This is a genomic window from Blastococcus sp. SYSU DS1024 (assembly GCF_054050795.1).
Genome location: NZ_JBJHAA010000003.1, coordinates 112,333 through 166,936 on the forward strand (window position 1 = coordinate 112,333; position 54,604 = coordinate 166,936).

At 75.5% G+C, this 54,604-nt stretch carries 58 protein-coding genes and 1 tRNA gene (1 of these 59 cut by a window edge); 32 read left to right on the forward strand and 27 right to left on the reverse strand.

The genetic code is table 11. The annotated features are described in order from the left end of the window. Positions 1–1,630 carry the 5' portion of a DNA repair helicase XPB gene (locus tag ACI79S_RS03885; RefSeq protein ID WP_456592126.1) on the reverse strand. 56 nt of this gene lie to the left of the window's left edge, so only the first 1,630 of its 1,686 coding nucleotides appear in the window; its start codon is at positions 1,628–1,630; its stop codon lies beyond the left edge, outside the window. A gap of 179 nt (positions 1,631–1,809) precedes the next feature. Here ACI79S_RS03885 and ACI79S_RS03890 point away from each other — a divergent pair, with 179 nt between their 5' ends. Then, a complete protein-coding gene (locus tag ACI79S_RS03890) occupies positions 1,810–2,307 on the forward strand; it encodes a DUF1648 domain-containing protein (RefSeq protein WP_456592127.1) in 498 nt (165 codons plus the stop codon). Here ACI79S_RS03890 and ACI79S_RS03895 read toward each other — a convergent pair. After that, a complete protein-coding gene (locus tag ACI79S_RS03895; protein ID WP_456592128.1) occupies positions 2,273–2,602 on the reverse strand; it encodes a DUF1905 domain-containing protein in 330 nt (109 codons plus the stop codon). The two genes, ACI79S_RS03890 and ACI79S_RS03895, sit on opposite strands and share 35 nt — an antisense overlap. Before the next feature lie 52 nt (positions 2,603–2,654). Next, a complete protein-coding gene (locus ACI79S_RS03900) occupies positions 2,655–4,904 on the reverse strand; it encodes a helicase-associated domain-containing protein (protein WP_456592129.1) in 2,250 nt (749 codons plus the stop codon). A gap of 52 nt (positions 4,905–4,956) precedes the next feature. Here ACI79S_RS03900 and ACI79S_RS03905 point away from each other — a divergent pair, with 52 nt between their 5' ends. The 3 genes from ACI79S_RS03905 (at position 4,957) to ACI79S_RS03915 (ending at position 7,456) form a co-directional block, all read left to right on the forward strand. Then, entirely contained in the window at positions 4,957–5,463 is a 507-nt protein-coding gene (locus tag ACI79S_RS03905; protein ID WP_456592130.1) for a hypothetical protein, read from the forward strand. A gap of 113 nt (positions 5,464–5,576) precedes the next feature. After that, the gene (locus tag ACI79S_RS03910; RefSeq protein WP_456592131.1) at positions 5,577–5,804 is read left to right on the forward strand and encodes a hypothetical protein; all 228 of its coding nucleotides are present in this window, start codon (positions 5,577–5,579) and stop codon (positions 5,802–5,804) included. Beyond that, positions 5,801–7,456 (forward strand): AMP-binding protein, encoded by a 1,656-nt coding sequence (locus tag ACI79S_RS03915; protein WP_456592132.1) that lies wholly within the window; start codon positions 5,801–5,803, stop codon positions 7,454–7,456. The genes ACI79S_RS03910 and ACI79S_RS03915 overlap by 4 nt, the downstream gene beginning before the upstream one ends. 3 nt (positions 7,457–7,459) lie before the next feature. Here the strand turns inward: ACI79S_RS03915 and ACI79S_RS03920 are convergent, their stop codons facing one another. Both ACI79S_RS03920 and ACI79S_RS03925 read right to left on the reverse strand, forming a co-directional pair. Beyond that, positions 7,460–7,774 (reverse strand): hypothetical protein, encoded by a 315-nt coding sequence (locus ACI79S_RS03920; RefSeq protein WP_456592133.1) that lies wholly within the window; start codon positions 7,772–7,774, stop codon positions 7,460–7,462. Positions 7,775–7,822: 48 nt separating this feature from the next. Continuing rightward, the gene (locus ACI79S_RS03925) at positions 7,823–8,590 is read right to left on the reverse strand and encodes an endonuclease/exonuclease/phosphatase family protein (RefSeq protein ID WP_456592134.1); all 768 of its coding nucleotides are present in this window, start codon (positions 8,588–8,590) and stop codon (positions 7,823–7,825) included. Between the two features lie 78 nt (positions 8,591–8,668). Between ACI79S_RS03925 and ACI79S_RS03930 the strand changes: the two genes are divergently transcribed. Continuing rightward, positions 8,669–9,235 carry a nucleotidyltransferase family protein gene (locus ACI79S_RS03930; protein ID WP_456592135.1) on the forward strand — a complete coding sequence of 189 codons (567 nt, stop codon included), beginning with the start codon at positions 8,669–8,671 and terminating at the stop codon, positions 9,233–9,235. On the opposite strand, the gene ACI79S_RS03935 is transcribed toward ACI79S_RS03930, so the two are convergent. Both ACI79S_RS03935 and ACI79S_RS03940 read right to left on the reverse strand, forming a co-directional pair. Then, positions 9,222–9,542 (reverse strand): DUF202 domain-containing protein, encoded by a 321-nt coding sequence (locus ACI79S_RS03935; protein WP_456592136.1) that lies wholly within the window; start codon positions 9,540–9,542, stop codon positions 9,222–9,224. The genes ACI79S_RS03930 and ACI79S_RS03935 overlap by 14 nt on opposite strands. Continuing rightward, positions 9,539–9,880, reverse strand: coding sequence for a YidH family protein (locus ACI79S_RS03940; protein WP_456592137.1), 342 nt, complete (start codon positions 9,878–9,880; stop codon positions 9,539–9,541). The genes ACI79S_RS03935 and ACI79S_RS03940 overlap by 4 nt, the downstream gene beginning before the upstream one ends. 140 nt (positions 9,881–10,020) lie before the next feature. Here ACI79S_RS03940 and ACI79S_RS03945 point away from each other — a divergent pair, with 140 nt between their 5' ends. Then, positions 10,021–10,413: a cold-shock protein gene (locus ACI79S_RS03945; protein ID WP_456592138.1), complete on the forward strand. Its 393-nt coding sequence runs from the start codon at positions 10,021–10,023 to the stop codon at positions 10,411–10,413. Between the two features lie 6 nt (positions 10,414–10,419). On the opposite strand, the gene ACI79S_RS03950 is transcribed toward ACI79S_RS03945, so the two are convergent. Next, positions 10,420–10,884: a DUF2771 family protein gene (locus tag ACI79S_RS03950; protein WP_456592139.1), complete on the reverse strand. Its 465-nt coding sequence runs from the start codon at positions 10,882–10,884 to the stop codon at positions 10,420–10,422. After that, on the reverse strand, positions 10,881–12,380 hold the full coding sequence (locus ACI79S_RS03955) for an MFS transporter (RefSeq protein WP_456592140.1): 1,500 nt from the start codon (positions 12,378–12,380) through the stop codon (positions 10,881–10,883). Before ACI79S_RS03955 ends, ACI79S_RS03950 begins: the two co-directional genes overlap by 4 nt. A 65-nt stretch (positions 12,381–12,445) precedes the next feature. Here ACI79S_RS03955 and ACI79S_RS03960 point away from each other — a divergent pair, with 65 nt between their 5' ends. Then, positions 12,446–13,255: a DUF3027 domain-containing protein gene (locus tag ACI79S_RS03960; protein ID WP_456592141.1), complete on the forward strand. Its 810-nt coding sequence runs from the start codon at positions 12,446–12,448 to the stop codon at positions 13,253–13,255. Positions 13,256–13,262: 7 nt separating this feature from the next. Here ACI79S_RS03960 and ACI79S_RS03965 read toward each other — a convergent pair whose 3' ends face one another. Further along, positions 13,263–13,490, reverse strand: coding sequence for a DUF2530 domain-containing protein (locus tag ACI79S_RS03965; RefSeq protein ID WP_456592142.1), 228 nt, complete (start codon positions 13,488–13,490; stop codon positions 13,263–13,265). 105 nt (positions 13,491–13,595) lie between these two features. Here ACI79S_RS03965 and ACI79S_RS03970 point away from each other — a divergent pair, with 105 nt between their 5' ends. From ACI79S_RS03970 to thpR, 5 genes are read left to right on the forward strand one after another with little or no spacing between them, the layout of a single operon-like run. Further along, positions 13,596–15,155, forward strand: a complete 1,560-nt coding sequence (locus tag ACI79S_RS03970) for an NCS2 family permease (RefSeq protein WP_456592143.1) — start codon at positions 13,596–13,598, stop codon at positions 15,153–15,155. A 27-nt stretch (positions 15,156–15,182) separates the two neighbouring features. Continuing rightward, the gene (locus tag ACI79S_RS03975; RefSeq protein ID WP_456592144.1) at positions 15,183–15,632 is read left to right on the forward strand and encodes a MarR family winged helix-turn-helix transcriptional regulator; all 450 of its coding nucleotides are present in this window, start codon (positions 15,183–15,185) and stop codon (positions 15,630–15,632) included. Positions 15,633–15,663: 31 nt separating this feature from the next. After that, positions 15,664–16,995, forward strand: coding sequence for an MFS transporter (locus tag ACI79S_RS03980; protein ID WP_456592145.1), 1,332 nt, complete (start codon positions 15,664–15,666; stop codon positions 16,993–16,995). 60 nt (positions 16,996–17,055) lie between these two features. Then, the gene (locus tag ACI79S_RS03985) at positions 17,056–17,439 is read left to right on the forward strand and encodes a hypothetical protein (protein ID WP_456592313.1); all 384 of its coding nucleotides are present in this window, start codon (positions 17,056–17,058) and stop codon (positions 17,437–17,439) included. After that, positions 17,436–18,002, forward strand: coding sequence for an RNA 2',3'-cyclic phosphodiesterase (thpR, locus tag ACI79S_RS03990; RefSeq protein ID WP_456592309.1), 567 nt, complete (start codon positions 17,436–17,438; stop codon positions 18,000–18,002). The genes ACI79S_RS03985 and thpR overlap by 4 nt, the downstream gene beginning before the upstream one ends. 1 nt (position 18,003) lies before the next feature. On the opposite strand, the gene ACI79S_RS03995 is transcribed toward thpR, so the two are convergent. Beyond that, positions 18,004–18,984, reverse strand: coding sequence for an aldo/keto reductase (locus tag ACI79S_RS03995; RefSeq protein WP_456592146.1), 981 nt, complete (start codon positions 18,982–18,984; stop codon positions 18,004–18,006). Positions 18,985–19,011: 27 nt separating this feature from the next. On the opposite strand from ACI79S_RS03995, the gene ACI79S_RS04000 reads away from it, so the two are divergent. Next, positions 19,012–19,839, forward strand: coding sequence for an acyl-CoA thioesterase (locus ACI79S_RS04000; RefSeq protein WP_456592147.1), 828 nt, complete (start codon positions 19,012–19,014; stop codon positions 19,837–19,839). Between the two features lie 61 nt (positions 19,840–19,900). Here the strand turns inward: ACI79S_RS04000 and ACI79S_RS04005 are convergent, their stop codons facing one another. The 3 genes from ACI79S_RS04005 to ACI79S_RS04015 all read right to left on the reverse strand — a co-directional run bounded on the left by ACI79S_RS04005 (position 19,901) and on the right by ACI79S_RS04015 (position 22,001). Further along, on the reverse strand, positions 19,901–20,452 hold the full coding sequence (locus ACI79S_RS04005) for a TetR/AcrR family transcriptional regulator (RefSeq protein ID WP_456592148.1): 552 nt from the start codon (positions 20,450–20,452) through the stop codon (positions 19,901–19,903). A 68-nt stretch (positions 20,453–20,520) separates the two neighbouring features. Beyond that, entirely contained in the window at positions 20,521–21,285 is a 765-nt protein-coding gene (locus tag ACI79S_RS04010) for an ABC transporter permease (protein ID WP_456592149.1), read from the reverse strand. After that, on the reverse strand, positions 21,282–22,001 hold the full coding sequence (locus tag ACI79S_RS04015) for an ABC transporter ATP-binding protein (RefSeq protein ID WP_456592150.1): 720 nt from the start codon (positions 21,999–22,001) through the stop codon (positions 21,282–21,284). Before ACI79S_RS04015 ends, ACI79S_RS04010 begins: the two co-directional genes overlap by 4 nt. Positions 22,002–22,111: 110 nt before the next feature. Here ACI79S_RS04015 and ACI79S_RS04020 point away from each other — a divergent pair, with 110 nt between their 5' ends. Continuing rightward, entirely contained in the window at positions 22,112–22,918 is an 807-nt protein-coding gene (locus tag ACI79S_RS04020; RefSeq protein WP_456592151.1) for a TrmH family RNA methyltransferase, read from the forward strand. Here ACI79S_RS04020 and ACI79S_RS04025 read toward each other — a convergent pair whose 3' ends face one another. Both ACI79S_RS04025 and sepH read right to left on the reverse strand, forming a co-directional pair. After that, entirely contained in the window at positions 22,919–23,392 is a 474-nt protein-coding gene (locus ACI79S_RS04025) for a general stress protein (protein WP_456592152.1), read from the reverse strand. 46 nt (positions 23,393–23,438) lie between these two features. Further along, positions 23,439–24,341 (reverse strand): septation protein SepH, encoded by a 903-nt coding sequence (sepH, locus tag ACI79S_RS04030; protein WP_456592153.1) that lies wholly within the window; start codon positions 24,339–24,341, stop codon positions 23,439–23,441. 251 nt (positions 24,342–24,592) lie between these two features. On the opposite strand from sepH, the gene ACI79S_RS04035 reads away from it, so the two are divergent. Together ACI79S_RS04035 and ACI79S_RS04040 are read left to right on the forward strand one after the other, a co-directional pair. Then, entirely contained in the window at positions 24,593–26,494 is a 1,902-nt protein-coding gene (locus ACI79S_RS04035; RefSeq protein ID WP_456592154.1) for a S9 family peptidase, read from the forward strand. Then, the gene (locus ACI79S_RS04040) at positions 26,491–27,957 is read left to right on the forward strand and encodes a circularly permuted type 2 ATP-grasp protein (protein ID WP_456592155.1); all 1,467 of its coding nucleotides are present in this window, start codon (positions 26,491–26,493) and stop codon (positions 27,955–27,957) included. Before ACI79S_RS04035 ends, ACI79S_RS04040 begins: the two co-directional genes overlap by 4 nt. Before the next feature lie 12 nt (positions 27,958–27,969). On the opposite strand, the gene ACI79S_RS04045 is transcribed toward ACI79S_RS04040, so the two are convergent. The 3 genes from ACI79S_RS04045 to ACI79S_RS04055 all read right to left on the reverse strand — a co-directional run bounded on the left by ACI79S_RS04045 (position 27,970) and on the right by ACI79S_RS04055 (position 33,012). Then, positions 27,970–30,648: an ATP-binding protein gene (locus ACI79S_RS04045; protein WP_456592156.1), complete on the reverse strand. Its 2,679-nt coding sequence runs from the start codon at positions 30,646–30,648 to the stop codon at positions 27,970–27,972. Positions 30,649–30,683: 35 nt separating this feature from the next. Further along, the gene (gene serC, locus ACI79S_RS04050) at positions 30,684–31,796 is read right to left on the reverse strand and encodes a phosphoserine transaminase (protein WP_456592157.1); all 1,113 of its coding nucleotides are present in this window, start codon (positions 31,794–31,796) and stop codon (positions 30,684–30,686) included. A 94-nt stretch (positions 31,797–31,890) separates the two neighbouring features. After that, the gene (locus ACI79S_RS04055; RefSeq protein ID WP_456592158.1) at positions 31,891–33,012 is read right to left on the reverse strand and encodes a citrate synthase 2; all 1,122 of its coding nucleotides are present in this window, start codon (positions 33,010–33,012) and stop codon (positions 31,891–31,893) included. Positions 33,013–33,165: 153 nt separating this feature from the next. On the opposite strand from ACI79S_RS04055, the gene pdxH reads away from it, so the two are divergent. Both pdxH and ACI79S_RS04065 read left to right on the forward strand, forming a co-directional pair. Further along, positions 33,166–33,813 (forward strand): pyridoxamine 5'-phosphate oxidase, encoded by a 648-nt coding sequence (gene pdxH / locus ACI79S_RS04060; RefSeq protein WP_456592159.1) that lies wholly within the window; start codon positions 33,166–33,168, stop codon positions 33,811–33,813. Beyond that, a complete protein-coding gene (locus ACI79S_RS04065; protein WP_456592160.1) occupies positions 33,810–35,162 on the forward strand; it encodes an MFS transporter in 1,353 nt (450 codons plus the stop codon). The genes pdxH and ACI79S_RS04065 overlap by 4 nt, the downstream gene beginning before the upstream one ends. 113 nt (positions 35,163–35,275) lie before the next feature. Here ACI79S_RS04065 and ACI79S_RS04070 read toward each other — a convergent pair whose 3' ends face one another. Continuing rightward, positions 35,276–35,944 (reverse strand): UdgX family uracil-DNA binding protein, encoded by a 669-nt coding sequence (locus ACI79S_RS04070; protein WP_456592161.1) that lies wholly within the window; start codon positions 35,942–35,944, stop codon positions 35,276–35,278. Positions 35,945–36,085: 141 nt separating this feature from the next. Between ACI79S_RS04070 and ACI79S_RS04075 the strand changes: the two genes are divergently transcribed. The 6 genes from ACI79S_RS04075 to ACI79S_RS04100 all read left to right on the forward strand — a co-directional run bounded on the left by ACI79S_RS04075 (position 36,086) and on the right by ACI79S_RS04100 (position 44,157). Beyond that, the gene (locus tag ACI79S_RS04075) at positions 36,086–37,000 is read left to right on the forward strand and encodes an ABC transporter ATP-binding protein (protein ID WP_456592162.1); all 915 of its coding nucleotides are present in this window, start codon (positions 36,086–36,088) and stop codon (positions 36,998–37,000) included. Further along, positions 36,997–38,187 carry an ABC transporter permease gene (locus ACI79S_RS04080; protein WP_456592163.1) on the forward strand — a complete coding sequence of 397 codons (1,191 nt, stop codon included), beginning with the start codon at positions 36,997–36,999 and terminating at the stop codon, positions 38,185–38,187. Before ACI79S_RS04075 ends, ACI79S_RS04080 begins: the two co-directional genes overlap by 4 nt. Positions 38,188–38,224: 37 nt before the next feature. Next, positions 38,225–39,205: a TIGR03557 family F420-dependent LLM class oxidoreductase gene (locus tag ACI79S_RS04085; protein WP_456592164.1), complete on the forward strand. Its 981-nt coding sequence runs from the start codon at positions 38,225–38,227 to the stop codon at positions 39,203–39,205. A 115-nt stretch (positions 39,206–39,320) separates the two neighbouring features. Beyond that, positions 39,321–40,178, forward strand: a complete 858-nt coding sequence (locus tag ACI79S_RS04090; RefSeq protein WP_456592165.1) for a tetratricopeptide repeat protein — start codon at positions 39,321–39,323, stop codon at positions 40,176–40,178. Between the two features lie 108 nt (positions 40,179–40,286). Continuing rightward, positions 40,287–43,091, forward strand: a complete 2,805-nt coding sequence (gene ppc / locus ACI79S_RS04095) for a phosphoenolpyruvate carboxylase (protein WP_456592166.1) — start codon at positions 40,287–40,289, stop codon at positions 43,089–43,091. Continuing rightward, complete coding sequence (locus ACI79S_RS04100; protein WP_456592167.1) at positions 43,084–44,157, forward strand: inositol monophosphatase family protein; 1,074 nt, start codon at positions 43,084–43,086, stop codon at positions 44,155–44,157. The genes ppc and ACI79S_RS04100 overlap by 8 nt, the downstream gene beginning before the upstream one ends. Before the next feature lies 1 nt (position 44,158). On the opposite strand, the gene ACI79S_RS04105 is transcribed toward ACI79S_RS04100, so the two are convergent. After that, a complete protein-coding gene (locus tag ACI79S_RS04105) occupies positions 44,159–45,568 on the reverse strand; it encodes an NADP oxidoreductase (RefSeq protein WP_456592168.1) in 1,410 nt (469 codons plus the stop codon). Between the two features lie 82 nt (positions 45,569–45,650). Between ACI79S_RS04105 and ACI79S_RS04110 the strand changes: the two genes are divergently transcribed. Continuing rightward, positions 45,651–45,959, forward strand: coding sequence for a putative quinol monooxygenase (locus ACI79S_RS04110; protein ID WP_456592169.1), 309 nt, complete (start codon positions 45,651–45,653; stop codon positions 45,957–45,959). A gap of 12 nt (positions 45,960–45,971) precedes the next feature. On the opposite strand, the gene ACI79S_RS04115 is transcribed toward ACI79S_RS04110, so the two are convergent. The 3 genes from ACI79S_RS04115 to ACI79S_RS04125 all read right to left on the reverse strand — a co-directional run bounded on the left by ACI79S_RS04115 (position 45,972) and on the right by ACI79S_RS04125 (position 48,009). Beyond that, positions 45,972–46,775, reverse strand: a complete 804-nt coding sequence (locus tag ACI79S_RS04115) for a hypothetical protein (protein ID WP_456592170.1) — start codon at positions 46,773–46,775, stop codon at positions 45,972–45,974. A gap of 69 nt (positions 46,776–46,844) precedes the next feature. Beyond that, entirely contained in the window at positions 46,845–47,654 is an 810-nt protein-coding gene (locus ACI79S_RS04120; protein WP_456592171.1) for an Fpg/Nei family DNA glycosylase, read from the reverse strand. Between the two features lie 34 nt (positions 47,655–47,688). After that, the gene (locus tag ACI79S_RS04125) at positions 47,689–48,009 is read right to left on the reverse strand and encodes a GNAT family N-acetyltransferase (protein WP_456592172.1); all 321 of its coding nucleotides are present in this window, start codon (positions 48,007–48,009) and stop codon (positions 47,689–47,691) included. A gap of 183 nt (positions 48,010–48,192) precedes the next feature. Here ACI79S_RS04125 and ACI79S_RS04130 point away from each other — a divergent pair. The 5 genes from ACI79S_RS04130 (at position 48,193) to ACI79S_RS04150 (ending at position 50,810) form a co-directional block, all read left to right on the forward strand. Next, positions 48,193–48,265: transfer RNA gene (locus tag ACI79S_RS04130), tRNA-Arg, on the forward strand. Positions 48,266–48,356: 91 nt separating this feature from the next. Continuing rightward, complete coding sequence (locus ACI79S_RS04135) at positions 48,357–49,103, forward strand: GAF and ANTAR domain-containing protein (RefSeq protein ID WP_456592173.1); 747 nt, start codon at positions 48,357–48,359, stop codon at positions 49,101–49,103. A gap of 85 nt (positions 49,104–49,188) precedes the next feature. Next, complete coding sequence (locus tag ACI79S_RS04140) at positions 49,189–49,887, forward strand: LuxR C-terminal-related transcriptional regulator (protein WP_456592174.1); 699 nt, start codon at positions 49,189–49,191, stop codon at positions 49,885–49,887. A gap of 90 nt (positions 49,888–49,977) precedes the next feature. Then, entirely contained in the window at positions 49,978–50,334 is a 357-nt protein-coding gene (locus ACI79S_RS04145; RefSeq protein WP_456592175.1) for a hypothetical protein, read from the forward strand. 29 nt (positions 50,335–50,363) lie between these two features. Next, positions 50,364–50,810, forward strand: coding sequence for an SRPBCC family protein (locus tag ACI79S_RS04150; protein WP_456592176.1), 447 nt, complete (start codon positions 50,364–50,366; stop codon positions 50,808–50,810). Positions 50,811–50,828: 18 nt separating this feature from the next. On the opposite strand, the gene ACI79S_RS04155 is transcribed toward ACI79S_RS04150, so the two are convergent. Then, positions 50,829–51,842, reverse strand: a complete 1,014-nt coding sequence (locus ACI79S_RS04155) for an ion channel (RefSeq protein ID WP_456592177.1) — start codon at positions 51,840–51,842, stop codon at positions 50,829–50,831. A gap of 117 nt (positions 51,843–51,959) precedes the next feature. On the opposite strand from ACI79S_RS04155, the gene ACI79S_RS04160 reads away from it, so the two are divergent. Beyond that, positions 51,960–52,805 carry an NAD-dependent protein deacetylase gene (locus tag ACI79S_RS04160; RefSeq protein ID WP_456592178.1) on the forward strand — a complete coding sequence of 282 codons (846 nt, stop codon included), beginning with the start codon at positions 51,960–51,962 and terminating at the stop codon, positions 52,803–52,805. A 64-nt stretch (positions 52,806–52,869) separates the two neighbouring features. Next, a complete protein-coding gene (locus ACI79S_RS04165; RefSeq protein ID WP_456592179.1) occupies positions 52,870–53,784 on the forward strand; it encodes an MSMEG_6728 family protein in 915 nt (304 codons plus the stop codon). On the opposite strand, the gene ACI79S_RS04170 is transcribed toward ACI79S_RS04165, so the two are convergent. Continuing rightward, positions 53,751–54,191, reverse strand: a complete 441-nt coding sequence (locus tag ACI79S_RS04170; protein ID WP_456592180.1) for a PaaI family thioesterase — start codon at positions 54,189–54,191, stop codon at positions 53,751–53,753. The genes ACI79S_RS04165 and ACI79S_RS04170 overlap by 34 nt on opposite strands. Next, positions 54,188–54,547, reverse strand: a complete 360-nt coding sequence (locus tag ACI79S_RS04175; protein ID WP_456592181.1) for a VOC family protein — start codon at positions 54,545–54,547, stop codon at positions 54,188–54,190. Before ACI79S_RS04175 ends, ACI79S_RS04170 begins: the two co-directional genes overlap by 4 nt. Positions 54,548–54,604 lie beyond the last annotated feature (57 nt).

The window sequence follows — 54,604 nt, forward strand, 5'->3', positions numbered from 1 at the left end:
GGTCGCCGGAGTCGACGATCGTGTACGCGTACCCCTGCTCGGCGAGGAACCGCTGCCGGTGCGCCGCGTACTCGCTGTCGAGGGTGTCGCGGCTGACCACCGTGTAGAAGTGCGCCTGCCGGCCGTCGGCCTTGGGCCGCAGCACCCGCCCGAGCCGCTGCGCCTCCTCCTGGCGCGACCCGAACGTCCCCGACACCTGCACCGCGACCGCGGCCTCGGGCAGGTCGATGGAGAAGTTGGCGACCTTGGAGACGACCAGCGTCTTGATCTCACCGGAGCGGAACGCGTCGAAGAGCCGCTCGCGTTCCTTGTTCGTCGTCGACCCCTGGATGACGGGCGCGTCGAGCGCCGTCCCCAGGTCCTCGAGCTGGTCGAGGTAGGCGCCGATCACGAGCTTCTGCTCGTCGGGGTGCCGGTCGAGCACCCGGCGGATCACCGGCAGCTTCGACTTCGCCGTGGCGGCGATCCGGTAGCGCTCCTCCGGCTCCGCGACGGCGTAGGTCATCCGCTCCTCGTCGTCGAGCGCGACCCGCACCTCGACGCACTCGGCCGGCGCGATGTAGCCCTGCTGCTCGATGTCCTTCCACGGGGCGTCGTAGCGCTTCGGCCCGATGAGCGAGAAGACGTCGTCCTCCCGCCCGTCCTCGCGCACCAGCGTGGCCGTGAGACCCAGCCGGCGGCGGGACTGCAGGTCGGCGGTCAGCCGGAAGATCGGCGCGGGCAGCAGGTGCACCTCGTCGTAGACGATCAGGCCCCAGTCCTGCGCGTCGAACAGGTCCAGGTGCCGGTACTCGCCCTTCCGGCGGGTGGTGATCACCTGGTAGGTCGCGATGGTGACCGGGCGGATCTCCTTGCGCTCGCCGGAGTACTCGCCGATCTCCTCCTCGGTCAGCGTGGTGCGGGCGATCAGCTCCCGCTTCCACTGCCGCCCCGAGACCGTGTTGGTCACCAGGATCAGCGTGGTCGCCTTGGCCTCGGCCATCGCCGCGGCACCGACCAGCGTCTTGCCCGCCCCGCAGGGCAGGACGACGACGCCCGAGCCGCCGGCCCAGAAGCCGTCGACGGCCTCCTGCTGGTAGTCGCGCAGCTGCCAGTCGTCCTGCTCCAGGAAGATCGGGTGCGCCTGGCCGTCCACGTAGCCGGCGAGGTCCTCGGCCGGCCAGCCCACCTTGAGCAGCGCCTGCTTCAGCCGCCCGCGCTCCGAGGGGTGGACGACGACGGAGTCCGCGTCGATGCGGGCGCCCAGCATCGGGGCGACCTTCTTCGACCGGGTGACCTCTTCCAGCACCGCGCGGTCGGTCGAGGTGAGCACCAGGCCGTGCACCGGGTTGTTGGCGAGGGTGAGCCGGCCGAAGCGGTCCATCGTGTCGGCGACGTCGACCAGCAGCGCGTGCGGCACCGGGTAGCGCGAGTAGCGCACCAGCGCGTCCACGACCTGCTCGGCGTCGTGCCCGGCGGCGCGCGCGTTCCACAGCGCCAGCGGGGTCACCCGGTAGGTGTGCACGTGCTCGGGGGAGCGCTCCAGCTCGGCGAACGGCGCGATCGCCGCCCGGCAGTCGCGGGCCAGCGGGTGGTCGACCTCGAGCAGCAGGGTCTTGTCCGACTGGACGATGAGCGGACCGTCGTTCACGCGGGGGAGTCCTTCGATCGGGGGCGGCGGCGCGGCGGGCGCGCCGGACTGACCACGGTAACGCCGGGGGACGACACGGCCTTCCCCCCGTGACCGCTCGAGGCCGCGGGCCCCGGCGCTTCCCGTGCGCGACGGCCGTGGCTCGGCCCGGCACCGCCGCCGGCGGTTAGGTTGCCGGTGTGCGGGCGAGGAGCTGGTTCGCCACCGCAGCGGCGCTGTACGCCGCGGTCTGGGTGTGGTCGTGGACGCGGCTGCCCGAGCGGGTGCCGGTCCACTTCGGCGCCGCCGGCGATCCGGACGCCTGGGCCGACCGGCCCACCGCGCTGGTGGCCACCGCGCTGCTGGGCCTCGGCGTGGTCGCGGTCTTCGCCGGTGCGGTGCGACTGGTGCGGAGAACGCGTCCCGAGCTGATCGACGTGCCGAACGGCGAGTACTGGAAGCGGCCGGAGAACGTCGGCCGGTTGCGCGGGCTGATCGCCGCGGACCTCTGGTCGCTCGGCGCCTGGACGCTGCTGCTGCTCTGCGCGATCGACTGGCTGATCGTCCGCGCCGCCACGGCCGACGATCCGTCGCTCGGTCCGTGGCCCCTGGTGCTGGTGGGCGGCTACCTCCTCGGGGTCGCCGCCCGGCTGGTGTGGATGTTCACCCGCCGCTACGCGGTGCCGCCGGAGCCCTGACGGTCAGCTCGACCCGGACGCGGTCCCCGGCGTCGAGCCGCTCCGTCGCCCGCACCGACTTCCTGACCGGGAGCAGGTAGCAGCCGCTGCCACCGTCGGGGAACAGCGACGTCCGCCACGAGGTGGAGCCCACCGTGGCGGTGACGCCCACGGAGCCGAACGCGCTGCGGGCCGCGGCGCCGGCCTCGCGCACCTCGTCGGTCAGCTCCGGCGGCAGGGTGAGGAAGTGCCAGCCCGCCGGCCCGTCGTGGACCCACAGGACGGCGGTGAACGCGGCGGTCGGCGGCTCGGTCACGGCGGAACGGTAGGCCGCGGTACCGACGGATCCGGTCCGGCGACCGCGCACCTCAGCCGGCCGCGTCGCCCTCCACCAGCGCCACCGAGGTGATCCGGTGGACGGCGAAGGTGCGGTTCTCCCCGCGGCGTTCGTCGTAGCCCTGCAGGAACCCCCCGGCCAGCGACACCGGCTGCACCACGCGCTGGCTGCCGCTGCCCTGGGCGTCCACGTAGCCCAGCCACACCGGCACGCCCTCCCGGACCGCCCGCGACAGCAGCTCCAGGGTCGACGCCGTCGTCACGCCCGGCACCTGCCGCACCGCCTCCCCGCGGCGGGCGGCCAGCGCGGCGTCGCCGGCCCGGATCTCCCGCACCGTGGCGTCCAGGTCCGTGCCGCTGAGCGGGCGGGGCGCGGCCGGCGGCTCGGTGCCGGGGCGACGGCCCGCCGCGCGGGGCCGGGCCGGCGGCCGGGTGAGCACCGCCCCGCCCGGGTGCTCGCCGGCCGGGGCGTACCCGGCCTCCCGCAGCACGGTGAGCACCTCGTCGGCGCCCAGCCCGCTCACCAGCACGCCCGGGGCCAGGCGGCGCAGCTCGGCCCCGGCCGTGCGCCGGTCGCTGAGCACCTGGGACAGCAACCCGTGGTCGTCCGAGCGCACGTAGGACTCGATCGACCCCACCCGCAGCCGCCCGTGCTGCCGGGCCACGTCGTCGACCAGGTAGTCGAGCGCCTGGGGCACGGGGGTGCGCGAGGCCCGGGCGAAGAAGTCGTGCAGGTCCGACGCCGACCAGCCGGCGTCCAGCGCCCGCCGCACGCTGCCCTCCGACACCCGGAACACCGTGGCGCCGCCGGAGGACTCGACGTCGGCGACGACGGCCAGCGTGTCGGCCAGCTCGGCGACCAGCGGCCCCGGCGCGATCAGCGACAGGTCCGGCTGGGCGAGGACGTGGTCGACCGGCTCGGGCAGCAGCCCCCGCATGCCGTCGGCGGCGCCGTCCTCGCCGGCGGTCAGCAGGCCGCGACCACCGGTGGAGAGCACCCCGCCGACGAGGACGCCGAGCCGCGCTGCCTCGGCGAGCATGTCGGGCACCGGTGCCAGCCGGTCGGCCCGGCGCGGGGTGCGCCAGCGCAGCAGGGCGGTGAGGTCGTCGGGCGCCAGCCCCGACCCCGGCCGCTGCTCGGCGAGCACGGCCAGCGCCGACCGGCGGATCGCCGGCGCGGTGTGCCGCACCAGGTCGGGGGAGAGCGCGTTGGCGGCCTTGCCGGCCAGGTCGCGCACACCCACCAGCGAGGGCAGCCGGACGCCGCCCAGCCACCCGGCCGCGAGCACCGCCCAGCGGTCGGCGAGGTCCTGCTCCCGCCACACGTCGTAGGCGCGGGTGGGCAGCCACTCGTCGCGGTGCGGCCCACCCACGTCGAGCAGCCCACCGGCGTGCGCCAGCTCCAGCAGCCAGGCGGCGTCGGGCTCGGTGACCTTCAGCGTCTTCGCCAGCCGCTTCTGGTCGCGCACACCGACCCCGCCGCTGCGCAGCAGCCCGGCCGGCTCCTCCTCCAGCAGCGCGAGCAGCTCGCCGACGCGCCCCACCGACTCCAGCGCGGCGCCGGCGGCCTGCCGGTCCACCACCTGCGGGTCCCGCGTGACGACGGCGGGCTCCGGGCGGCGGCGCGGTGGGCCGTACGGCCGGTCGCCGCGCAGCAGCAGGCCGATCTCGCGGGGCAGCTCGACGTTCAGCGCGTCGATGCGGGCCAGCAGCCCGCGCTGCAGCAGCCGCCGGGCCGGCGACGCGCCGCCGTTGGGGCTGTCGGGCAGGTGGCCGACGGGCCGGTCGCCCGCCAGCCGCTCGAGCACCTGCCGCTCCTCGGCGGTCAGCTCGGCGACCGCGGCGGGGAGGTCGGCGGGCAGTTGCAGGCGCAGGTCCACCGCGCGGCGGCCGAGGCCGGCGGGGTGCCGGACGGCGCGGCGCACGGGGTCCGGCGCGTGCAGGACGTCGTCGCCCCACAGCAGCGCCCGCGCGGTGAGCGCCTCGACCGCGCCGGCGATGACGTCCTCGCCGACCTCGGGCAGCTCCCCGAACAGCGCGTCGGGCGCCAGACCGTCCGTGGGCGCCAGCAGCACGACGTCCAGCACCTGCAGGGTCGCGGCATCCAGCTCGTCGAGGGCGCGGTCCACCGACACCGGGACGGCCAGCCGGCTGGCGAGCGCGACGACGTCGGACGGCGCCGGGCGGGCGACGTCGGGCCGGGCGGCCAGCAACGTGCGCAGCTGCGCGTCGCTGCGGGTGCGCAGCCAGGCGGCGAGCGTCGCAGGAGGTTCCGTGGACATCCGGTCCACGCTACGTCGCCGCCCCCGCCGACGCTGCTGCCAGCATGGGCGCATGCACCCGGCGAGTGACGACCCCGGTACCCGGACCGCCCTGGCCGCCCACCAGGTCGGGGCGCTGCGCTGGCTCGGCGGTGGGGCCATCGCCGTCGTCCTGGGGATCCTGCTCGGCGTCGCCGCGATCACCGTCGCCGGCGAGGACGGGCGCCGGGTGCCCGGTGCCGGCCTCGCCGTCCTGGTGCTCGTGCTCGGGGGGCTGGCGGCCGTCGGGGTGGGCGCCGGGGCGCTGCTGCGCACCCACCGCTGGCGGCGGGCGCTGGCCGGTACCCCGTGGCGCCCGGGCACGCTGCGCGTCGCCGGGCCCGCCATCCTCGCCTTCGAGCCGGACGGCCTCGACGACGACGTCCACCTCCGCCTGCTGAGCACCGCGATCTGGCGGACCCGCGCGGTGCAGGCCCTCGACGGCGCCGGCGTGCTGGCCGCGCCGGTCGGGGCGGGGCAGTGGGTGTTCACCACCGAGGGAGCGGGCACCCTCTACGGCGCCCGGGCCGTCGGGCGCTGACCGCGACACCACCCCCGCCGCGGGGCGGTGGCGCGCGCCGGGCAGACCGGTCAGGAGATGATGTGGGGGACAGTGCACCACGCGGTGCACCCGCGACCGCACACGGAGGCGTCATGGCCAAGCGCAACGAGAAGCACGCGCACCTGGTGGAACCCACCTGGGGCGAGTCCGACGGCGGCGGTCCGCCGATCACCGAGCTCGTGGCCTCGGTCGCCGGCCCGCTGTCGCCGTTCGGCGAGGACCACGGCTTCCCGATCCCGGCGGAGCGCCTGCGCTACGCCCACCCGACGGACAAGCCCAACCGGGCCGGCGTCCAGACCGCAGAGGGCCGGCGGCGGTGAGCGCGCCCGCGCTGCCGTCCTACAGCAGCGGACCGTCCGCGGTCCCGCTGCTGGGCGACACGATCGGGGCGAACCTGGATCGGACGGCGGCGCGGGTGGGCGACCACGAGGCGCTCGTCGAGTGCGCCTCCGGTCGCCGCTGGACCTATCCGCAGCTGGTCGACGACGTCGACGCCTGCGCGCTCGGGCTCGACGCCCTCGGCGTCGGCAAGGGGGACCGGGTCGGCATCTGGGCGCCCAACTGCGCCGAGTGGGTGTTCGTCCAGTACGCGACGGCGAAGCTCGGCGCGATCCTGGTCAACATCAACCCGGCCTACCGCACCCACGAGCTCGCCTACGTGCTGAAGCAGGCCGGTATCTCCGTGCTGGTGAGCGCGCCGGAGTTCAAGACCAGCGACTACCGCGCCATGGTCGGCGAGGTGCGCGGTGACTGCCCCGACCTGCGCGAGGTCGTCTTCCTCGGCTCGCCGGAGTGGGCGCGGCTCATGGAGACCGGCCGGGCGGGTGACCGCGGGCTCCTCGCCCAGCGGGAGACGGAGCTGTCGGCCGACGACCCGATCAACATCCAGTACACCTCGGGGACGACGGGATTTCCCAAGGGCGCCACGCTCACCCACCACAACCTGCTCAACAACGGGTTCTTCGTCGGTGAGGGGTGCGGCTACACCGAGGCCGACCGCGTCTGCATCCCGGTGCCCTACTACCACTGCTTCGGCATGGGGATGGGCAACCTCGGCGCCACCAGCCACGGCGCGACGATGGTCATCCCGGCGCCCGGGTTCGACCCCGCGCTGACGCTGCAGGCCGTCCAGGACGAGCGCTGCACCTCGCTCTACGGCGTCCCCACGATGTTCATCGCCGAGCTGGGCCTGCCGAACTTCGCCGACTACGACCTCTCCAGCCTGCGCACCGGCATCATGGCCGGTTCCCCGTGCCCGGTGGAGGTGATGAAGCGGGTGGTCGCCGAGATGGGCATGACCGAGGTGACCATCTGCTACGGCATGACCGAGACCTCGCCGGTCTCCACCCAGACCGGGGCCGACGACGACCTCGAGCGTCGTACCTCCACCGTCGGCCGGGTGCACCCGCACCTGGAGGTGAAGGTCGTCGACCCGGCGACCGGGCTGACCGTCCCGCGCGGGACGCCGGGGGAGTTCTGCACCCGCGGGTACTCGGTGATGCTCGGCTACTGGAACGAGCCCGAGAAGACCGCCGAGGTGATCGACGCCGCCCGCTGGATGCACACCGGCGACCTCGCCGTCATGGACGACGCCGGCTACCTCAACATCGTCGGCCGCATCAAGGACATGGTCATCCGCGGCGGGGAGAACGTGTACCCGCGGGAGATCGAGGAGTTCCTCTACACCCACCCCGACGTCGTCGACGCGCAGGTCATCGGCGTCCCCGACGAGCGGTACGGGGAGGAGCTCATGGCCTGGGTGCGGCTGCGCGAGGGCGCCGAGCCGCTGACGCCCGAGGCGCTGCGCGAGTTCTGCGCCGGCAAGCTGGCCCACTACAAGGTGCCGCGGTACGTGAAGGTCGTCGACGAGTTCCCGATGACGGTGACCGGGAAGATCCGCAAGGTGGAGATGCGCGAGGTCTCGGTGGCGGAGCTGGGGCTGGAGTCCGCCGCCGCGGTGCGCAACGCCTGAAGGCTAGACGCGGTCGGTGCTGCTCGGCGCCAGCGCGACGATCAGCTTCGACAGCAGGGAGCCCGCGACCACCCAGATCAGCGCGGCCAGCGCGGCGTTGACCGCCTCGGCGATCTTCGGGTCCGACGGGGTGAACAGGTCGCGGGTGAACCAGCCGAACGAGTTCCGCCAGTCGGCCGCGAACTGCACGAGCACGTTCTCCGGGTTGGCCTCGAAGAGCACGAACACCGCGTGGACGACGATGACCGCCGCGATCACCGCGAACACCACGCGCACGATCGTGGCGACCAGCGACAGGATGCGGGCGGCTCCGGACATGCGGTCATGATCCACTGAACGGTGCGCCACCGCGACCCCTCCCCCCGGTCAGGGCGCCGCGACCGGCACCACCAGCGCCCGGTGGTCCGACAGGGGCAGCCGCACCGCCTCGGCCGGGCCGCCGGCCCGGATGTCGCCGCGCACCAGGACGTGGTCCAGCTGCCGGGTCGGCCGCGGCGCCGGGAACGTCGCCGCCGTCGCGATCGGGCGCAGCCCGCTGTGCCGCGCGGCCGCGCGCTGCTGCATGTTGAGGTCGCCCAACAGGACCAGGGGCTCCGGCGTGCCCTCGAGCGAGCGCACCAGTGTGCGCAGCTGGTGGCCGTTCCAGCCGGGGATGAACGACAGGTGCGTGTTGCACACGGTCACCTGCCCGGAGGGGCCGTCGAGGACGGCGGCGACGGCCACCCGGGGCTCGTCCCGGGCCAGGAACGGCCGGCGCGCGTCCGGCGACCACAGCGGGACGCTCACCCGCAGCGCGTCCAGCCGGACCACCCGCCAGGAGACCACGGGGTACCGGGAGAGCAGGGAGATGCCGTAGCTGGCCGAGCCCGGCTGCTCGTCGCCGGTCGCGGCCATCCAGGTGCCGCCGGGCGTCCCGGACAGCGCCGCGACGAACTGGGAGTCGACGGCCCCCATCGCCTCGGCCGCGACGGCGGTCAGGTCGGCGCCGAGCGACCGCGGCTGGTCGCGGTCGACCTCCTGCAGGCCGAGCACGTCGGCGTCCAGGGTCTTGACCGCGGCGGCCAGCCGGTCGACGTCGACCCGGCCGTCGTCGAGCGAGCGTCCGTGCAGGAGGTTGAAGGTCGCGATGCGCACGTCCGTCCAGTGCCCGGTCCCCACCGGATCTACCCCGTACCGTGCGTGCGCCCGTGGCTCACGGGTAGCGAGCGTTGCGTGCAGACGTCCGCGCAGGAACAGGTACGCGACCTGCTGAAGCGGACCGCGGTCGCGCTCAAGCAGGGCGAGGTGCCCTTCGCCCTCTGCGGGGGTTACGCCGCATGGGCGCGCGGTGCGCCCGAGCCCGACCACGACGCCGACTTCCTCGTCCCGGCGGCCGAGGCCGAGCGGGCGGCGAAGGCGCTGGCCGACGCGGGCCTGGACGTCGTCGACCCGGCGGAGGACTGGCTGCTCAAGGTGGAACGGGGCGAGGTCTTCGTCGACGTCATCTGGCGGACCTGCGGGAAGCCCGTCGAGACCGACCTGGTCGACCGCGCGGAGGTCCTGCCGGTCCTCTCGGTGCAGATGCCGGTCATGGCGCCGACGGACATCGTCGTCTCCAAGCTGATGGCGCTGGACGAGCACTACTGCGACTTCGCCCGGCTGCTGCCGGTGGCGCGGGCGCTGCGCGAGCAGGTCGACTGGGCCCGGGTGGCCGCCGACGTGGCGGAGAACGACTTCGCCGTCGTCTTCCTGCACCTGGTGGAGCGGCTGGGGATCGTGTCGGGCGTCAGCCGGGGATGACGACCGCGACCGCGGCGGCGAGCGCGGTGAGGACGACTGCCGCCGTCGCGCCCCGCGCGGCCGACCGGCCGACCACCGCGCCCTCCGCGGCGACCTGCCGCTGCACCTGGCGGTACCGGGCCGGCGCGAGCCCGCCCAGCACCGCCAGCCCGAGCAGCGCGGCGACCCCCGCGAGGACCAGCAGCGTCGGTCGGCCCAGGTGCACCGCCCGGTGCCCGACCAGCCCGGCCACGGCGAGCAGCCCCAGCCCGGTGCGCTGCCAGGACAGCGCGGTGCGCTCGGGCTGGGTCTCCACGGGGTCGCTCACCCGCGCAGGACCTCCAGCCCCACCAGGACCCCGACGACGACCACCACCGCCGCCACAGCGGCGACCACGGCCGGGACGAGAACGCTGGAGGGCAGGGCGCGCCCGGCCTCGATCGCCGCCTCGTTGAGCCGCCACCGGCGGTACCCGGCCAGCGCGATGCCCAGGCCGATGAGGACCAGCGCCAGCGCGACGGCGGCGCTGCCCCAGGTGACCCCGAGGTCGGGGGCGTAGGTGGCGACGGCGACCCCGCCCGCCACCAGCGCCAGCCCGGTCCGCAGCCAGGCCAGCAGCGTGCGCTCGTTGGCCAGGGTGAAGCGGTAGTCGGGGTGGTCGGGCACCGGTCCAGCGTAGGGACCCGCCCGGAATCGGCAGGTCGGCGCGGCGTCCCGGCGGCTAACCTGTCTCCCAGCGGCGTCCTGCCGCCGTCGTCCGACCGACCTGCGTGCCGCGCCAGAGCGAGGAACTGAGGGAATCCACCGTGCCCACCGGCAGAGTGAAGTGGTTCAACGCGGAGAAGGGCTTCGGCTTCCTGTCCCGCGAGGACGGCCCCGACGTCTTCGTGCACAAGGACGCCCTGCCCGCCGGCACCGACCTCAAGCCCGGCCAGCGCGTGGAGTTCGGCATCGTCGCCGGCCGCCGCGGCGACCAGGCGCTGCAGGTCCGCATCCTGGACCCGCTCCCGTCGGTGGCGGCCACCGTCGCCGCGGCCAGCCGCAAGAAGCCCGACGAGCTGGTGCCGATCGTCGAGGACCTGATCAAGCTGCTCGACGACGTCTCCGAGGGGCTGCGGCACGGCCGCTACCCTGATCGCGGCCACGCCCGGAAGGTCGCCGCGGTGCTGCGCGCCGTCGCGACCGACCTGGAGGGCTGAGCCCGCTCAGCCCGCCAGGTCCCCGCCGGCACGCAGGAAGCCGACCGGCCAGGCTGCGGTGTACTCGCCGCAGTCGCCGCCGGCGTTCTCGACCACCACGAGGTAGAAGGCCGGTGGCACGACGTCGGAGGAGTTGATCTCGGCGAAGGTCTCGGTGCCCGCCGGCACCTGCACCTCGCCGATGAGCTCCTCCAGGGACTCGTCGAACACCTGCACCTGCCAGCCCCGCTCGGCGATCGCCTCGGGGACGGTCAGGGAGATGGTGGTGTCCGGGGAGACCTCGACCACCGGCGGCGTCGTGCTGTAGCGCTGCCCCTCGCCGTCCAGGCAGTACTGGGTCGGCCCGGCGGTGACGTCCTGGCTGCCCGCCTGCACCCGGATGTCCTCCGGGGTCGCGGGCTCGCCCGCGCAGGCCGACAGCGAACCGGCCGCGCAGGCGGCGAGCAGCAGCGCGGGAAGGGGAGCTCTCACGACCACGACGGTCCCACCGGCGTCGTCGGCGCCTCCGGGGCCCCCGGCGCCGCCGTCGGCGGGCGGCTGCGGTACAGGCTCCACAGGATCAGGGCGACGGCGAGCACGAGCAGGGCCGCCGCGACGGTGAACCCGATCCAGCCGATCGGCGGCAGCGCGATGCCCAGCGCCCCGCCGACCACCCAGGCCAGCTGCAGCATCGTCTCGGAGCGGGCGAACGCCGAGGCGCGCAGCCGCTCGGGCACCTCGCGCTGGATGATCGCGTCCAGCGACACCTTGCCGAGGGCGTTGGCGACGGCGGAGACACCCGCCACCAGCACCGCCATGCCGAACCCGTAGAAGATCGCCGCCAGCACGGTCACCGCCGCGGCGGCCGAGGCCGCGTGGAGCACGAGGCGGTCGGGGGCGGCGGTGTGCAGCCGCGAACCCACCGCGGTCCCCGTGAAGCTCCCGAGCCCCGCGGCAGCCGCGAGCACGCCGAGCGCGAGGGTGGCCGACCAGCCGTCGGCGAAGGTCGCCTGCACCAGGAACGCGGCGAAGATGGTGAGGAAGCCGCCCAGGCCGCGCAGCGCCGCGTTGGCCCGGAGCGCGAGCACCACGTGCGGGCTCACCCGCCGGCGTCCCCGGCCCGGCACCGGGATCTCGGCGGTGCGCAGCACGTCCGCGGGCTCCTCGCCCGCCGGGACGTCGACGTGCCGGGGCAGCCGGACGGCCAGCACCGCCCCGCCCAGGAACACCGCGGCGGTGGCCCACAGCTCCCAGTCGAAGCCGATCAGCGCGGCCACCCCGGCGGCCAGGCCGCCGGCCACCCCCGCCGTCACCAGGCCGAAGACCGACAGCCGCGCGTTCGCGGAGGTCAGCGACATCGCGCCCGGCAGCACGCGGGGGACCACCGCCGCCCGCAGCACGTTGTGCGCCTTGGACAGCACCAGCACGCCGAGCGCCGCCGGGTACAGCCACAGGTCGTCGAAGTGCCCGGCCATCACCAGGGCCAGCGCCGCCCGCCCACCGAGGGCCACCGCCAGCGCCCACCGGCGGCCGCGCTGCAGCCGGTCCAGCGCCGGGCCGATGACCGGCGCCAGCAGCGCGAAGGGGGCCATGGTCACCAGCAGGTAGAGCGCGACGTTGCCGCGCTGCGCGTCGGCGGTCGCGGCGAAGAACAGCGTGCCGGCCAGGGAGACGGCGATCATCGCGTCGCCGGCCATGTGCAGGGCGTTCACCCACAGCAGCTGGGACAGCCCGCTCTCACCCGCGCCGTCGGCCCGGCTGGCGGCGCGGACCCGGCGCGCGGCGGCGGTGGTCAGCTCGCGGCTGCGGGCGGCGGCGACCCGGGTGACGGTGATCCTCGGGGTGGCCGCGGGCAGCGGCCGGGTCTGCGGCCGCGGTACGCCCAGCGGGGCGGTGTCCAGCGGTGTGGTGTCCAGCGGCTGCGCCGCCTCCTGCCCGCCCGGCCGCGACCACCGGCGTGCCCCGGGCGGGCGGCGGGAGGCGGACACGCCGCCCATGGTGCCGCACCCACCTGGGAGTCCGGTCCGCGACGCCGGACCGGTCGTCCGCCACAATGGGAGCCGTGTCCGAGTCCTCCGCGCCCGTCCGGCCCGCCTCCGCAGCGGCCGAGCCGCTGACCGCCGCGATCGAGCCGGCCCGGGCGGCGGCCGTCGAGACGGCCGGCTCGGCCGACGCGGTCGGCGAGCACCTGGGGGCCACCGCCGAGTCCGTCGGCCCCCCCGAGCTCGGGGAGGTGCTCACCCACACCTTCGCCAGCCGGCTGCCCGGTTACGTCGGCTGGCACTGGGCGGTCACGATCGCCCGGGTGCCCGGCGAGGAGCGGATCACCGTCGACGAGGTGGTGCTCCTCCCCGGCGAGCAGGCGCTGCTGGCCCCGGCCTGGGTGCCGTGGCACGAGCGGCTGCGGCCGGGCGACCTCTCGGTGGGCGACGTCCTGCCGGCCACCGAGGACGACCCGCGGCTGGTGCCGGCGTACACGGCCGACGACGACTCCGCCGACGATCCGGAGGGGCGTGTGGTCGCGGCCGAGATCGGCCTCGGCCGGGAGCGGGTCATGTCGCGGGAAGGCCGGTCGGAGGCGGTGGCCCGCTGGGCGGCGGGGGAGTTCGGGCCGACGTCGCCGATGGCCCGGCAGGCGCCCGGCGCCTGCGCGACCTGCGGGTTCTACCTCCCGCTGGCCGGCTCGCTGCGGCAGCTGGTCGGCGCCTGCGGCAACGCCTACGCCCCCGGCGACGGGCGGGTCGTGGCGGCCGACTACGGGTGCGGCGCGCACAGCCAGGCGACCCTCGTCGTCGTCGAGGAGACCGAGGTGGTCACCTCCGCGCGCTACGACACCTCGGAGTACGACGTCCTGAGCGACTGACCGCGGATCAGCCGCGGTCGCGCCGGCCCAGCTGCCCCTGCAGCTTCATGACGCCGAGGCCCAGGAGCGCCAGCCCGATCGCGGCGACGCAGGTCCACGTCCACATCCGGTCCACCCGGTCGCCCAGCAGCAGCAGGACGACGAGGGCCACCGCCCACAGCGCGATCCCGGCGAGCACCACGCGCACGGTGTCCACCTGCAACGGCGGGGGAGCCTGCTTTCCGGGACCGGGCACGACGGCACCTTAGATCCCGTCTCGGTCACGGGGCGACCTGCCCGCCACGTGCGTGTGGCACGCTGTCGCCGCTCGTTGGCCGCTCGCACCGCCCGGAGAACCCGCATGCCGCAGAAGTCCCGTCCGTCCGGTGGCGCCAGCGCCGCCGCCACCGACGGCAGCACCCCCGCCGACGTCTCGGCCGGCACGCCTCCCACCACCCCCCGCCGCAGCGAGGGGCCGCGGGTCCGGCCGAAGAACGGGCTGGACCGCTACTTCGAGATCAGCGCGCGCCGGTCGACGGTGAGCCGCGAGGTGCGCGGCGGGATCACGACCTTCTTCACGATGGCCTACATCGTGGTGCTCAACCCGATCATCCTGACCAGCATCGCGGGGCCGGACGGCACGCCGGGCGCCGACGTCGAGGGCACGGTGCTCCCGTTCGGCTCGATCGCCGCGGTCACCGCGCTGCTCGCCGGCGCGCTCACGCTGCTCATGGGCATCGTCGGGCGCTACCCGTTCGCGCTGGCCACGGGCCTGGGCATCAACGCGATCGTCGCCGTCTTCGCGGCCACGCAGCTGTCCTGGCCGGAGATCATGGGCCTGGTCGTGCTCGAGGGCCTGCTCATCACGGTGCTGGTGCTGACCGGCTTCCGGAAGGCCGTCTTCGAGGCGATCCCGGCCCAGCTGAAGACCGCGATCGCCGTCGGCATCGGATTCTTCCTGGCGATCATCGGGCTGGCCGACGCCGGCATCATCCGGCCGGGCAACCCGCTGATCAGCTTCGGTGTCGGCGGGCAGCTCGCCGGCTGGCCGATGCTCGTGTTCGTCATCGGCCTGCTGCTCATGAGCCTGCTGGTCGTCCGCCGCGTCCGGGGCGCGCTGCTGATCGGCATCGTCGTGACCACGGTGCTCGCGATCGTCGTCGAGGCGATCGCCGGGGTCGGCCCCCGCTTCGGTGAGGACGGGGAGAACCCCCGCGGATGGGCGCTGCAGGTCCCCGCGCTGCCCGACGACGTCGTCGGCAGCCCCGACTTCTCGCTGCTCGGCAACTTCTCGCTGTTCGGCGGGTTCGAGCGCATCGGCGTCGTCGCCGCACTGCTCATCGTCTTCTCGATCATGATCGCGGACTTCTTCGACACCGTCGGCACGGTGACCGCCGTGGGGGCCGAGGGCGACCTGCTCGACGAGAAGCGCAACCTGCCCAGGTCGCAGCCGGTGCTCCTGGTCGACTCGCTGGCCGCGGCCGCCGGTGGCGCGGGCAGCGTCTCCTCGAACACCACGTACATCGAGAGCACCGCCGGCGTGGCCGACGGCGCCCGCACGGGGCTCGCCAGCATCGTCACCGGCCTGCTGTTCCTGGTCGCGGTCTTCTTCACCCCGCTGGTGGCGGTGGTGCCGTCCGAGGCGGCCGCCCCCGCGCTCGTCATCGTCGGCGCGCTGATGATCAGCCAGATCAAGCACCTCACCTGGGACGACATGTCCCTGGTCATCCCGGCGTTCCTCACCATCGCGCTGATGCCGTTCACCTACTCGATCACCAACGGCATCGGTGCCGGCGTCATCAGCTTCGTGCTGCTGCGGCTGGCGGTCGGGCGGCGCCGGGACATCCACCCGCTCATGTGGGTGGTGGCCCTGATGTTCCTCGTCTACTTCGCGCTCGAGCCGCTGCAGCAGCTGTTCTGACCCGGCTGCTGAGTTAGGCTAACGATCGTGGGCCGGACGACGCTGGACACCGCCGCGCTCGCCCACGAGCTGCGGCTGGCGGTCATGCGGTTCTCCCGGCGGCTGCGCAACCAGCGGGTGGACACCTCGGTGACCCTCACCCACCTCGCGGCGCTGTCGACGCTCAAGCAGCACGGCCCGATGAGCCCGGGGGAGCTGGCCGGCCACGAGCGGGTGCAGCCGCCGTCGATGACCCGCGTCGTCGTCGCCCTGGAGACGGCCGGGCTGGTGACCCGCACGCCGCACCCCACCGACGGGCGCCAGGTGATCATCGAGCTGACGCCGGCGGCGGAGGAGCTGCTGTCGGCGGAGGCCCGGGCGCGGGAGGCCTGGCTCGCCGGCCGGCTGCAGCGGCTGACCGCCGAGGAGCGGGCGGTCCTGCGCGAGGCGGCCGAGATCATGGACGAGCTCGCCAGGGGTGACCTGGACGAGCACTGACCAGCGGACGCCGCCCGAGCCGGGGAGCGGCATGTTCCGCGCCCTCCGGGTGCGCAACTTCCGCCGCTACGCCTCGGCCAACCTGGTCAGCCTGACCGGTACCTGGATCCAGCGCATCGGTCAGGACTGGCTGGTGCTGCAGCTGTCCGACGACAGCGGCGTCGCCCTCGGGCTGATCACGGCGCTGCAGTTCGGCCCCTCGCTGCTGCTGAGCGCCTACGGCGGCGTCCTCGCCGACCGCTACCCCAAGCGCCGGCTGCTGCTGATCGCCCAGACCCTCATGGGCCTGCTCGCCCTGGCGCTGGGCGTCCTGGTGGCCACCGGGGCGGTGGCGCTGTGGCACGTGTTCGTGCTGGCCGGGCTGCTCGGCTCGGTCTCGGCCGTCGACGTGCCGGTACGCCAGTCGTTCGTGCCGGAGATGGTCGGCCCCGCGCTGATCACCAACGCGGTGAGCCTCAACTCGACGATCTTCAACGGCGCCCGCCTGATCGGCCCGGCCCTCGCCGGGCTGCTCATCGGTGCCGCGTCGGGGAACACCGCGCCGGCGTTCTTCCTCAACGCGGCGAGCTTCGCCTTCACCATCGCCGCGATCGCCGGCATGCGCACCGAGGAGCTCACCCCGAGCCCACCGGTCGCCCGGGGGCGGGGGCAGCTGCGCGAGGGGCTGGCCTACACCTCGGCCCACCCCGACCTGCTGCTGGCGATGGGGCTGGCGTTCGTCGTGGGCACCTTCGGCTTCAACTACCAGGTCACCATCGCGCTGATGGCCCGGGAGACCTTCGACCTCGGCGCCCAGGCGTTCGGGCTGCTGTCGACCTGCTTCGCCGTCGGCTCGCTCAGCGGCGCCCTGCTCTCCACCCGGCGCAGCGTCCGGCCCCGGCAGCGGTTCCTCGTCGGCTCGGCGGTGCTCTTCGGCGCCTGCACCGTCGTCGCCGGGCTGATGCCCACCTACCTGGCCTTCGCCGCGCTGCTGGTGCCCACGGGAGCGGCGGCGCTGGTGTTCAGCGTGGCGAACAACAGCTTCGTCCAGCTCGGCGTCGACCCGCAGATGCGCGGCCGGGTGATGGCGCTGTACTTCATGTGCTTCATGGGCGGCACCCCGGTCGGGGCGCCGCTGATCGGCTGGACCTCCGAGCACTTCGGCGCCCCGTGGGGGCTCGTCCTCGGCGGCGGCGTCTGCGTCGTCGCGGGCCTCGCCGCCGCGGCCTGGCTGGCCCACCGCGGGGCGCTGCGGCTGGCGGTGCAGCGCAGGCCGCTGCGGCTGCGGGTCCAGGCCGCCCCCCGCCCCGCCGTCCCCTCCGCGCAGGTGCGCACCGTGGAGGAGAAGCTCAGCGAGAAGGCCCCCGGCCAGCAGTCGCTCTGAGCGACCCGGGTGCGCGTACCGTCGGCGGGCACCGGAACCGCCCGTGCGCAGGGGAACACCATGGCCGCCCTGATCCAGCTCGTCGCACTGCTCGCCGCGTTCGCCGCCCTGATCGCCGGCGTCGGCCCGCTGATCCGGTGGATCGAGGCCTGGTCGGCCCGCCGCCACGCGGCGCGTCACCCCGCGGCGCCCGGGCGCTCGCTGCAGCAGGTGGCCGCGGACCTGCGCCGGCTCGGGCGCCAGCTCGAGCTGGTCGCGGCCGGTGTGCCGATGGCCCGCCGCCGTGCGCTGCAGGCCGCCTACGACGACGTCCTCCTCGAGGCGGCCGGGATGCTCGGGGTGACCTCGGACCTGGCCGGGCTGCGGCGGGACCGCGCCCGCGAGGTCGAGCGCCTCCGGGTCGCCTGCGCGCTGCGCGCGGCCGGGCTGCAGGTGCCCCTCTGACCGCCGGTCCCGCGCGCCGGCTCTTCTTCGCCGTCGACCCGCCCGAGCCCGCGCGCCGTGACCTCGAGCGCGCGCTCCACCCGCTGCGGGACCTCCCGGGGGCACCGCGGTGGAGCCGTGCCGAGCGGTGGCACCTGACGCTGCTGTTCCTGGGCGCCGTCCCGGACGCCCTGGTGCCCGGCCTGGTGGCCGCCGCCGCACCCGCCGTCGCCGCGACGCCGCCGATGACGCTGCGGCTGGCCGGGGGCGGGCGGTTCGGGCCGGCGCGCCGCCCGCAGGTGGCCTGGGCCGGGCTCGACGGCGACGTCGACCCGCTGGTCGCGCTGGCCGGGCGGCTGGCCGGGGTCGCCCGCGGTCTGGGGCTGCCGGTGGAGGACCGGCCGTTCCGCCCGCACCTCACGCTGGGCCGCTGGCGCCCCGGCCGGCCGGCCGACGGGCAGCTGACCGACCGGCTGGCCGGCTACCGGGGGCCGGAGTGGCAGGTGCGCGAGATCCGGCTCTGGGAGAGCCGGCTCGGCCCCTCACCGCAGTACACGACCCTCGCGGCGTGGCCGGTGGGCTGACCTACCAGGCGTACTCCACCGGGGCGGGACGGTAGCCGGGGAAGATCTCGTCGAGCCGGGCCAGGGTGGCGTCGTCCAGCCGCACCTCCAGCGCCCGCAGCGCACCCTCGAACTGGTCCATGGTGCGCGGGCCGACGATCGGCGCGGTCACCGCCGGCTGGTGCAGCAGCCAGGCGAGGCCGACGTCGGCGGGAGAGTGGCCGAGGTCGCGGCAGAGGGACTCGTACTGCTCGAGCGCCGGCCGGTGCGCCTCGATCCGTTTCTGCTGCCGCTCCTCGTTCCGCCGGCGGGCCCCCTCCTCGGACCCCGTCTTCTCCAGGACGCCGGCGAGCAGCCCGCCGGCCAGCGGGCTCCACGGGAGGATGCCGACGCCGAGGTGCTGCGCGGCCGGCAGCACCTCCAGCTCCACGTGCCGGGTGAGCAGGTTGTAGTGCGACTGCTCGCTGACCAGGCCGGTGGAGTGCCGGCGCTCGGCCACCGCGTTGGCCCGGGTGATCTGCCAGGCGGCGTGGTTCGAGGAGCCGACGTAGAGCACCTTGCCCTGGGCGACGAGCGTCTCGCAGGCCTGCCAGATCTCCTCCCACGGCGTCGCCAGGTCGACGTGGTGGAACTGGTACAGGTCGATCCAGTCGGTGCCCATCCGGCGCAGCGAGGCCTCGCAGGCGCGCACGATGTTGCGGGCGGAGAGGAAGGTGTCGTTCGGCCAGTCGGACATGCCGCCGTAGACCTTGGTGGCCAGCACCGTCTTCTCCCGCCGGCCGCCGCCCTGGGCGAACCAGGTGCCGAGCACCTCCTCGGTGCGGCCCTTGCCGGCGTCGAAGCCGTAGACGTTGGCCGTGTCGACGAAGTTGACGCCCTCGGCGAGCGCCCGGTCGAGAACGGCGTGGCTGTCGCCCTCCTCGGTCCGCCAGCCGAAGTTCATGGTGCCCAGGCACAGCCGGGACACCGAGAGGCCGCTGCGGCCGAGGTGCGTGTGGTCCATGACGGCCACCCTGGCACCCTGTCCGACGTGCCGCAGAACGATGACCAGGCCCTCTCCGACTTCGACGCCGCGACCGCCGTGCGGCGGGGCGAGGCCGGCGTGCTCGTCGCCGACCTGCACCCGGAGTGGGAGGTCGGTGGCGGGATCCTCAACGGTGGCTACCTGCTGTCGGTCGCCGGGCGCGCGGCGGTGCTGGAGAGCCCGCACGAGCACCCGGTCGCGCTGTCGGCCAGCTACCTGCGGGCGGCGGCGGCCGGCCCGGCCACCCTCGCCGTGACGCCCGGGCCGGCGGGGCGGACGCTGGCCCACTCGCTGGTCACCCTCGCGGACGCGAGCGGGCCGGTCCTCACCGTCCAGGCGACGACGGCGACGCTCGCGGACGACGGCCCCGAGTACTCCCTCCCGGTGCCCGAGGTGCCCGGGCCGGACGAGTGCATCGACATGGCGGCGAACGCCCACCTGGCCGCCGTGCCGGTGCAGCTGCCCGGGCTCACGCGGCACGTGGAGAGCCGGCTGGACCCCGCCACCGCGACGTGGGCCCTCGGGCAGCCCTCCGACGAGCCGGTGCTGCGGGCGTGGGTGCGGCTGGCCGACGGCCGCCCGGCCGACCCGCTGGCGCTGCTCACCTTCGCCGACGTGCTGCCGCCCACGAGCTTCGCCACCGGCCGGATGGGCTGGGCGCCGACCGTGCAGCTGCAGGTGCTCGTGCGGGCGCTGCCGGCCCCGGGCTGGTGCCTCGTGGAGGCGCGGGCGAGCGAGGTCGCCGGCGGCTGGTCCGACGAGGACTACCGGGTCTGGGACTCCACCGGGCGGCTGGTCGCGCAGAGCCGCCAGCTGGCGCGCACCCCCCGCTGACGGCCCCCGTGCAGGGTCCCGCGGCGAGCCTGCGAGTCGTGGGGGGGCAGGGGGGCCTCTGTCAGCGGGGCAGGTCCAGCTCGCCGGTGAGGTAGCGCTGCACCGTGGGGCCGATCGCACCCACCAGCCACTCGGGCGGGGCCGACGCGAGCGGTTCCAGGCGCAGCACGTACCGGGTGACCACCAGCCCGGCCAGCTGCGAGGCGGCCAGGGCGCCCCGGGCGTCGCGCTCGGCGGGGTCGAGGTCGAGGGAGCCGAGCACCCGGCGCAGCACCTGGGTGACCAGGAACTCCCGCAGCAGGCGGGCGGTCCACTCGTTGCCCACGGCCGAGCGCACCAGCGCCAGGCCGGCGGTGCGCCCCGGGCCGTCCCAGACCCGCAGCAGCATGCGGACGACGTTGCCGCCCAGCTCCTCCCGCGTGCCGGCGAGCACCTCGGGCAGCAGCTGGGCGGGGTCGGCCGGGGCCTCGATCGCGGCGAGGAAGAGCTGGTCCTTGCTGCCGAAGTAGTGGTGCACCAGGGCAGGGTCGACGCCGGCCGCGATGGCGATCTGCCGGATGGTGGCGCCGTCGAACCCGCGCTCGGCGAAGGCCTCCCGTGCGGCGGCCAGCACCGCGTCCCGGGTGGCGGGGCTGCCGGGACGCCGTCCGGTGCGTCGCCGCGGTGGGTGTTCGCCGGCGTTCAGTCGGTCCTCCTCCGCAGGGTGGCCGCCGCCAGCGCGAGCGCCAGCAGGGCGGCGCCGGCCACGATGCCGACGTCCACCACCATCGTGCCGGTCGCCTCCGTCGAGCGCCCGACCTCGCGCAGGGCCTCGACCGCGTAGGTCAGGGGGAGGACGTCGCTGATCGCCTGCAGCCACCCGGCCATCTGCTCGCGGGGGACGAGCAGCCCGCAGAGGAAGAACTGGGGCAGGACGACCACCGGCATGAACTGCACCGCCTGGAACTCGCTGCGCGCGAAGGCGCTGGCCAGCAGGCCCAGCGCGACCCCGAGCACGGCGTCGACCACGGCGACGAGGACGACGAGCCCCACGGACCCGGCGACGTCCAGGTCGTACAGCGTCGTCGCCACCGTCACGGTGACCACCGCCTGCACCCCCGCCGCCAGCCCGAACGCCAGGCCGTAGCCGAGCAGCAGGTCCAGCCGGGACAGGGGGGTGGTGAGCAGCCGCTCGAGCGTGCCGGAGGTGCGCTCGCGCAGCATGGCGATGCTGGTCACGAGGAACATCACGACGAACGGGAAGACGCCGAGCATCGCCAGCCCGACGCGGTCGAAGGTGCCGGGCTGCCCGGGGGCGGCCGGGAGGTCCGCCCACAGCAGGTACAGCAGGCCGAGGAGCGCGCTCGGCAGCACGAGCAGCATCGCGATCGTGCGGTGGTCGTGCCGCAGCTGGCGCAGGACGCGGGCCGCCGTCGTCGCGGTGAGCCGCGGGCTCGCGGTGGTCACCGGGCCACCGCCTCGCGGGCGCGGACGACGTTCAGGAACGCGGTCTCCAGGTCGTCGGATCCACCGTCGGCGCGCAGCCGGCCGGGGGTCGTGTCGGCGAGCAGCGAGCCGCCGCGGAGGAGGAGCAGCCGGTCGCACCGGGCGGCCTCGTCCATCACGTGGCTGGAGACGACCAGCGTCGTCCCGGCGCGGGCCAGGGCGTGGAAGCGCGCCCAGAGCTCGACCCGGAGCACCGGGTCCAGGCCGACGGTCGGCTCGTCGAGGACCAGCAGCTCGGGCTCGCCGACCAGCGCGCACGCCAGGGAGGCGCGGCCGCGCTGCCCGCCGGAGAGGTCGGCGACGAGTTGCCCGGCGGCTCCGCGCAGCCCCACGTCGGCGACCGCGGCATCGGCCTCGCGGGCCCCGCGGCCGTGCAGCGCGGCGAAGTAGCGGGCGTTCTCCCGGACGGTGAGGTCGGGGTAGACGCTCGGCGCCTGGGTGACGTAGCCGACCCGCCGGCGCAGCGGGGCCGAGCCGGCCGGGTGGCCCAGCACGGTCACCGTCCCGGACCGCACCCGCTGCACGCCGACGATCGCCCGCATCAGCGTGCTCTTCCCGCCGCCGCTGGGCCCGAGCAGGCCGGTGACCCGGCCGGCCGGGACGGCGAACGTCAGCCCGGGCAGCACCCGGCGCTTCCCGCGGTCGACGACGAGATCGGTGACGGTGACGGCGTCCATGACGCGCTCCCCAGAACTCAACGACTGATGAACTCAACGCTAGATGAGTTCGGGGGTGCGCGTCAACGCCTCCACGCCGGGTGGCGGGAGGCGCCAGGGAGGATGGGCGCGTGCCGCAGCCCGTCGTCATCACCGATCCGGCCGACCCGCGGGTCGCCGACTTCCGCGACCTCAAGGCGGGGGACCGCCCGGCGGGCAGGGAGCGGGGCACCGGGCCGGTCATCGTGGAGGGGGTGCCGGCGGTCGGGCGCCTGCTGGCCTCGCCGTACCGGGTGCGCGCGGTCTTCGGGGTGCCGGGACGGGTGGCCGCGCTAGGCCTGCCCGACGACGTGCCGGCCTACGAGGCGGACAAGTGGGTGCTCTCGGAGGTCATCGGGTTCCGGCTCACCCGCGGTGTGGTCGCCTCCGCCGACCGTCTCCCGCCGGCGGGCCTGGACCAGGTGCTGACCGGTCCGGACCCGGCGGGGCCCCGTCGGCTGGCCGTCCTCGAGGCGCTCAACGACGCCGAGAACCTGGGCTCGATCGCGCGCTCGGCGGTGGCCCTCGGCGTCGACGGGCTGCTGCTCGATCCGCGCTGCGCCGACCCGCTGTACCGCCGGTCGGTGCGGGTCTCGATGGGGCACGTGCTCTCGCTGCCGTTCGCCGTCGTGCCCGACTGGCCGGCCGGGCTCGCGCGGCTGCACGACGCGGGCTACCTCACCGTCGCGCTCACCCCCGCGGCGGACGCGGTCGACCTCGCCGACGTCGACCCGCGGGCGCACCCGCGCACCGCCGTGCTGCTCGGCGCCGAGGGGCCCGGCCTCACGCCGGAGGCGCAGCGGACGGCGCGGGTACGCGCCCGCATCCCGATGCGCACCGGCGTCGACTCCCTCGGTGTGGCCGCCGCCGCGGCGGTGGCCTTCGCCACCCTGCGCTAGCTAGCCGCGCAGCGAGAACCGGGCCAGCATCGCGCGGGCCTCCTCGGCGTGCGAGGGGTGGCACATCACGTCGTACCGGCTCGCGACGATCTTGCTGGTGCTGGTGAAGTCGCGCTTGCCACGGGTGGCGGCGTACCCCATGCCGCCGAAGGCGGCACCGAAGGCCAGACCGATGAGCAGGCCGGTCAGCACCGACCCGATCCAGCTGGTCCCGTCGGGCGCGAAGATGCCCAGCAGGAGGCCGACGAACAGACCCCACCAGGCGCCGGCCGCGGCGCCCGCGGCGATCGCCCGGCCGGTCGTCATGCGGCCGGTCACCGTCTCGACCATGCGCAGGTCGGTCCCGATGATCGTCACGTTCTCCACCGCGAACTTCTCGTCGGAGAGGTAGTCGACGGCGGCCTGCGCCTGCTCGTAGCTGTCGTAGGACCCGACCTGCACGCCGCCCAGCGGCATCGACACCGAAGCACCCATGCCGGAGCGACTACCCAGTCGCGCCCGCCGTTCCACGTGCAGTTCGTCAGCGGTTGCGGCGGACCCCGAACACGATGTCCTCCCACGCCGGGATGCGGGCGCGCGGGTCCTCGTCGCCGTCCTCCTCGGTGCTCTGCCCCCGGCCGAGCACCACGGTGTCGTGCTCGGCGACCTCGTCGAGCAGGCTGGCCATCGCCTCGTCGTCGGCCGGGGTCCCGTCGGGGGCGTGCACGTCGCGCACGTGCGCGTCGTCCTCCCTGGCCGGGGCGGGGGGCGGCTCCGGGGTGCGCACCACCGAGACCGGGCGGTTGCGGGCGGCCGGCGAGGGCAGGCCGGCCGGCACCTCGGGCACGACCCGCACCAGGCGGGTGCCCTCGGCGAAGTCCGTCGTCGCGGCGTCCCCCGGGGAGACCGTGCGGGACTGCAGGTCGAAGTTCCAGCGCGCGGTGCCGGACTTGGCGCCGGCGCGCCACGCGCCGGTGACCACCCAGGTGCCCTCGTCGTCCCGGTGGGCGTCCCACGCGACGGCGTCGATGTCGGTGTCGATGAGCCGCAGCCGTTCCACCATGAAGTGCTGCAGCACCGCGCCCGGCGCCCCGTCGGTGAGCCGCACCCGTGCCTCGCGGGCCTGGGTGGTCACCCGCTCCCGCTCCTGCAGCACGGGGTGGGCGAAGCGCATGATCCGCTCCACCCGGGCCCCGGTGGCGGCGGCGACCTGCTCGGGGGTCTCCCCGGCGCGGATGCGGGACTGGATCACCCGGGGCGGGAGCTCGGTGCCGGAGTCGACGTCGATCTGGGTCAGCCGGCGGGCGTCCCCGCGAGCCGCCGCGCGGACGCGCTCGTCGATGGGGAGCTCGAACCGCTCGCCGTCCGGGGTGTCGGGGCCGTCCGCGACGAGGACGAGGCTCTTCCCGTCGTCGGAGAGCGCCACGAGGCGCAGCGTGCGCATGGGCGACCTCCTGCAGCCGGCGCGGTGGGTCCGGACGCCGATCCCGGTCCCCGAGGTTATCGGGACCGGGCGCGAGCGGCGCGCAGGCGCACCGGCGTGGCGCGTCCGCGGCGGGAGGGGCGGGGTCCCCCCGGGCGAGGGGTGCGGACGACGTCGTCGCACGCCGATGACAGCGCTGACACACGCCCGAAACGTGCGACCGCCACAGTGGGGTGCTCGCCGGCGGCGCCGTACCGAGCCGAGGAGGAGCGATGGCCAGCCCCGTGACCGACGTGTGGACGGCCGCGCCGGCGGGATGCGCCGCCCTGGAGCTCCTGGCGCCCCCGGAGGTGCTGCCGGCCCGGGTCCGCCGCGCCATCACCGGGATCGCCGGGGCCACCGCGGCCTGGTGCCCGGCCCCGGCCCCCGACGGCCGCCGCGTCGCCTACGTCACCGACCGGTCGGGGCTGCCCCGGCTGGAGGTGGCCGCGCTGGACGGCCGAACCCCGCCGGTCCAGGTGTCCGGCGCCGACCAGGAGGTGATCTCCGCCGCCTGGTCGCCCGACGGGGAGCGGCTGGCCTACCTGGTCAGCCCCGGCGGGTCGATCTGCGCCGAGCTGCACGTCGCCCGGCCCGACGGCACGGATCGCCGGCTGGTGGCCGGCGCCGACCCGCGGGCGGCGGTCCTCGCCGGCCGCTGGGTGGGCTCCCGGCACTACGCGTGCTCGATCGCCCCGGGCAACGGGCCGGACGCCGACGTGGTGCTGGTCGACGTGGTCACCGGCGAGCAGCGCACGCTGGCCTCCGGCGGCTTCCTCGCCGTCACCGCGGTCTCCGCCGACCATCGCACCGTCCTCGCCCGGCGCGGCCCGCGCGCCTACCGGCACATCGTGGTCATCGACGTGGCCACGGGCATCCAGCGGCGGGTCGTCCCCCTGGACGCGCCCGGCGGCATCGCCTCCGAGGACGGCCGGTTCGCCGACGACGGGGCCACCGTGCACGTCCGCGCCGCGCTGCCCGGGCCGCCCGGCACCGACCGCGCCGGCCTGGTGGCCGTCCCCCTGACCGGTGACGGGGTGCCCGGGCCCGGCCGGACGGTCCTGCAGCGCGCCGACGCCGACCTCGACGGGTACGCGGTGCGCCCCGACGGCACAGTGCTCGCGGTGTGGAACGCCGACGGGGTGAGCCAGCTGTGGCTGCACGCCCGGTCCGACGGTGGGGTGGTGCGCCGGATCGAGCTGCCCGAACCGGTGCTGTCGGGGTGGGCGCCGGCGGCCGACGGCGACGCGCTGATCGCCGAGCTGTCCGGGCCGCGCACCCCCCGGGGGCTGTGGCGCGTGCCGCTCGACGGCGCGGGCGCACCGGAACCGCTCGCCTGCTCGCCCACCAGGCGGCAGGTGCCGGGCCTGGTCGAGCCGGTGCCGCACGAGTACCTCGCCCCGGACGGCGTCCGGCTCTCCGGCTGGCTGTACGTGCCCGAGGGCGTCCGCGGCCCCAACCGCACGGTGGTCAGCTTCCACGGCGGGCCGGAGGGGCAGGCGCGGCCGAACTGGTCGCCCATCACCCAGAGCATGGTGGCCGCGGGCTTCACCGTCTTCGCCCCGAACGTGCGCGGCTCGGGTGGGTTCGGCCGGGCCTTCATGACCGCCGACGACGGGCCGGCGCGGGAGTCCTCGTTCGCCGACGTCCGGACGACGGTGGACGAGCTGGTGACCGCGGGCATCGCCGAGCCCGGCCGGATCGGTGCGCACGGCTGGTCCTACGGCGGCTACCTCACCCTGGTCGCGCTCACCCGGTGGCCCGAGCTCTTCGCCGCCGGCACCTCGCTGGCCGGGATGAGCGACCTGCGCACCTTCTTCGCCGGCACGGAGCCGTGGATGGCCGCGGCCTCGGTGACCGAGTACGGCGACCCCGTCGCCGACCGCGAGATGCTGGCCGCCCTCTCGCCGATGACGGCGCTGGACCGGCTCACCGCGCCGGTGCTGCTCGTGCACGGGGACCGCGACACGAACGTGCCGGTGGCCGAGTCGGTGCAGGCCCACCAGGCGCTGCAGGCGCGCGGCGCGCGCGCCGACCTGCTGCTGTTCACCGGCGAGGGGCACGCCATCGTCGGCCGGCAGCACCTGGTCGAACTGGGCGAGCGGCTCGCCGCCTGGTTCGATCGGTGGCTGTGAGCGGGGAACTCTTCGCCGGTTATCCCACCGCCCTCGGTGACGAGGCCGTCGGTGCCGACGGCCGGCTGCGCGTCGGGTGGGCCGGGCCGATCGCTGCCCTGGAACGGCTCGGGGCGCCCGGGCTGGCGGCCGCGGAGGCGGAGCTGCGGCTGCGGCGGCAGGAACGCGGCGTCGTCGTCGGCACGTGGGTGGACGGCCGGCAGCAGCTGCGCCCGGTGCCCCTGGACCCCGTGCCGCGGTTGATCGACGCCGGCACGTGGCGGGCGCTGTCGGCCGGGATGGCCCAGCGGCACCGGGCGCTGAACGCCTTCCTCGCCGACGCCTACCGCCCGGCCGGGCGTCGGCGCGGCGACCCCGACCGCGCGGCCGAGATCGTCCGGGCCGGTGCCCTGCCCGAGTGGGCCGTGACGCACGGCCCGGGCCGGGATCACGACGCCGTCGCCCGGGCGTGGCGGGGCCAGCCGCGGGCGACCGTCGCCGCGGCCGACCTCGTCCGGACCGACGACGGCCGCTGGGTGGTCGTCCGCGACGACCTGCGCGTGCCGTCCGGCATCGGGTACGCGCTCGCCGACCGGGACTCCGCCCGCGCCGCGCTGCCGGAGCTTTTCGCCGGCGCCGGGCAGCGGCTGCGGGAACCCGCGGAGGCCGTTCCGCTGCTGGCCGGCGCGCTGGCGGACGCCGCCCCGCCGGCGGTGCCCGGATCGCCGCGGATCGCGGTGCTCACCCAGGGCGAGAGCGACGGGGCCTGGTTCGAGCACCGGCTGCTGGCCGATGCCCTCGACGCGCCGCTGGTGCGGGCCGGTGACCTCTGGCCGCGCGCCGACGGGGGAGTGGAGGTCGCCGTCGACGGGGGCCGCGTACCGGTCGACGTGCTGTACCGGCGCTTCGACGATGCGCTGCTCGGCGCCTACGCCACCGGCGCGGGCGTCCCGCTGGGCCTGGCGCTCACCGAAGCGGTGCGGGCCGGGCGGCTCGGGCTGGCCAACGTGCCCGGCAACGGGGTGGCCGACGACGCGGCGGGCTACGCCTGGGTGCCGGCCATGATCCGCTTCTACCTCGGCGAGGAGCCCCTGCTGGGGTCGGCGCGGACGTGGGTGCTCGCCGACCCGGCGGCGTGGGCCGAGGTCGCCGACCGGCTGCCCGAGCTGGAGGTGGAGTCGGTCGCCGGGTACGGCGGCCGGCAGGTCGCGCTCGGTCCGGCCTGCTCGGCGGCGGAGCTGGCCGCGCTGCGGGCCGAGATCGCCGCCGCGCCGCACCGGTTCGTGGCGCGGGAGCCGCTCGCCGCCTCCACGGCGCCGACGCTGGTCGGCGGCTGCCTGCGTCCGCGGCAGGTGGAGCTGCGGCTGTTCTCCGTGGCCGGCGAGACCACCAGCACCCTGCCGCTGGCGCTGACCCGGGTGGACCGGGACGACCGGCCGGGGGAGTCCGACCGGGCGAGCAAGGACACCTGGCTGCTCCACTGAGGAGCGCCGCGGTCAGGCGGCCGGCTGCAGCGCCGACCGGATGCGCACGGTCGTCCCCTCGGGACCCGGGACGGCGGTGACCTCGGCGACCGCGCTCATCAGCGTGGAGCCGCGGCCGCGGTCCATGCTCGGCACCCGCTCCCGCCACTGGCCGTGGTCGCGGACCGTGATCTCCACCGCGCCGTCCCCGACGACGGCGGTGACCTCGACGACGGGCCGGGTCGGGTCCTGAGCGTGCTCGATCGCGTTGCTGGCCGCCTCGCAGGCCGCCAGGAGCAGGTCGTAGGACTGGTCGGCACCGACCCCCGCGTCGGCCAGGAGGGCGCGGAGCCGGCGGCGGACCACCGGGATCGAGGAGAGGGCCGACGGCAGCTGCCAGTGCGCCCGGTGCCCGGCGCCGTGGGGGCGGGTGGAGGACCGCGGACCCGCGTCCGGCGCCGGCGCCGGCCGGCCGACCGGCGTGGCCACCAGCGGCGCGGGCAGCGGGGAGGCGGCCGGCCGGGGCGGCTCGACGGTCTCGCGCGTCGTCACCGGGGGAACGGCGCGACCGGCCGCCCGCTCAAGCACCACCCGGACCCGGGCGAGGAGCTCCGCGGCGCGGAACGGCTTGGCCAGGTAGTCGTCGGCGCCGGCCTCCAGGCCCTCGACCGAGGCGTCCTGCCCGGCGCGGGCGGTCAGCATGATCACCGGGATGTCCCGGGTGGTCGGGTTCCCGCGCAGCGCCCGGAGCAGCTCGAAGCCGTCGACACGCGGCATCATCACGTCGGTCAGCACGAGGGCCGGTCGCTGCTCGGCCACCGCGGCGAGCGCCTCCTGCCCGTCGGCCGCCGTGCGCACCGCCCAGTGCGGCCGCAGCAGGCGCTCGAGGTAGCCGCGCATGTCCGCGTTGTCGTCCACCACCAGGACCGGCGCGGCGTCCGCCGCGCCGGGAGCCCGGCCGGCCGGGCGCGACATCTCCCGCTCCCAGCCCTCGGCCTCGCCGTGGGCGGCCTCCGACGGGACGGCCGCGGGACCGTCGACGACGGCGTCGGGGGCGCCGAACGGCAGGGCCACGGTGAACGTGCTGCCCCGCCCCGGCTCGCTGGTCACCGTCACCGTGCCGCCGTGCAGCGCGGCGAGCTCCTGCACGAGGGCCAGGCCGATGCCGGTGCCCTCGCGGGTGCGGGCGACCGCACCGGCGACGCGGTGGAACCGCTGGAACAGCTGGGGGAGCTCCTCGGCGACGATGCCGACCCCGGTGTCGGCCACGGTGAGCATCAGCTGGTCGGCGGCGCCGCGCACCGCCACGTCGATGCCGCCGACGAAGGTGTACTTCACCGCGTTGGCCAGCAGGTTGACGACGATCTTCTCCCACATCCGGGGATCGACGTACGCCGGGCGGTCCAGCGGCGGGCAGTCGACGGTGAGGCGCAGCCCGGCCCGCTCGGCGGCCGACCGGAAGATGCCGGCGAGCTCCGCGGTGAACGCGGGGACGTCGGTCTCCACGCGCACCGGGGTGGCCCGGCCGGCCTCGATGCCGGCGAAGTCCAGCAGGTCGTCGACCAGCCGCTGCAGCCGCTGCCCGTTGCGCAGCGCCAGGGAGAGCTGTTCGCGGACGTCGTCGGCCAACGGCGGGTCGGTGCTGTCCAGGACGTCACCGATCGGACCGAGCAGCAGCGTGAGCGGCGTGCGCAGCTCGTGGCTGACGTCGGCGAAGAAGGTGGTCTTCGCGCGGTCGAGCTCGGCGAGGGACTCGGCCCGCCGACGCTCGTCCTCGAACGCCCGGATGGTGACCAACGCGCCGGTGAACTGGCCGGCCACCAGCTGGTGGTAGGCGCGGTACGCGGCGTCCAGGGCCCGGTTGGGCGACGTGCCGAGGACCAGCAGGCCCACCGGCTCGGCATCCCGGCCGGCCGCCAGCGGCAGCACCACCGCGTCGGTCACCGGGTCGTCCCAGGGCCCGCCGGTCAGCCCCAGGGAGGCGACCGGCGGCAGCACCGCGCCGGCGTCGGCGACCTCGGGCAGGAGCTCGGCGTCGACCCCGGTCGTCGCCACGCGGGCGAAGGCGCCCTCGTCGGTGGCGAGGTAGACGGCGGCGAAGGGGGTGTCGAGCGGGTTCGATCCGAGGGCCGCGCACATGGTCGCGACCGTCTGCCGCTCGTCGGCGAGCTGCGTGCCCTCGACCGACAGCGTGTGCAGCAGCTGCTGGCGGCGGGCGGCGAGCAGTTCACCGGTGACCTCCGTGCAGACGGCGTGCATGCCGGCGACCCGGCCGTCGTCGTCGAAGGCCGGTGCGTGCGAGACGGTGAAGTAGGTCTCCTCCCGGTAGCCGGCACGCTCGAGGAGCAGCAGCAGCCCCGGCAGCCAGGAGGCCTCGCACGTGGCCATCGCGTGCTCGACCGGGGGCCCGAGCGTGCTCCACCCCTCGGCGAGGGTCTGCCGGATGTCCTGGCCGATCGCCGGGTGCTTCGCGCCGATCAGGGGCGCGTAGGCGTCGTTGTAGAACTGCAGGAAGTCCGGGCCCCAGGTCAGCACCATCGGGAACCTGGACACCAGCACCGTGCGCACGGCGAAGCGGAGGCTCGCCGGCCAGTCGGCCACGGGGCCGAGCGGGGTGCTCGCCCAGTCGAGGCCGGCCATGATCCGGCCGGACTCGCCCCCGGCGGCGAAGAGCTCGCCGCCGTCGGGGCCCGACGACGGTTCGGCGTGCACGGTCGCCCCCCGTCGAGGGGCCCGCTCGTCCCCGCTCAGAGCCGCTCCACCACGAAGTCGACGCAGGCGGTCAGCGCCGTGACGTCGTCGGGGTCGACGGCGGGGAACATGCCGATGCGCAGCTGGTTGCGGCCGAGCCCGCGGTACGGCTCCACGTCGACGACGCCGTTGGCGCGCAGCGTCGTCGCCAGGGCGGCGGCGTCGACGGAGTCGGCGAAGTCGACGGTCCCGACGACGAAGCTGCGGTGCTCGGGGTCGGTGACGAACGGGGTCGCGTACGGCGACTTCTCCGCCCAGTCGTAGAGCCGCGTGGCGGACTCGCGGCTGCGCGCGACCGTGCCGGAGAGGCCGCCGAGGGAGAGCATCCAGTCGATCTGGTGGGCCAGCAGGAACAGCGTGGCGACCGCGGGGGTGTTGTAGGTCTGGTCCCTGGTGGAGTTGTCGACCGCGACCGACAGGTCCAGGAAGCCGGGTACCCAGCGGCCCGCGGCCTCGATCTCGGCGATCCGCTGCAGCGCGTCGGCCGACATCAGGGCCACCCAGAGCCCGCCGTCGGCGGCGAACGACTTCTGCGGGGCGAAGTAGTAGACGTCGGTCTGCGAGACGTCGACCGGCAGGCCGCCGGCTCCGGAGGTGGCGTCGACGAGGACGAGGGCGTCCTCGGTGCCGTGCGGGCGCGAGATCGGGGCCATGACGCCGGTGGAGGTCTCGTTGTGCGCCCAGGCGTAGGTGTCGACGCCCTCGGTGGCGATGGGCAGCGCCAGGGATCCCGGCTCGGCCGACACGATGACCGGGTCGGCCAGGAACGGGGCCCGCGACGCCGCGGCGGCGAACTTGGTGGAGAACTCCCCGTAGGTGGCGAAGGCGGCGCGGTCGCGGATGAGCCCGAAGAGCGCGGCGTCCCAGAAGGCGGTCGTCCCGCCGTTGCCGAGCACGACCTCGTAGCCGTCGGGCAGGTCGAACAGCGTGGTCAGCCCCTCGCGGACCCGCCGCACCAGGTTCTTCACCGGCGCCTGCCGGTGGGAGGTGCCCATGATCGCCGCCCCGTCGCCGGCGAGGGCGCGCAACGCCTCGGGCCGCACCTTCGACGGGCCGCACCCGAACCGGCCGTCGGCGGGCAGGAGCTCGGCGGGGATGGTGATGCTCATCCGGGGGAGGGCCTTCCGGTCGTGCGGATCAGGCGGCCCCGCCGCGCACCCCCACCGCACGCCGTGCGCGCGGTGGGGGCAGCGGGGTCCTCGCTCAGGCCGGCTGGGCGGCCTGGGGGTTGATGGTGTCCCAGCCCTCGACGGCCTCGGGCTTGCGGGGCGCGGGGCCGATGTAGCGGGCCGACGGGCGGACGAGGCGACCGGTGTTCTTCTGCTCGAGGATGTGCGCGCACCAGCCGGCGGTGCGGGCGCAGGTGAACATCGAGGTGAACATGTGGCTGGGGACCTCGGCGAAGTCCAGGACGATGGCCGCCCAGAACTCCACGTTGGTCTCGACCGGCCGGTCGGGACGCCGCTCCCGCAGCTCCTTGAGGGCGGCGTTCTCCAGCGCGAGGGCCGCCTCGAAGCGGGGGGCACCCAGCTCCTGGGCCGAGCGGCGGAGCACGCGGGCGCGCGGGTCCTCGGCGCGGTAGACCCGGTGGCCGAAGCCCATCAACCGCTCCTTGCGGTCGAGCAGGTCCTTGACGTACTTCTCCGCGTCGCCGGTCTTCTCGACGTCGTCGAGCATGTGCAGCACGCGGGAGGGGGCGCCGCCGTGCAGCGGGCCGGACATCGCGCCGATGGCGCCGGACATGGCGGCGGCGACGTCGGCGCCGGTGGAGGCGATGACGCGGGCGGTGAACGTCGAGGCGTTCATGCCGTGCTCGGCGGCCGAGGTCCAGTAGGCGTCGACAGCGGCCACGTGGCGGGGGTCGGGCTCGCCGCGCCAGCGGACCATGAAGCGCTCGACGATGGTCGAGGCCTCGTCGATCCGGCTCTGCGGGACGGCGGGGGTGCCGATGCCGCGGGCGGACTGGGCGACGTAGGACAGCGCCATGACGGCGGCGCGGGCCAGCTGCTCGCGGGCGGTCTCGCTGTCGATGTCCAGCAGCGGGCGGTAGCCCCAGAAGGGGGCGAGCATCGCCAGGGCGGCCTGGACGTCGACGCGGACGTCCCCGCTGTGCACCGGGATGGGGAACGGCTCGGCCGGCGGCAGGCCCGGGCCGAACTTGCCGTCGACCAGCAGCGCCCAGACGTTGCCGAAGGTGACCTTGCCGACCAGGTCCTCGATGTCGACGCCGCGATAGCGCAGCGCGCCGCCGTCCTTGTCCGGTTCGGCGATCTCCGTCTCGAAGGCGATGACGCCTTCCAGGCCGGGTACGAAGTCGTCGGCCATCTCGCAAGCTCCTCTGCGCGTGGACCCACGTGCGCGCAGGTAACGGCGCACGATTGCCAGCCGACCCTAGGCCGTCGGCCCCGTCCTGGCACACGCGGGGCGCTGCGGGTGCCCTCCCGAGCCGGCGCGCGCAGCCGGTGTCAGCATGGCGGCGTGCCCGACCTGACCCGCATGCGCAACGACTACACGCTCGGGCGGCTGCGCGAGGACGAGCTCGCCGCCACCTGGGTCGAGCAGTTCGACCGCTGGTTCGCCGATGCCGTCGCAGCGTCGCTCCCGGAGCCCAACGCCGTCGTGGTGGCGACCGCCGACGCCGACGGCGCCCCGGACGCCCGGATCGTGCTGATGAAGGGCTACGACACCGACGGGATCGTGTTCGGCACCAGCTACGCCTCGGCCAAGGGCGCGCAGCTGGCGGTCAACCCCCGCGCGGCGCTGGTCTTCCCGTGGCACGCGCTGCAGCGCCAGGTGCGGGTGGCCGGTCGGGTGGAGCGGATCGGCGACGCCGCGTCCGACGCGCTGTGGGACCCGCGGCCGCGCGGCTCGCAGCTGGCGGCGGCGGCCTCGGTGCAGTCGAGCGTCGTCGACTCCCGGCACGAGCTCGAGGAGCGGGTGCGGCTGCTGGACGAGCAGTCGCCGGAGGGGAAGCTGCCCCGCCCCGCGGCGTGGGGCGGCTACCGGGTGGTGCCCGAACGGGTCGAGTTCTGGCAGGGCGGCGGGGACCGGCTGCACGACCGGCTGCGCTTCGTCCGCGACACGGCGGAGGGCGGGGGCTGGATCGTCCAGCGGCTCGCCCCGTGAGCGGGCCGCCCGGGCCGCCCGGGCCGGTCGGGCCGGTCGACCCGGTCGAGCCGGACCGGGCGGTGGTGGAGCCGGTGCCCGAGCCGGTGCGGCGGCGCGGGTGGGCGGTGGACACCACGCCGCTGCGCGTCCCCGCCTACCGCCGGCTCTTCGGCGGCGTCGCGGCCACGATGATCGGTCAGCAGATGACGCTGGTCGCCGTCCCGTACCAGGTCTACGAGCTCACCGGGCGGTCGCTGTTCGTCGGGCTCACCTCGCTGGTCGCGCTGGTCCCGCTCGTGGTGTTCGGGCTCCTCGGCGGCGCGATCGCCGACGTCGTCGACCGGCGGACGCTCATGATCGTCACCTCGACGGGCGCCGCGGTGACGAGCGCGCTGCTCGCCCTCCAGGCGCTGCTGCCCGGGGGCGGCAACCTGGCGCTGCTGTGGGTGCTGACCGCCTTCGTCTCCGGCTTCGCGGCGGTCAACCAGCCGGCGCGCAGCGCCGCGATCCCCGCGCTGGTGGGGACCGCGCTCGTGCCGGCCGCGAACGCGCTGGCGATGACGGTGCGCCAGGCCGGGGTCATCGCCGGCCCGCTGCTCGCCGGCGTCCTGATCAGCCAGGGCGAGCTCTTCCTCACCTACGCGGTGGACGCGCTGGGCTTCCTGCTCGCCGCGCTGCTGCTGCGCGGCCTGCCCTCCCTGCCGCCCGGCGGCCGCGCCCGTCGGCTGCGGCTGGGCGCCGCGGTGCGCGGGGTGGGGGAGGGCTTCGCCTTCCTGCGCACCCAGCCGGTGCTCCTGATGACCTTCGTCGTCGACATCATCGCGATGCTGTTCGCCTGGCCCAACGCGGTCTTCCCGGAGCTCTCGGCCGAGCGGTTCGCCGGATCGCCGAACGCGCTGGGCTGGCTCTTCGCCGGGGTGTCGGTGGGCGCGCTGGTCATGGGGCTGACCTCCGGGTGGGTGTCGCGGGTCGACCGGCAGGGAGCGGTCGTCCTGGGCGCCATCGCCGTCTGGGGACTGGCGGTCATCGGGTTCGGGCTGGCGCCGTCGCTGTGGCTGGCCGTGCTGTTCCTCGCCGTCGCCGGGGCGGGGGACATGGTGAGCGCGGTGCTGCGCTCGTCGATGCTGCAGCTGGCGGCGCCGGACGAGATGCGCGGCCGGATGCAGGGCGTGTTCCTCGTCGTCGTCGCCGGTGGCCCGCGGCTGGGGGACCTGCGGGCCGGGGCGCTGGCGAGCGCGGCGTCGGTGACGGTGGCGATGGTGTCCGGCGGCATCGTGGTGGTGCTCGCGATGGCCGCCGTCGCGCTGCTGGTGCCCTCGTTCTGGCTGTTCCGCGCCTCCCGTTCCGGCGTCGACCGCACCGGCTGACGCCCGGGGGCCCGGCCGGGCTCGCCCGCCCCCGAGAGTGGCGAGGCCGGCCGGGCACAGGGGGCAGTAACCGTTACCGCCGGTCCCTACTCACCGGTACGCGTACCGGGGCCTCAGGCGAGCGCGCGGGCCACCACCCGCAGATCGGCGACCAGGGCGTCGTAGGCGGCGCCGCGGGCCTCGTCGGGCGTGCGCAGGACCGCCGAGGGGTGGGTGGTGGCGAGGATCCAGGTCTGGTGCGGGGCGTCCTCGTCGTCGTCCTCGGTCGGCGCGGGGGCGCCCGGCGACGTCCACGGCGCCAACTGCCCGCGGTCGCGGGTGATGCGGAACGACGGCGAGATCAGCCCCTTGGCCGCCGTCGCGCCGAGCGCCACGACGACCTCGGGCTGCAGCACCGCGAGCTCCGCCTCCAGCCACGGCCGGCAGGCCCGGAGGTGCTCGGGCCGGGGCGTCTGGTGGATGCGCCGCTTGCCCTTGACGGTGTGCGAGAAGTGCTTCACCGAGTTGGTGACGTAGCTGTCGCGCCGGTCGATGCCGGCCTCGACCAGCGCCTTGTCCAGCAGCCGGCCGGCCGGGCCCACGAAGGGCTCGCCCCGCCGGTCCTCCTGATCCCCCGGCTGCTCGCCGACGAAGACCACCCGGGCGGTCTCGGGCCCCTCCCCGAACACGGTCTGGGTGGTGTCCTGCCACAGCTCGCAGGCCCGGCACCCGGCCGCCGCCGACCGCAGCTGCTCCAGGCCCACCCCGGTGGGCGGCCGCGCCACGCCGTCGCGCTCGCTCATGAGCCGATGACACCGCACCGGCGCGACCGTCGCGAGGCGAACTCCCGGTGAACGACGCCCGGGGGCGAGTTGATCTCCCTGGGGAGGTCGTGAGGGCCGCTACGGTTCCCGCGGCAGTGCTCGCACGGCAGGAGGAGACAGGTGCTCGAGTTCGACGGGCTGCACAAGAGCTTCGGGGCCGTCCGCGTCCTCGACGGCGTGGGGTTCACGGTGGCGCCGGGGTCGATGTTCGGCTTCTGCGGCTCCAACGGCGCGGGCAAGACCACGACGATGCGCGTGGCGATGGGGCTGGTCCGGCCCGACGCCGGTGAGGTGCGCTGGCAGGGGCGTCCGCTCGACCAGGAGTCCCGGCGCCGCGTCGGCTACATGCCGGAGGAGCGCGGGCTCTACCCGAAGATGAAGGTCGGCGAGCAGGTCACCTACTTCGGCCGGCTGCACGGCATGGACTCCGCCGCGGCGACGCGCGCGGCCGACGAGTGGGTCGAGCGGCTCGGGCTGGGGCCGCGCAGCGGCGACGCCGTCGAGAAGCTGTCGCTGGGCAACCAGCAGCGGGTGCAGCTTGCCGCCGCGCTGGTGAGCCGGCCCGAGGTGCTCATCCTCGACGAGCCGTTCTCCGGCCTGGACCCCATCGGCGTCGACTCGCTGGCCGAGGCCCTGCTGGACCAGGCGCGCGCAGGCGTCCCGGTCGTCTTCTCCAGCCACCAGCTGGACCTGGTGGAGCGGCTCTGCGACTCGGTCGGCATCCTCGCCCGCGGGCGCATGGTCGCCACCGGGACCGTCGACGAGCTCCGCCGCCGGGAGGCCGGCCGGCTGCTGCGCGTCGTGGTGCCGGACGCCGCGCCGGGCTGGGCCGCGGCGCTGCCCGGCGTCCGGGTCGTCTCCGAGCAGGCCGGTGACACGCTGCTGGAGCTGGCGCCGGACGCCGACGACCAGGCGGTCCTGGCCGCCGCGCTGCGCACCGGCCGGGTCGCCCACTTCGCCTGGCAGCAGCCCACCCTCGTGGAGCTCTTCCGCGGGGCGGTCGCCGCCCCCAGCACCCAGGAGGTGGCGGCGTGAGCCCGTCGCGGACGCCCGGCAGCGCGGGACTGGTGCGGCTCGTCGCCGCGCGCGAGGTCTCCGCCCGCATCCGGGACAAGAACTTCATCATCAGCTCGGTCGTGATCCTGGTGCTGCTGCTCGGCACGCTGGGCATGCAGGTGGCGCTCGGCTCCGGAGGCGACGCCACCCGGATCGGGCTGGTCGGCGGGAGCGCCGAGCTGGGCCGGGCGCTCGAGGCCCAGGGCGAGGCGCTCGGCGTCGACGTCGCCCTGGTCGGTCTCGACGACGAGGCCGCCGCCCGCACGGCGATCGAGGACGGCGACGTCGACGGCGTGCTGGTGGCCGAGGGCGGGGGTGAGCCCGAGCTGCTGGTCGAGCAGTCGGCCGGCGGGACGCTGCAGTCGGTCGTCCAGGGCGCGGTCACGCAGCTGGCGCTGGCCGAGCAGCTCGCGGCCGCCGGGGTCGACGACCTGCAGGTGCCCGAGGTCGCGGTGACGCCGCTGGACCCGGACGCCGACCAGGACGGCCAGCGCATCGGCATGGCGATCATCGGCGTCGCGCTGCTCTACGGCCTGCTCATCCTCTTCGGCCAGTTCGTCGCCCAGGGCGTCGTCGAGGAGAAGTCCAGCCGGGTGGTGGAGCTGCTGCTGGCGACCATGCGGCCGTGGCAGCTGCTGGCCGGGAAGATCATCGGCCTGGGGCTGCTCGGGCTGGCGCAGATCGTGCTCATCGTCGCCGTCGGGGTCGCCGGGGCGCTGGCCCTCGACATCGTCGACATCCCCGGTGAGCTGATCGGCACGGCCGTCGCCGTCGTCGCCTGGTTCGTGCTCGCGTACGCGTTCTACGCGGCGATCTTCGCGGTGACCGCCTCGCTGGTCAGCCGGCAGGAGGACCTCAACACCGTGGTGACGCCCACGATCATGGTGCTGGTGGTCGCCTTCATCGTCGGCATCCAGGCCGCCGCCGAGCCCGACGGCACGCTCGCGGTCGTCACCTCCTACATCCCGGGGTTGTCGCCGATGGTGATGCCGGTGCGGCAGGCCGCGGGCAGCGTGGCCGTCTGGGAGGTCGTGCTGTCGGCGGCCCTGATGGTCGCGGCCATCGTCCTGGTGGTCCGCCTCGGCGGTCGCGTGTACGCCGCGGCGCTGCTGCGCACCGGCGGCCGGACCAAGCTGCGGGAGGCGTTCCGGGCCGAGCGCGTCTGAGGGTTGGCCGCCCCGGCCGGCCGGGTAGCGGCGCGGCATGGCGATGCAGCTGGGCTACACGATGATGACCGAGCAGGCCGGGCCGCGGGATCTGGTCCGCCACGTGGTGGGCGCCGAGGAGGTCGGCTTCGACTTCGCCGTCAGCAGCGACCACTACTTCCCGTGGCTGGACGAGATGGGCCACTCGCCCAACGCGTGGGTGACCCTCGGGGCCGCCGCGCAGGCCACCAGCCGGATCCCGCTGATGACCTACGTGACCTGCCCGACCTTCCGCTACCACCCGGCGGTCGTGGCGCAGCAGGCCGCGACCCTGCAGATCCTCTCCGAGGGGCGCTTCACCCTCGGCCTCGGCGCGGGGGAGAACCTCAACGAGCACGTCGTGGGCGCCGGCTGGCCGCCGGCCGACGTCCGCCACGAGATGGTCATGGAGGCGCTGCAGATCATCCGCGACCTGTTCGACGGCGAGGGCTACACCAACTTCCGCGGTGAGCACTTCGACGTCGAGTCGGCCAAGCTCTGGGACCTGCCGGAGAAGCGCGTGCCCATCGGCTTCGCGGCCGGCGGGAAGCAGGCGGCCACCATCGCCGGCGAGCTGGCCGACGTGCTGGTCGCGACCGATCCGATGGCCGAGCTGGTCGAGGCGTTCGAGGCCGCCGGGGGCGCGGGTAAGCCGAAGATCGCGCAGATGCCGATCAGCTACGGGACCGACGAGGCGGCCGCGGTGACCCGGGCGCACAGCCTGTTCCGCTGGTTCGGCCTCGGCTGGAAGGTCAACGCCGAGCTGCCCGGGCCGAGCGCCTTCGACGCGGCGAGCCAGTTCGTCCGGGAGGAGGACGTGGCGGGCAGCATCCCGTGCGGGGACGACGTCGGCGCGGTGATCGAGGCCGCGCAGGCGTACGCCGACGCCGGGTTCACCCACCTGGCCCTGGTGCAGGTCGGCGGGGACCAGCAGCAGCCCTACCTGGAGTGGGTGCGCGGCTCCCTGATGCCGGCCTGGCGCGAGGCGTTCGGCAGCTGACCGGCCGGTCGGGACAGCTGATCGGGTGACCGATCGGCTCCTGGCCGCTCCGTTGGGGTGAGGTGGGCCCGCAGGGGGCAGCGCTGCGGGCCCTGCGGCCCTGATCATCGGCGGCATGACCGAGGACCTGGACGTGCGGCTGCGGCGGCTGCTCGCCTCCGACGACGCCGACGCGCTGATCGACCTCGGCTGCGACCTGGCCGACGCCGGCCGGCAGACCGACGCCGAGGCGTGCTTCCGCCGGGCGTTCGACCTGGGGGACTCCGTCGCCGCGTTCAACCTCGGCAACTCGCTGGCCGCCCAGCACCGCTGGGAGGAGGCGGTCGACGCCTACGAGGTGGCGCTGCGCGGCGGCGAGGCCGATGCCTGGCGCAACCTCGGCCTGGTGCTCGAGGACCTCGGCGACCTCGCCGGCGCGATGCGCGCCTACCGGGGGGCGGCGGCCGCCGGCGACCTCGAGGGTGGGTTGCAGCTGGCCTTCCTGCTCCGGGAGCAGGGTGAGCGCGAGCAGGCCATGGCGGTGGCCGAGGAGTTCGCCGCCGCCGGCGACCAGGAGGCCGCCGCCGTCGTCGCGTGCTGGCGCTGGTGCGCCACGCTGGACCCGGCGCTCGAGGAGGATCTCCGCGCCGGCCAGCACCACTTCCCGGCCGCCCGGGCGGACCTGGCGCACCTGCTGCGCGAGACCGGCCGCTCGGCCGAGGCGCGCGCGGTGCTGGAGCGCGGCGCCAAGCTCGGCGAGCAGGTGGCCTGGCTGCCGCTGGGCAACCTCTACCGCGAGGAGCTCGGCGACGAGGAGGCCGCCGAGGAGGCCTACCGCAGCGGCATCTCCGCCGGTGACGCCTACTGCCACCAGAACCTCGGCGTGCTGCTGGCCGACCGCGGGGACCTCGAGGGCGCCGTGGAGCAGTTCCGCCTGGGGGCGGCGGCCGGCGACCAGCTGGCGGCCCAGTGCCTGCGGGAGCTCGAGCACTGAAAGGACCACCCTTCCCCCACGCCTCGCACGCTCGGCGCGGGCCCCTGAAGGGCGGCCGTCCCACCAGGCCGATACGTGCTCGTCACACGGGTCCCGGATACTGCGGGTGTGTCCGAAGCCACTGTCGACGTCGCAGACCTCCGCCACCACGGTGCGCCCGGCACCGGTGACCGCGCGGACGACGAGCCGCTGCGCGAGGACATCCGGCTCCTGGGGCGTGTCCTCGGCGAGGTGATCGGCGAGCAGGCCGGGCCCGAGGTGCTGGAGCTGGTCGAGTCCACCCGCGTGGAGGCCTTCGGCGTCCGCCGCTCCGAGGTCGACCGGGCCGAGCTCGCCCGCCGGCTCGCCGGCCTGGACGTCCGCTCGGCCAACCACGTCATCCGGGCGTTCAGCCACTTCTCGCTGCTGGCCAACCTGGCCGAGGACATCCACCACGAGCGCCGTCGCCGGCACCACCGCCGCGCCGGCTCCCCACCGCAGCAGGGTAGCCTCGCGGCGTCGTTCGCCCTGCTGGACGAGGCGGAGATCCCGGTCGAGACCGTGGCCCGCGAACTCGCCGGTGCCCTCGTCTGCCCGGTGGTCACCGCCCACCCCACCGAGGTCCGCCGCAAGACGGTGTTCCAGGTGCAGCGGCAGGTGACCCAGCTGATCCGGGAACGGGACCGTGCGGGCGACGGCGACGTCGACCCGGCGTGGTCGGCGCAGCTGTGGCGCTCGGTGCTCACCCTCTGGCAGACGGCGCTGCTGCGGCTGTCCCGGCTGCGGCTGACCGACGAGATCGACGAGGCGCTGCGCTACTACGAGCTCTCCTTGTTCGAGGTCGTGCCGGCGATCAACGCCGAGGTGCGGCGGGCGGTCGAGCAGCGGTGGCCCGGTGCGGGGGTCCTGCGCCGGCCGATGCTGCTGCCGGGCTCCTGGATCGGCGGTGACCGCGACGGCAACCCGTTCGTCACCGGCGAGGCGCTGCGCCGCGCCACCTCACGGCAGGCGGAGACGGCGCTGGGCCACCACCTGGCCGAGCTGGCCGAACTGCGCAGCGAGCTGTCGATGTCCGACCGGCTGGTCACGCCGACGCCGGAGCTGTACGCGCTGGCCGAGGCCTCCCGCGACGACTCGCCGTTCCGCGCCGACGAGCCCTACCGGCGGGCGCTGACCGGCATCTCCGCGCGGCTGGCCGCCACCGCCGCCCGGGTGCTGGGAGGGGTGCCCGGGGACGCCGGGTCCGTGCCGGCGCTGCCGCCCTACGACCGCCCCGACGAGCTGCGGGCCGACCTGGACGTGGTGGACGCGTCGCTGCGCAGCCACGGCGCGGGGCCGCTCGCCGACGACCGGCTGCTGCGGCTGCGGGAGGCGGTCGAGGTGTTCGGGTTCCACCTGTGCGGGCTGGACCTGCGGCAGAACTCGTCGGTGCACGAGCAGGTGGTCGCCGAGCTGCTGGCCTGGGCCGGGGTGTGCGACGACTACACCGCGCTCGACGAGGCGCCCCGGGTGGAGCTGCTGGCCGGGGAGCTGACGCTGCGGCGCCCGCTGGTCCGCCCCGACGCGCAGCTGTCGGAGGAGGCGCGCAAGGAGCTCGACGTGCTCCTCGCCGCGGCCGAGCGCGTCGCGCTGCTGGGCGCGCGCACGATCCCGAACTACGTGATCAGCATGTGCGAGTCGGTCAGCGACGTCCTCGAGGTCGCCGTCCTGCTCAAGGAGGTCGGCCTGCTCGACCCGGCCGGCCCGGACGGCCCCACGTGCCCGGTCGGCATCTCCCCGCTGTTCGAGACCATCACGGACCTGCAGAACGCCGCGACGACGCTCGGCGCGGTGCTCGACCAGCCCCTGTACCGGGCGCTCCTGGCCGACCGGGGCGACGTGCAGGAGGTCATGCTCGGCTACTCCGACAGCAACAAGGACGGCGGCTACCTCGCCGCCAACTGGGCGCTGTACCGGGCCGAGCTCGACCTGGTCGAGCTCGCGCGCCGCGAGGGGATCCGGCTGCGGCTGTTCCACGGCCGCGGCGGCACCGTCGGCCGAGGGGGCGGCCCCAGCTACGAGGCGATCCGCGCGCAGCCCCCGGGTGCGGTGGCCGGGGCGCTGCGGCTCACCGAGCAGGGTGAGGTCATCGCCGCCAAGTACGCCGATCCCGACCTCGCCCGGCGCAACCTCGAGGCGCTCGTCGCCGCGACGCTCGAGTCGACGCTCCTGGACGTGGAGGGGCTGGGGGACGACGCCGAGGACGCCTACGCCCTGCTCGACGACCTCGCCGCCCGCGCGCAGCGGGCCTACCGGGGGCTGGTGCACGAGACGCCCGGTTTCGTGGAGTGGTTCCGGGCGGCGACCCCGATCGGCGAGCTCGCCGAGCTCAACATCGGCAGCCGGCCGCCGTCGCGCAAGGCGGGCAACTCCATCGCCGACCTGCGGGCGATCCCGTGGGTGTTCAGCTGGTCGCAGACCCGGATCATGCTGCCCGGCTGGTACGGCACCGGATCGGCGCTGGCGGAGTGGGTCGGGGGCTCCGCGGAGCGGCTGGAGCGGCTGCGCGAGCTGCACCGGCGGTGGCCGTTCTTCCGCACGGTGCTGTCCAACATGGGCATGGTGCTCGCCAAGACGGATCTGGGGCTCGCGGCCCGGTACGCCGAGCTGGTGCCCGACGAGGAGCTGCGGGCGCGGGTGTTCGACCGCATCACCGCCGAGCACGAGCGCACCTGCCGGATGACGCTGGCCGTCACCGGCGACGACGACCTGCTCGCCGACAACCCGTCGCTGGCCCGGTCGATCCGGAACCGGTTCCCGTACCTCGAGCCGCTGCACCACCTGCAGGTGGAGATGCTGCGGCGCCGCCGTGGCGGGGAGGACGACGAGCTCACCAGCCGCAACATCCAGCTGACCATCAACGGCATCGCCACCGCGCTGCGCAACAGTGGCTGAGCCGGGGCTGCGCACCGCGGCCAGCTCCGACCTGCCGGCCGCGGCCGAGGCGCTGGGGCTGCCGGCGGCCGCGCTGGCCCCGGCCCTGCTCGACCCCTGGGCGCGGGTGCTGGTCGGGGACGAGGGCCAGGTGGTGCTGGTCCGCCGGCAGTGGACCGACGACGCCACCGCCGCCGCCGTGGTCGTGCGCCGGGCCGGGGTGCCGCTGGACCACCCCGTGGTGCTCGCCGCCGCGGCGGGGTGGGGGTGCGACCGCATACAGCACCTCGCGACCGGCCGGGCGATCGACGTGCCCGGTCCACCGGCCGACGCCCCCCTGCCGCTGCGCTTCGCCCACCTGGCGGCGCTCGCGGCCACGCGGGTGGAGACCGCGGTGGCGCTCGCCCACGGCACCGGGGAGACGCGGACCAAGCGGGACGGGAGCCTCGCGCTGGCCGCCGATGCCGCCGCCCACGCCGCCGCCGTCGGAGTCCTCGGTGCGCTGGGCGTGCCGGTGCTCAGCGAGGAGAGCCACGACACCGCGGTGGCCGAGGGGCGGCCCTGGGTGGTGCTCGACCCGCTCGACGGCACCGGCAACTTCGCCGCCGGCCTGCCGCCGTGGGCCTTCTCGGCCGCGCTGGTGCAGGAGGGCCGGCCGGTCGCCGGGCTGGTCGCCGACCTCTCCTCAGGCCGTCGGTGGGCGGCCGTCGAGGGGCACGGGGCGGTCCGGGACGGGGTGCCGGCGCGCACCCGGCCCGGTGGCACGGTCGTCGTCCCCAGCGGGCCGCGGGGCGGCGCGGTCGCGGTGCCGGCGACGGCCCGCCGGGTGCGGATCACCGGGTGCACCGCCGTCGACCTGTGCCTGGTGGCCGACGGCGCGGCCGCGGCCTGGCACGACCTGGACCGCAGCGGCACGCACGTCCACGACGTCGCCGGTGGGCTGGCGGTGCTGGCCGCCGCCGGGGGCGCCGTCCTCACCGACGCGGGTGAGCCCCTGGAGCTGACGCCCGACACGGGCGCGCTGATCCGGTTCGTGGCCGCCGCCGACGAGGCGGCGGCGCGCGAGCTGCTGGCCGCGCTGCGCTGACTCAGCGCGGGCGGGTGGCGGCCTCCCGGACGGCGGCCAGCAGCGCCTCCCGCTCGTGCAGAGTCGTCCGGGCACGGCCGCGGCTGGCACCCAGCGCCTGCTCCGCGGCGTCGATCGCCCGCCAGTCCTCCAGCAGCACCGGCTCCGCGCCGCGGGCCTGCAGGGTGCGCACCAGGTCGTCGGCCGGGCCGCGCACCCGCAGCGTGCCGTCGGCGGCGTCGGCCAGCAGCGCCGCGACGGTCTCGCGGGCGTCGTGCTTGTTGTGCCCGACGACCCCGGTGGGGCCGCGCTTGATCCAGCCGGCCACGTACTCCCCGGCCGACGGCCGCCCGTCGCGCAGCACCCGCCCCACGCCGTCGTGGGCGACGGTGCCGGTGCGCTGGTCGACCGGCAGGCCGGGCAGCGGGGTGCCGAGGTAGCCGACCGAGCGCACCACGAGGTCGGCCGGGAGCACCTCGAACTCGCCGGTGCCGATCGCCCGGCCGTCGCCGTCGACGGCGGTGCGCTCCACCTCGACGCCGGTGACCCGCTCGGTGCCCAGCAGCCGCACCGGGCGGGAGTAGAAGCGCAGCCGCAACCGGGTGCGGCCGGGCTCCGGCTCGTGGTCCGCCCACTCGCGCAGGACGGCGAGGTTGCGGGTGGCGTTGCGGTCGGCCGCCGCCCGCGCCTCGGTCTCGGCGTCGAGCTCCAGGTCGGCGGGGTCGACCAGCACGGTCGCCGCCGCGAGCCCGCCGAGCTCGCGCAGCTCCTGGGTGGTGAAGGTGGCCTGCGCCGGGCCGCGGCGGCCGAGCACCGTCACCTCCTGGACGGGCGCGGCCGCCAGGACGTCGATGACGTGCTGGGGCATGTCGGTGGGCTCCAGCTCCTCGGCGGTGCGGGCGAGGATCCGCCCGACGTCGAGCGCGACGTTCCCCACCCCGACGACCACGGCGTTCCGGACGCCGGCCAGGGCGGCCTCCACGGTCGCGCGGTCGGCGTCGGGGTGGCCGGTGTACCAGGCGACGAGGTCGGTGGCGGCCAGGCTGCCGGGCAGCTCCTCGCCCTCGATGCCCAGGTGCCGGTCGAGGGCCGCGCCGTAGGTGTAGACGACGGCGTCCACGTGCGCGCGCAGCTCCGCCAGCGAGAGGTCGGTGCCGACCTCCACGTTGCCCACGAACCGCACCAGCGGGTGGTCGAGGCTGCGGTGCAGGGTGTCGCGGATCGCCCGCATCTTCGGGTGGTCCGGGGCGATGCCGTGGCGGACCAGGCCGAACGGGGTGGGCAGCCGGTCGAGCAGGTCGACGGCGACGGGGACCTCGCTCTGCCGGGTCAGGGCATCGGCGGCGTAGATGCCGGCCGGGCCGGCGCCGATGACCGCCACACGCAGCGGGTGGTCAGCGGTCGGGGGAGGAGGAGTGCCGTCGTCGACCACCCTGGCATCCTGACCCGGCCGGGGCCGCGCCACCAGGGCAATCGTCCGGGCTGTTCGATCCCCGTCGTCCCCAGGAGGTCCCGTGTCCGTCGTCGTCGTCGCCACCATCACCCCGAAGCCCGAGGCGGTGGACGCCGTCCGCGAGGCGATCCTCGCCGCCGTGCCGAAGGTGCACGCCGAGCCCGGGTGCGAGCTGTACGCGCTGCACGAGGGGGACGGCGTCTTCGTCATGGTGGAGCGGTGGGAGAGCCCCGAGGCGCTGCGCACCCACGGCAAGGCCGAGGCGCTGACCACCCTGGGCGCGACGCTGGCCGACAAGCTGGCGGCGCCGCTGGAGGTGCGCCGGCTGGCCGCCGTCCCGGCGGGGGAGCCCGGCAAGGGCGCGCTCTGACGTCGAGCGGCCTCAGCGGCAGGCGTGGTCGTGGTCGAGCTCGCCCGGGACGTACTGGGTGAGCTCGACCTCCCCGTCGGGGACCAGCGGCGGCTTCCCGCAGGCCGCCACGGCCTCGACGCGGGTGGTGGCACCGGCCAGCCAGCTGGGCAGCCCGGCCAGCGGGCTCTCCTCGGGCACCTCGCCGACGATGCGGCCCCACTGGTAGCCGGTGGAGTACACGCCGACCCGAGCGCCCCGCCCGGTCAGGTACTCGGTCATGCCTTCGAGCGCGGCCCGGTTGCGGGCGCGCGCGTCGGAGGAGCCGTCCTGCCAGGTGTTCATGGTCTCGACGTCCAGCCACCACGTGTAGCGCGCCGGCTGGCTGTCCAGCTGCACGGCGCGGGCGGCGGGGCGGAAGAACGACTGCACGCTCGTGCGCGCCCGCTCCCAGCCGTACTGCCACGAGCACGCCGTCGAGTTCTCGCCGTCGCAGCGCCCGTAGGGCGTGCTGCCCGCCTCGGGCCAGGTGGTGACCTGGTCGCGCAGCTCCCCGGGGTTCGCGGTGTTGAGGTAGAGCTGCACGCGCGGCTGGCCGGCCGCGCCCGAGGAGCCCGCGGCCCAGTCCAGCTGGTCGGCGAGGCAGGGGTTGACCCGGGTGGCCAGCCCGCCGTTGACGCCGACGACCGCGAACGCAGCGTCCTCGGGGAGGTCGGTGCCGCACTGCGGGTGGGAGACGTCGTAGCCGACGGTGCGCGTGGGGCCGGCGGTCTCGACCGGTGCGGCGGAGGCGGCGGCGGGCAGACCGAGGAGCGCCCCCACCGCGGCGAGGGCCACCACTGTGCATGATCTGCGTCTCACTGCACTCGACGGTACGCGCGGCCGAGCGGCACCCGCCGGTACCGGTCAGGCCGCCTGGCAGACGGGGCACCAGTAGAGGTTGCGCCCCACCAGCACCTGGGTGCGGATGCCGGTCCCGCAGATCCGGCAGGGGAGGTCGGTGCGCCGGTAGACGTAGTGGGCGTCCTCGCGGGTCACCGCACCGCTGCGCCGGGAGCGGTCCTCGGGGCGGGTGGTCACGATGCGGCCCATCCGGACGCCGGAGCGCATGAGGGTCACCAGGTCCCGCCACATGGCGGCCCACAGCGTGGCGTCGATCTGCCGGCCGGGGCGGAACGGTGAGACCCGGTGCCGGAACAGCAGTTCCGCGCGGTACACGTTGCCGACCCCGGCCAGCACCGACTGGTCCATGAGCAGGGCCCCGACCGCCGTGCGGCTGCCCGCGATGCGCCGGTGGGCGACCGTCCCGTCGGCTCGGGGCCGCAGCGGGTCCGGCCCCAGGCGGCCGAGGATGCGCTCGGCCTCCGGGGCGGTGAGCACCTCGCAGGCGGTGGGCCCGCGGAGGTCGCCCCACGCCCCGGCGCCGTCCGGGCCGTCGCCCACCCAGCGCATGCGCAGCGCCCCCTTGGCCGGGGGTGGCGTGCCGGCGCCGGTGAGGAACGTGCCGTACAGCCCGAGGTGGACGTGCAGGTGGTCGCCGCCGAAGCGGGCGAACAGGTGCTTGCCGTAGGAGAACACCTCGTCGAGGACCCGCCCGTCGAGGAGGGCGGCGCCGGCCTCGAACCGGCCCTGCGGGCTGGTCACGTGCACCGGGCGGCCGGCGAACGGCAGCTCGAGCTGCCGCGCCAGGCGGAACAGGGTGTGGCCTTCGGGCACCCGCGCAGCGTAGGTGGCGCCGCGCGTCACCGGCTCAGTGGTCGGCGGTCTCCAGGCCGAAGTGCGGCCGGTCCTCGACCGCGACGAGGTCGACCAGCTCGGGGTGCTGCTGGATGTAGTGGCGGACGAAGGAGCAGTACGGCAGCACGGTCAGGCCTCGCTCGCGCGCCGCGGAGAGGACCCCGGCGACGAGGGTCTTCCCGATGCCCTGACCACCCATGGTGGGGTCCACCTCGGTGTGCGGGAGAGTCATCTGCCCCTTCTCGACGTGGTAGCTGGCGAGTCCGACGACGCGCTCGCCCTGCCGGACCTCGAACCGACCCCGCTCGGGGACGTCGACCACCGTGGTCTCCATCGTTGCGGCCCACCTCTCTGACCCCCGGCCACGCTGCCGGAGCTCGCTTCGACCCCAGCACGGTAACCCGCTGGAGGCGTGCGCTCTCTCTGCCGTACCGACGAGTCGGGCCGCGCCAGAGTTCCGACGGCCACCCGATAGCCTCTCCGGCGTTGGTCCCGGCGCAGGTGGTGCTGCGCCGTGGCCCCCGTAGCTCAGGGGATAGAGCATCGGTTTCCTAAACCGTGTGTCGCAGGTTCGAATCCTGCCGGGGGCACTGCCGAGCAGCTGATCGGGCGAGCGGGTCCGGAGGCGCCACCGTGCCACGGGCACTGCCGCGGGCCGTCCGTGCGTGGCACGCTCCGGCCATGAGCGACCAGGGGGACGGGTCCTCGCGCCGGCGGGGGCATTCCTCGCCGCAGGACACGGCGGCGGGCTCGGGCGAACTCGCGGGACGGCTGGCCGACGCGGCGCGGGACCTCCAGCGCCAGACGAGCAAGCAGGCGGTCATGGACAAGATCGTCACGCTGGCCGCGGAGATGGTGCCGGGTGCCGGGGACGCGTCGATCACCATGGTCCGGCGGCGCCGGTTGGCCTACTCCGCGGCGGCCACCGGCGACCGGCCCCGGGCCTTCGACCGGCTGCAGGAGCAGACCCGGCAGGGGCCGTGCATGGACGCGCTCCGGGAGGAGCGCGCGGTCCGGGTCGACGACCTGATCGCCGACGAGCGCTGGCCCGATCTGGCCGCCCGGGCCGGCGGCGTCGGCGTGCGGAGCCTGATGTGCTTCCAGCTGTTCGTGCACGGTGACGACCTGGGGGCGCTGAACCTGCTGTCGGACGAGCCGGCCGCCTTCACCGAGGCGGCCGAGCACGTCGGCCTGCTGCTGGCCAGCCATGCCGCGGTCGCCGTGGCCGACGCCCAGGAGCTGGAGCACGTGAACACGGCGCTGGTCCACCGGGACGTCATCGGTCAGGCCAAGGGCATTCTCATGGAACGCCTCAAGATCACTGCGGATCAGGCGTTCGGCGTCCTCGCGAAGGTCAGCCAGGAGACCAACCGCAAGCTCCACCAGGTCGCCGAGGAGCTCGCCCGCACCGGCTCACTCGGCCGCTGACCTCGATCGGGGGCTCAAGCACCGCGTTCACCCGACCGATGGAGTGCAGGTCAGGTCGTCACCGAACGTGAGCGGAGCAACCAGCGTGTCCATCCCGATGGCCGGCGTCACCCGGGTCCTCGTCCTCGCCGATGCCCCCGTCCTGCGCCGCGGACTGGTCGGCATGATCGACGAGACCGCCGGCACGCAGGTCGTCGGTGCGCCGGGGGAGCCGCGGCGGGCCCTGGTGCTGGCCGAGTCGGCCCGCCCGGACGCGGTGGTCGTGGAGCTCGGCTCCGGGCGCAGCGCCACGCTGACCGCTTGCCGCGACCTGCGCCGCCGCTTCCCGCGGACGGCGATCGTGGCGGTGGCGACGTCCGAGGACCCGGCCGTGGTCAACGAGGCGCTCGCCGCCGGCATCCGCGGCTACCTGCTGCTAAACACCTCCGCCACCCTGCTGGGCTGGGCCGTGCTGGCCGCCCGCGCCGGTCGCACCGTCGTCGACCCGCAGATCCGCCGGGTGGCGCCGGGTGAGGCCGCCCCGGCCGCTCGCGAGCTCACCCCCGCGGTACCGCTGACCCGGCGGGAGTCCGACGTCCTCGACGAGCTCGTGCTGGGCCAGTCGAACCGCACGATCGGCGAGAACCTGTTCATCTCGGAGGACACGGTGAAGTCGCACGTGAAGGCGATCCTGCGCAAGCTCGGCGCCCGCGACCGGGCGCACGCCGTCTCGCTGGTGCTCTCCGCCCGCAACGGCTGCACCTGCGGCGCGCACGACCTGACCGCCGCCCCCGCCGAGATCTGAGATCGAACCGGGTCGTCGCCGGGCAGCTGCCGCAGGCCGCCGACGGCTGAGGTCCGACCGGGCGGCGTCCGCGGGGTTACCGTGCTGGGCATGGTCGGCATCCTGACGGCTGTGCTGCTGGTCGTGCTGCTGGCCGGGATCGTCGTCTGGTGGGTCTCGGTGCCGCAGCCGGCCGGCCGGGCGCTGCCCGCCCGCGAACGCGTGCTGCGGGAGCGGGCGGTCGCGGCGGCCCGCTGGCACGCCGCGCACGACGAGGTCGACGGCGTGACGCGGGTGCTGCTGCGGCGGAGCTGCCCAGGGCTGGACGGGCACCCGGAGGTGCTCGAGGACCGGGTGTTCGAGACCTTCCCGGCGGACGACCCCATGTGGGAGGCGCGCTTCACCGAGGCGATGGCGGGCGCCCGCTTCCGCTGCGAGTACCTCAACAACGAGGAGACGCAGGAGTAGCCGAGCCGCCGGCGGGCAGGATGGGCGGCATGGGTCAGGTCGTCGCCACCACCGAACGTGTCCTGCGCGCCCCGGCGGACGTCGTCCGCGCCGCGCTCGCCGACTACGCCGTCACCCGGCCGCAGGTGCTGCCCGAGCAGTACAGCGAGTACCGCGTGGACGCCGGCGGCCAGGGCGCCGGCACCAAGGTGCACTGGCGCCTGCAGGCCACGTCCAAGCGGGTGCGCGAGCAGGACGTCGTCGTCACCGAGACCCCCGACGGGGCGCTCGTGGAGACCGACACGAACTCGAGCATGGTGACCACGTGGACCGTCTCCGCGGCCGACGCCGGGGTGAGCACGGTGCGGGCGCGCACCACCTGGACCGGCGCCGGCGGGATCGGCGGGTTCTTCGAGCGCACCTTCGCCCCCAAGGGCCTGGCCCGCATCCAGGACGCGATGCTGGCCCGGCTCGAGCAGGCGGTCACCGCCGGCTGAGCCCGGACCGGCCGTCGGTCAGGACGACGCGCGGTCGTCCCCGGGCCACCGGTAGCCGGCCGCCCCGATCCGCCGGGCCAGCTGGTCCCGCAGCTCGGCGTGCTCCGCGGTCCGGAGGGCGAGCTGGGCCGGGTCGACCTGCAGGCCGGCGCGGCCGATCTCCGCGGCGTCCAGCGGCGGCGCCGTCGAGGTGCGCTCGCCCCCGGTCGCGGGGGCGTGGTCGACGTACTGCTGCACGGAGGAGACGACCGACCGGCGCACCCCGGCGGGGAGCCGGCCGGCCGGGTCGGCTGCCGACGACAGCACCAGGGCCGCGTCGAGCAGCAGCGCGACAGCAGGGGCGGTGCCGAGCTCCGGCGCCCGCGGCCGGTAGGCGTGCAGCAGCGGGTACGCCCGGTGCTGCTGCCCCAGCGTCGCCAGGGTCGAGGACAGCGAGGACAGGGGCACCACCGCCGGAAGGGTCGTCCCGGGCACGGCCAGGCCGGCCGCCACCTCCGCGCCGGTGCCCCCGAACCCGGTGACCTGGGAGGCGAAGCTCCGCTTGCCGACCACCGCGGAGATCACCGAGGTCAGGTAGGAGACGCCGAGGGTGATCAGCAGCATCCCGCTCAGCGCGGCGGCCATGGTGGCCAGCTGGAACCCCGCACCCGCGGGCTGGTACCCCCCGTTGCCCAGGGTGGCGACGCTGTAGCCGGCGAAGTAGAACCGCTCCCAGACCGAGGCCGGGGCGCCGCTCGACGAGCCGACGACCGCGTCCTCGTCGCCGAGGAAGACCAGCGACCAGCCCAGCCAGAGCAGGGTGAACCAGGCGCCGACGGTCGCTGCGACCAGGACGACCCCGGGGCCGCCCACGAAGCGCACCGGAGCCGCGTCCGCCACGGCCGGTCGCCGGGCCAGCCGCCACACCGCGTCGGTGATCAGCCGGGTCATCGGACCCGGGCCACTGGCCACCGCCAGCGTCGTCCGCGCCTCGTCGACCACCGCGAACGCGACGATCGCCAGGCCCAGGACGTCCCACCACCACCCGGTCATGCGGAGCCCGGCTGCGGTGCGTGGTCGCAGTCGGTGGCGGCAGGCAGGGAGCGGACGGCGGTTCGACCTCCTCGATCGGGCCCGGCGCATCGGCCGTTCGGCAGGGACGATGGCGGAGTGACCGTAGCGACCTCCGCCGTCGAGGGCCTCTCCGAGCTCGTCGGCCTCCTCGGCGACGGTGGGACCGTCGTCCTCTCCGGCGCCGGGTTGTCCACCGACTCCGGCATCCCCGACTACCGGGGTGCCACCGGATCGCTGCGCCGGCACACCCCGATGACGTACCAGACGTTCACCCGCGACCCCCGCGGCCGGCACCGCTACTGGGCGCGCAGCTTCGTGGGCTGGCGGCAGATCGCCGATGCCCGGCCCAATGCCGGCCACCGGGCCGTCGCCGAGCTCCAGCGGGCCGGTGCGGTGGCCGACGTGATCACCCAGAACGTCGACGGTCTGCACCAGGCCGGCGGGGCGCGCGACGTGCTGGAGCTGCACGGCGGGCTGGACCGCACCGTCTGCCTGGCCTGCGGGGACATCGCCTCGCGCGCCGCCCTCGACGTTCGGCTGCGGGCGGCCAATCCCGGGTTCCGCCCCGAGCCGGTCGACGAGGTCAACCCGGACGGCGATGTGGAGCTCCCCGAGGAGGTGCTCGACGGGTTCGTGATGGTCGGCTGCGTGGCGTGCGGGGGTGGCCCGCTCAAGCCCGACGTCGTGTTCTTCGGCGAGACCGTGCCGCGGGACCGGGTCGACGCCTGCTTCGCGCTGGTCGACGACGCCCGGGCGCTGCTGGTGCTCGGCTCGTCCCTGACCGTGATGAGCGGCTACCGGTTCGTCATCCGCGCCGCCAAGCGCGGCATCCCCGTCGCGATCGTGAACTCCGGGGCCACCCGTGGCGATGCGAAGGCATCGCTCAAGGTCGACGCCCCGCTGGGCGTCGTCCTGCCGGAGCTGGCCCGCCGGCTGGCGTGAGCCGGGCGGCGGTGCTGCGCGCCCGGCGGTTGACCATGCCCCCAGAGGGGCAGGAAGCGCCCCGATGCAGACCTTCGTGCCGGTGGCCGACTTCGAGGAGAGCGCGAGGCTGCTCGACTCCCCGCGGCTGGGCAAGCAGCGGGTGGAGACGCTGCAGATCCTGCGGGCGCTCGAGCTGCCCGACTACGGCTGGGCCAGCCACCCCGTGGTCGCGATGTGGCGTGGCCGGACACCGGCGCTGGTCGCCTACGGCCTGGCCATGGTCCGGGTCTGGCGGGAACGCGGCTTCGCCGACAGCACCGAGACGCTGATCGGCGAGTTCGCGCCCGACGTCGTCGGCGTGCCGCAGGCCGAGCTGGCGGCGGCCGGCCTCCTGCCCTCCTGGATCGGGGACGAGGAGCTGCACCGCTCGCACCGGTCGAACCTGATCGCCAAGGACCCGGAGTTCTACCGGGCCCGCTTCACCGAGCGCTTCGGCCCCGAGCCCGACGACCTGCCCTACGTCTGGCCGGGGCCGGACGACCTCCCACCCGCGCCCGAGCCCGAGGGGGTGCGGGTGTGGGTCGTGCGGCCGCGGGCGCACAACGAGCTCGGCGCCTGCCTGGCTGCGGGGGTCGTGGGCCTGGGCACCCAGTCGGGCATCGACGTCGACGCGACCGGGATGGAGCCCGTCGAGCTGCGGGCGCTGTCCAAGGAGATCTCCGGCCGTCGTCCCGCCAAGGACCTGCGCCAGCTGTCGGCCTTCCTCGACGAGGTGCGGCCGGGCGACCCGGTGGCGCTGCCGATCGAGCACGGGGCCGGGCTGCTGCTCGGGGAGGTGGTGGGGGAGTACCTGTTCCAGGGGCGTGAGCTGCTGCCGCACCGCCGGCCCGCGCGCTGGGACCGGGTGGTGCCGCGGGCGGCCGCCCGGCCGCCCGCGACCCTGCAGGACCCGCGCGCGCTGTTTCAGGTGGTGCTCGACCCGGTGGCGCTCGGCTGACCCGGCAGCGGCACGTTCTGCAGCCGCACCTGCCCGCGGGCCACGAGCTCGCCGTCCTCCCGCGTGAGCGCGACCTGCCACAGCTGCTGGGTGCGCCCCTGCTGCACCGGCTCCGCGACGACGTCGACCCGGCCGCTGGTCATCGAGCGGAGGAAGTCGGTGTTGTTGTTGACGCCGACGGCGAACTGACCGCGGTCCCGCACCGCGAGGCTGGCCCCGATGCTGGCCGCGGACTCGACTACCGAGCAGTACAGCCCGCCGTGCACCACCCCCCAGGGCGTGTGCTGGTCGGGCCCGAGATCGACGTGCCCGGTCACCCGCGTGCCGCTGGCCTCCCCGACGTCGAACCGCATCGCCGAGACGAACGCGCCGGCCGCCGCCGTCGGGTCCACCGGTAGGCGGCTCACGCGTCCCAGACCAGGCAGAAGGGGTGGCCCACCGGATCGGCGTAGACGCGGAAGTCGCCCCCGCCGCCGGGCAGCTTCCGGGCGCCCAGGGCCAGCACCTTCGGCTCGGCCTCCTCGATGTCGGCGACCCGGACGTCGAGGTGGAACTGCTGCGGGCGCTCGGGGTCCGGCCAGTCCGGCGGCCGCAGGTCCGGCGCCTGCTGGAAGGCCAGCCGGTACCCGGCGCCGGTGACGACGACCCAGTCGTCCCCGGGGCCGCCCCGGCTGATCTCCATGCCGAGCAGGTCGGCGTAGAAGCCGGCCAGGGCGTGCGCGTCGGGCGCGTCGATCACGACGGAGTGCAGTTGACCGATCATGGCGCCATCCTGGCGCCCGCCCGGGCCGACCGACAGCCGGGGACCGGCCGCAGGTCG

Excerpts from the sequence above, each read along its gene's own strand:
- ACI79S_RS03970 (WP_456592143.1), top strand. The coding sequence starts at position 13,596 with ATGCCGCAGAAGTCCCGTCCGTCCGGTGGCGCCAGCGCCGCCGCCACC.
- ACI79S_RS04035 (WP_456592154.1), top strand. The coding sequence starts at position 24,593 with ATGGCCAGCCCCGTGACCGACGTGTGGACGGCCGCGCCGGCGGGATGC.
- ACI79S_RS03985 (WP_456592313.1), top strand. The coding sequence starts at position 17,056 with ATGGCCGCCCTGATCCAGCTCGTCGCACTGCTCGCCGCGTTCGCCGCC.
- ACI79S_RS04085 (WP_456592164.1), top strand. The coding sequence starts at position 38,225 with ATGGCGATGCAGCTGGGCTACACGATGATGACCGAGCAGGCCGGGCCG.
- ACI79S_RS04070 (WP_456592161.1), bottom strand. The coding sequence starts at position 35,944 with ATGAGCGAGCGCGACGGCGTGGCGCGGCCGCCCACCGGGGTGGGCCTG.
- ACI79S_RS03905 (WP_456592130.1), top strand. The coding sequence starts at position 4,957 with ATGCACCCGGCGAGTGACGACCCCGGTACCCGGACCGCCCTGGCCGCC.
- ACI79S_RS04055 (WP_456592158.1), bottom strand. The coding sequence starts at position 33,012 with ATGGCCGACGACTTCGTACCCGGCCTGGAAGGCGTCATCGCCTTCGAG.
- ACI79S_RS04165 (WP_456592179.1), top strand. The coding sequence starts at position 52,870 with ATGCAGACCTTCGTGCCGGTGGCCGACTTCGAGGAGAGCGCGAGGCTG.
- ACI79S_RS04015 (WP_456592150.1), bottom strand. The coding sequence starts at position 22,001 with ATGGACGCCGTCACCGTCACCGATCTCGTCGTCGACCGCGGGAAGCGC.
- ACI79S_RS03995 (WP_456592146.1), bottom strand. The coding sequence starts at position 18,984 with ATGGACCACACGCACCTCGGCCGCAGCGGCCTCTCGGTGTCCCGGCTG.
- ACI79S_RS03980 (WP_456592145.1), top strand. The coding sequence starts at position 15,664 with ATGTTCCGCGCCCTCCGGGTGCGCAACTTCCGCCGCTACGCCTCGGCC.
- serC (WP_456592157.1), bottom strand. The coding sequence starts at position 31,796 with ATGAGCATCACCATCCCCGCCGAGCTCCTGCCCGCCGACGGCCGGTTC.
- ACI79S_RS03910 (WP_456592131.1), top strand. The coding sequence starts at position 5,577 with ATGGCCAAGCGCAACGAGAAGCACGCGCACCTGGTGGAACCCACCTGG.
- ACI79S_RS04025 (WP_456592152.1), bottom strand. The coding sequence starts at position 23,392 with ATGGGTGCTTCGGTGTCGATGCCGCTGGGCGGCGTGCAGGTCGGGTCC.
- ACI79S_RS03920 (WP_456592133.1), bottom strand. The coding sequence starts at position 7,774 with ATGTCCGGAGCCGCCCGCATCCTGTCGCTGGTCGCCACGATCGTGCGC.
- ACI79S_RS04125 (WP_456592172.1), bottom strand. The coding sequence starts at position 48,009 with ATGGAGACCACGGTGGTCGACGTCCCCGAGCGGGGTCGGTTCGAGGTC.
- ACI79S_RS04175 (WP_456592181.1), bottom strand. The coding sequence starts at position 54,547 with ATGATCGGTCAACTGCACTCCGTCGTGATCGACGCGCCCGACGCGCAC.
- ACI79S_RS03960 (WP_456592141.1), top strand. The coding sequence starts at position 12,446 with ATGGGAGCCGTGTCCGAGTCCTCCGCGCCCGTCCGGCCCGCCTCCGCA.
- ACI79S_RS04145 (WP_456592175.1), top strand. The coding sequence starts at position 49,978 with ATGGTCGGCATCCTGACGGCTGTGCTGCTGGTCGTGCTGCTGGCCGGG.
- ACI79S_RS03900 (WP_456592129.1), bottom strand. The coding sequence starts at position 4,904 with ATGTCCACGGAACCTCCTGCGACGCTCGCCGCCTGGCTGCGCACCCGC.
- ACI79S_RS04155 (WP_456592177.1), bottom strand. The coding sequence starts at position 51,842 with ATGACCGGGTGGTGGTGGGACGTCCTGGGCCTGGCGATCGTCGCGTTC.
- sepH (WP_456592153.1), bottom strand. The coding sequence starts at position 24,341 with ATGCGCACGCTGCGCCTCGTGGCGCTCTCCGACGACGGGAAGAGCCTC.
- ACI79S_RS04090 (WP_456592165.1), top strand. The coding sequence starts at position 39,321 with ATGACCGAGGACCTGGACGTGCGGCTGCGGCGGCTGCTCGCCTCCGAC.
- ACI79S_RS04135 (WP_456592173.1), top strand. The coding sequence starts at position 48,357 with ATGAGCGACCAGGGGGACGGGTCCTCGCGCCGGCGGGGGCATTCCTCG.
- ACI79S_RS04150 (WP_456592176.1), top strand. The coding sequence starts at position 50,364 with ATGGGTCAGGTCGTCGCCACCACCGAACGTGTCCTGCGCGCCCCGGCG.